At 36.4% G+C, this 57,671-nt stretch carries 49 protein-coding genes and 1 tRNA gene (2 of these 50 running past the window's edge); 25 read left to right on the forward strand and 25 right to left on the reverse strand.

Going from position 1 to position 57,671, the window contains the following annotated elements:
- On the forward strand, nucleotides 1-221 hold the 3' end of the coding sequence (gene mog / locus V7S76_RS07960; protein WP_459509542.1) for a molybdopterin adenylyltransferase. Its footprint begins 304 nt before the window's first position; 221 of the gene's 525 nt are visible here — the last part of the coding sequence; the start codon falls outside the window, past its left edge; it ends in the stop codon at nucleotides 219-221.
- A gap of 495 nt (nucleotides 222-716) precedes the next feature.
- The gene (locus tag V7S76_RS07965; protein ID WP_459509543.1) at nucleotides 717-1,379 is read left to right on the forward strand and encodes a DUF975 family protein; all 663 of its coding nucleotides are present in this window, start codon (nucleotides 717-719) and stop codon (nucleotides 1,377-1,379) included.
- A 75-nt stretch (nucleotides 1,380-1,454) separates the two neighbouring features.
- Here V7S76_RS07965 and V7S76_RS07970 read toward each other — a convergent pair whose 3' ends face one another.
- Together V7S76_RS07970 and folP are read right to left on the reverse strand one after the other, a co-directional pair.
- Nucleotides 1,455-2,273, reverse strand: coding sequence for an aminotransferase class IV (locus tag V7S76_RS07970; protein WP_459509544.1), 819 nt, complete (start codon nucleotides 2,271-2,273; stop codon nucleotides 1,455-1,457).
- A complete protein-coding gene (gene folP / locus V7S76_RS07975) occupies nucleotides 2,254-3,120 on the reverse strand; it encodes a dihydropteroate synthase (RefSeq protein WP_459509545.1) in 867 nt (288 codons plus the stop codon). Before folP ends, V7S76_RS07970 begins: the two co-directional genes overlap by 20 nt.
- 85 nt (nucleotides 3,121-3,205) lie before the next feature.
- Here folP and V7S76_RS07980 point away from each other — a divergent pair, with 85 nt between their 5' ends.
- Genes V7S76_RS07980 through V7S76_RS07990 form a run of 3 tightly spaced genes read left to right on the forward strand, consistent with a single transcriptional unit; the run spans nucleotide 3,206 to nucleotide 5,418 of the window.
- A complete protein-coding gene (locus tag V7S76_RS07980) occupies nucleotides 3,206-3,784 on the forward strand; it encodes a DUF1599 domain-containing protein (RefSeq protein WP_459509546.1) in 579 nt (192 codons plus the stop codon).
- Between the two features lie 6 nt (nucleotides 3,785-3,790).
- Nucleotides 3,791-4,909 (forward strand): BT_3928 family protein, encoded by a 1,119-nt coding sequence (locus V7S76_RS07985; protein ID WP_459509547.1) that lies wholly within the window; start codon nucleotides 3,791-3,793, stop codon nucleotides 4,907-4,909.
- Entirely contained in the window at nucleotides 4,906-5,418 is a 513-nt protein-coding gene (locus V7S76_RS07990) for a shikimate kinase (protein WP_459509548.1), read from the forward strand. The genes V7S76_RS07985 and V7S76_RS07990 overlap by 4 nt, the downstream gene beginning before the upstream one ends.
- Nucleotides 5,419-5,507: 89 nt before the next feature.
- Here the strand turns inward: V7S76_RS07990 and V7S76_RS07995 are convergent, their stop codons facing one another.
- Together V7S76_RS07995 and V7S76_RS08000 are read right to left on the reverse strand one after the other, a co-directional pair.
- Complete coding sequence (locus V7S76_RS07995) at nucleotides 5,508-7,154, reverse strand: OmpP1/FadL family transporter (protein ID WP_459509549.1); 1,647 nt, start codon at nucleotides 7,152-7,154, stop codon at nucleotides 5,508-5,510.
- Nucleotides 7,075-8,151: a hypothetical protein gene (locus V7S76_RS08000; protein WP_459509550.1), complete on the reverse strand. Its 1,077-nt coding sequence runs from the start codon at nucleotides 8,149-8,151 to the stop codon at nucleotides 7,075-7,077. Before V7S76_RS08000 ends, V7S76_RS07995 begins: the two co-directional genes overlap by 80 nt.
- Nucleotides 8,152-8,285: 134 nt before the next feature.
- Here V7S76_RS08000 and proS point away from each other — a divergent pair, with 134 nt between their 5' ends.
- Nucleotides 8,286-9,758 carry a proline--tRNA ligase gene (gene proS, locus V7S76_RS08005; RefSeq protein ID WP_459509551.1) on the forward strand — a complete coding sequence of 491 codons (1,473 nt, stop codon included), beginning with the start codon at nucleotides 8,286-8,288 and terminating at the stop codon, nucleotides 9,756-9,758.
- Between the two features lie 1,324 nt (nucleotides 9,759-11,082).
- On the opposite strand, the gene V7S76_RS08010 is transcribed toward proS, so the two are convergent.
- Both V7S76_RS08010 and glmM read right to left on the reverse strand, forming a co-directional pair.
- Complete coding sequence (locus V7S76_RS08010; protein ID WP_459509552.1) at nucleotides 11,083-12,231, reverse strand: cysteine desulfurase family protein; 1,149 nt, start codon at nucleotides 12,229-12,231, stop codon at nucleotides 11,083-11,085.
- Between the two features lie 6 nt (nucleotides 12,232-12,237).
- Nucleotides 12,238-13,626 carry a phosphoglucosamine mutase gene (gene glmM, locus V7S76_RS08015; RefSeq protein WP_459509553.1) on the reverse strand — a complete coding sequence of 463 codons (1,389 nt, stop codon included), beginning with the start codon at nucleotides 13,624-13,626 and terminating at the stop codon, nucleotides 12,238-12,240.
- A gap of 219 nt (nucleotides 13,627-13,845) precedes the next feature.
- Here glmM and V7S76_RS08020 point away from each other — a divergent pair, with 219 nt between their 5' ends.
- Genes V7S76_RS08020 through V7S76_RS08030 form a run of 3 tightly spaced genes read left to right on the forward strand, consistent with a single transcriptional unit; the run spans nucleotide 13,846 to nucleotide 16,994 of the window.
- Entirely contained in the window at nucleotides 13,846-14,844 is a 999-nt protein-coding gene (locus V7S76_RS08020) for a bifunctional heptose 7-phosphate kinase/heptose 1-phosphate adenyltransferase (RefSeq protein ID WP_459509554.1), read from the forward strand.
- Nucleotides 14,837-16,108: an AGE family epimerase/isomerase gene (locus V7S76_RS08025; RefSeq protein ID WP_459509555.1), complete on the forward strand. Its 1,272-nt coding sequence runs from the start codon at nucleotides 14,837-14,839 to the stop codon at nucleotides 16,106-16,108. The genes V7S76_RS08020 and V7S76_RS08025 overlap by 8 nt, the downstream gene beginning before the upstream one ends.
- A gap of 13 nt (nucleotides 16,109-16,121) precedes the next feature.
- Complete coding sequence (locus V7S76_RS08030; RefSeq protein ID WP_459509557.1) at nucleotides 16,122-16,994, forward strand: TonB-dependent receptor plug domain-containing protein; 873 nt, start codon at nucleotides 16,122-16,124, stop codon at nucleotides 16,992-16,994.
- A 27-nt stretch (nucleotides 16,995-17,021) separates the two neighbouring features.
- Here V7S76_RS08030 and V7S76_RS08035 read toward each other — a convergent pair whose 3' ends face one another.
- The 8 genes from V7S76_RS08035 to V7S76_RS08070 all read right to left on the reverse strand — a co-directional run bounded on the left by V7S76_RS08035 (nucleotide 17,022) and on the right by V7S76_RS08070 (nucleotide 27,480).
- Nucleotides 17,022-18,071 (reverse strand): hypothetical protein, encoded by a 1,050-nt coding sequence (locus tag V7S76_RS08035; RefSeq protein WP_459509559.1) that lies wholly within the window; start codon nucleotides 18,069-18,071, stop codon nucleotides 17,022-17,024.
- Nucleotides 18,072-18,077: 6 nt separating this feature from the next.
- On the reverse strand, nucleotides 18,078-20,753 hold the full coding sequence (locus tag V7S76_RS08040) for a polysaccharide biosynthesis/export family protein (protein ID WP_459509560.1): 2,676 nt from the start codon (nucleotides 20,751-20,753) through the stop codon (nucleotides 18,078-18,080).
- A 205-nt stretch (nucleotides 20,754-20,958) separates the two neighbouring features.
- Complete coding sequence (locus V7S76_RS08045) at nucleotides 20,959-21,609, reverse strand: hypothetical protein (protein WP_459509561.1); 651 nt, start codon at nucleotides 21,607-21,609, stop codon at nucleotides 20,959-20,961.
- 276 nt (nucleotides 21,610-21,885) lie between these two features.
- On the reverse strand, nucleotides 21,886-22,977 hold the full coding sequence (locus V7S76_RS08050; RefSeq protein WP_459509562.1) for an amidohydrolase family protein: 1,092 nt from the start codon (nucleotides 22,975-22,977) through the stop codon (nucleotides 21,886-21,888).
- A 72-nt stretch (nucleotides 22,978-23,049) separates the two neighbouring features.
- Nucleotides 23,050-23,120, reverse strand: a tRNA-Gln gene (locus V7S76_RS08055).
- 133 nt (nucleotides 23,121-23,253) lie between these two features.
- Nucleotides 23,254-24,135, reverse strand: a complete 882-nt coding sequence (fabD, locus tag V7S76_RS08060) for an ACP S-malonyltransferase (RefSeq protein ID WP_459509563.1) — start codon at nucleotides 24,133-24,135, stop codon at nucleotides 23,254-23,256.
- Between the two features lie 58 nt (nucleotides 24,136-24,193).
- Complete coding sequence (locus V7S76_RS08065; protein ID WP_459509564.1) at nucleotides 24,194-24,550, reverse strand: DCC1-like thiol-disulfide oxidoreductase family protein; 357 nt, start codon at nucleotides 24,548-24,550, stop codon at nucleotides 24,194-24,196.
- Nucleotides 24,547-27,480 (reverse strand): T9SS type B sorting domain-containing protein, encoded by a 2,934-nt coding sequence (locus tag V7S76_RS08070; protein WP_459509565.1) that lies wholly within the window; start codon nucleotides 27,478-27,480, stop codon nucleotides 24,547-24,549. Before V7S76_RS08070 ends, V7S76_RS08065 begins: the two co-directional genes overlap by 4 nt.
- 185 nt (nucleotides 27,481-27,665) lie before the next feature.
- Here V7S76_RS08070 and V7S76_RS08075 point away from each other — a divergent pair, with 185 nt between their 5' ends.
- The 11 genes from V7S76_RS08075 (at nucleotide 27,666) to V7S76_RS08125 (ending at nucleotide 39,537) form a co-directional block, all read left to right on the forward strand.
- Nucleotides 27,666-28,331: a succinate dehydrogenase cytochrome b subunit gene (locus tag V7S76_RS08075; RefSeq protein ID WP_459509567.1), complete on the forward strand. Its 666-nt coding sequence runs from the start codon at nucleotides 27,666-27,668 to the stop codon at nucleotides 28,329-28,331.
- Between the two features lie 22 nt (nucleotides 28,332-28,353).
- On the forward strand, nucleotides 28,354-30,333 hold the full coding sequence (locus V7S76_RS08080; protein WP_459509568.1) for a fumarate reductase/succinate dehydrogenase flavoprotein subunit: 1,980 nt from the start codon (nucleotides 28,354-28,356) through the stop codon (nucleotides 30,331-30,333).
- A gap of 9 nt (nucleotides 30,334-30,342) precedes the next feature.
- Nucleotides 30,343-31,101 carry a succinate dehydrogenase/fumarate reductase iron-sulfur subunit gene (locus V7S76_RS08085; protein WP_459509569.1) on the forward strand — a complete coding sequence of 253 codons (759 nt, stop codon included), beginning with the start codon at nucleotides 30,343-30,345 and terminating at the stop codon, nucleotides 31,099-31,101.
- Nucleotides 31,102-31,143: 42 nt separating this feature from the next.
- Nucleotides 31,144-31,731 (forward strand): thymidine kinase, encoded by a 588-nt coding sequence (locus tag V7S76_RS08090; protein WP_459509570.1) that lies wholly within the window; start codon nucleotides 31,144-31,146, stop codon nucleotides 31,729-31,731.
- The gene (locus tag V7S76_RS08095) at nucleotides 31,731-32,183 is read left to right on the forward strand and encodes a YkgJ family cysteine cluster protein (protein WP_459509571.1); all 453 of its coding nucleotides are present in this window, start codon (nucleotides 31,731-31,733) and stop codon (nucleotides 32,181-32,183) included. The genes V7S76_RS08090 and V7S76_RS08095 overlap by 1 nt, the downstream gene beginning before the upstream one ends.
- Before the next feature lie 909 nt (nucleotides 32,184-33,092).
- Nucleotides 33,093-34,013 carry an ROK family protein gene (locus V7S76_RS08100; protein WP_459509572.1) on the forward strand — a complete coding sequence of 307 codons (921 nt, stop codon included), beginning with the start codon at nucleotides 33,093-33,095 and terminating at the stop codon, nucleotides 34,011-34,013.
- A 165-nt stretch (nucleotides 34,014-34,178) separates the two neighbouring features.
- Complete coding sequence (locus tag V7S76_RS08105; protein ID WP_092019417.1) at nucleotides 34,179-34,415, forward strand: acyl carrier protein; 237 nt, start codon at nucleotides 34,179-34,181, stop codon at nucleotides 34,413-34,415.
- 123 nt (nucleotides 34,416-34,538) lie between these two features.
- Nucleotides 34,539-35,786, forward strand: coding sequence for a beta-ketoacyl-ACP synthase II (gene fabF, locus V7S76_RS08110; RefSeq protein ID WP_459509573.1), 1,248 nt, complete (start codon nucleotides 34,539-34,541; stop codon nucleotides 35,784-35,786).
- Between the two features lie 3 nt (nucleotides 35,787-35,789).
- Nucleotides 35,790-36,530, forward strand: a complete 741-nt coding sequence (gene rnc, locus V7S76_RS08115; protein ID WP_459509574.1) for a ribonuclease III — start codon at nucleotides 35,790-35,792, stop codon at nucleotides 36,528-36,530.
- A gap of 7 nt (nucleotides 36,531-36,537) precedes the next feature.
- Nucleotides 36,538-37,515: a hypothetical protein gene (locus V7S76_RS08120; protein WP_459509576.1), complete on the forward strand. Its 978-nt coding sequence runs from the start codon at nucleotides 36,538-36,540 to the stop codon at nucleotides 37,513-37,515.
- A 120-nt stretch (nucleotides 37,516-37,635) separates the two neighbouring features.
- On the forward strand, nucleotides 37,636-39,537 hold the full coding sequence (locus tag V7S76_RS08125; protein WP_459509578.1) for a helix-hairpin-helix domain-containing protein: 1,902 nt from the start codon (nucleotides 37,636-37,638) through the stop codon (nucleotides 39,535-39,537).
- A gap of 154 nt (nucleotides 39,538-39,691) precedes the next feature.
- On the opposite strand, the gene V7S76_RS08130 is transcribed toward V7S76_RS08125, so the two are convergent.
- Nucleotides 39,692-39,901: a response regulator transcription factor gene (locus V7S76_RS08130; protein ID WP_459509579.1), complete on the reverse strand. Its 210-nt coding sequence runs from the start codon at nucleotides 39,899-39,901 to the stop codon at nucleotides 39,692-39,694.
- A 213-nt stretch (nucleotides 39,902-40,114) separates the two neighbouring features.
- On the opposite strand from V7S76_RS08130, the gene mutS reads away from it, so the two are divergent.
- Nucleotides 40,115-42,757, forward strand: coding sequence for a DNA mismatch repair protein MutS (gene mutS, locus V7S76_RS08135; RefSeq protein ID WP_459509581.1), 2,643 nt, complete (start codon nucleotides 40,115-40,117; stop codon nucleotides 42,755-42,757).
- Here mutS and V7S76_RS08140 read toward each other — a convergent pair.
- The 3 genes from V7S76_RS08140 to V7S76_RS08150 are packed head-to-tail and all read right to left on the reverse strand — an operon-like array spanning nucleotide 42,722 to nucleotide 45,649.
- Nucleotides 42,722-43,513 (reverse strand): amidohydrolase, encoded by a 792-nt coding sequence (locus V7S76_RS08140; protein ID WP_459509582.1) that lies wholly within the window; start codon nucleotides 43,511-43,513, stop codon nucleotides 42,722-42,724. The two genes, mutS and V7S76_RS08140, sit on opposite strands and share 36 nt — an antisense overlap.
- A 5-nt stretch (nucleotides 43,514-43,518) precedes the next feature.
- Nucleotides 43,519-44,889 (reverse strand): DUF4270 family protein, encoded by a 1,371-nt coding sequence (locus V7S76_RS08145; RefSeq protein WP_459509583.1) that lies wholly within the window; start codon nucleotides 44,887-44,889, stop codon nucleotides 43,519-43,521.
- The gene (locus V7S76_RS08150; RefSeq protein ID WP_459509584.1) at nucleotides 44,840-45,649 is read right to left on the reverse strand and encodes a glycogen/starch synthase; all 810 of its coding nucleotides are present in this window, start codon (nucleotides 45,647-45,649) and stop codon (nucleotides 44,840-44,842) included. The genes V7S76_RS08145 and V7S76_RS08150 overlap by 50 nt, the downstream gene beginning before the upstream one ends.
- A 134-nt stretch (nucleotides 45,650-45,783) precedes the next feature.
- Here V7S76_RS08150 and V7S76_RS08155 point away from each other — a divergent pair, with 134 nt between their 5' ends.
- The 4 genes from V7S76_RS08155 (at nucleotide 45,784) to V7S76_RS08170 (ending at nucleotide 49,446) form a co-directional block, all read left to right on the forward strand.
- Nucleotides 45,784-46,785 (forward strand): lysylphosphatidylglycerol synthase transmembrane domain-containing protein, encoded by a 1,002-nt coding sequence (locus V7S76_RS08155; protein WP_459509585.1) that lies wholly within the window; start codon nucleotides 45,784-45,786, stop codon nucleotides 46,783-46,785.
- Nucleotides 46,757-47,245: a D-glycero-beta-D-manno-heptose 1-phosphate adenylyltransferase gene (rfaE2, locus tag V7S76_RS08160; RefSeq protein ID WP_459509586.1), complete on the forward strand. Its 489-nt coding sequence runs from the start codon at nucleotides 46,757-46,759 to the stop codon at nucleotides 47,243-47,245. Before V7S76_RS08155 ends, rfaE2 begins: the two co-directional genes overlap by 29 nt.
- Nucleotides 47,246-47,250: 5 nt before the next feature.
- On the forward strand, nucleotides 47,251-47,943 hold the full coding sequence (locus V7S76_RS08165; protein ID WP_459509587.1) for a zinc metallopeptidase: 693 nt from the start codon (nucleotides 47,251-47,253) through the stop codon (nucleotides 47,941-47,943).
- A gap of 207 nt (nucleotides 47,944-48,150) precedes the next feature.
- On the forward strand, nucleotides 48,151-49,446 hold the full coding sequence (locus tag V7S76_RS08170; RefSeq protein ID WP_459509588.1) for a DEAD/DEAH box helicase: 1,296 nt from the start codon (nucleotides 48,151-48,153) through the stop codon (nucleotides 49,444-49,446).
- Nucleotides 49,447-49,647: 201 nt separating this feature from the next.
- Here the strand turns inward: V7S76_RS08170 and V7S76_RS08175 are convergent, their stop codons facing one another.
- The 7 genes from V7S76_RS08175 to V7S76_RS08205 all read right to left on the reverse strand — a co-directional run.
- On the reverse strand, nucleotides 49,648-50,244 hold the full coding sequence (locus V7S76_RS08175; protein WP_459509589.1) for an OmpH/Skp family outer membrane protein: 597 nt from the start codon (nucleotides 50,242-50,244) through the stop codon (nucleotides 49,648-49,650).
- Between the two features lie 13 nt (nucleotides 50,245-50,257).
- Complete coding sequence (locus tag V7S76_RS08180) at nucleotides 50,258-50,839, reverse strand: OmpH/Skp family outer membrane protein (RefSeq protein ID WP_459509590.1); 582 nt, start codon at nucleotides 50,837-50,839, stop codon at nucleotides 50,258-50,260.
- Between the two features lie 18 nt (nucleotides 50,840-50,857).
- A complete protein-coding gene (gene bamA, locus V7S76_RS08185; protein ID WP_459509591.1) occupies nucleotides 50,858-53,509 on the reverse strand; it encodes an outer membrane protein assembly factor BamA in 2,652 nt (883 codons plus the stop codon).
- 26 nt (nucleotides 53,510-53,535) lie between these two features.
- On the reverse strand, nucleotides 53,536-54,285 hold the full coding sequence (locus V7S76_RS08190; RefSeq protein ID WP_459509592.1) for an isoprenyl transferase: 750 nt from the start codon (nucleotides 54,283-54,285) through the stop codon (nucleotides 53,536-53,538).
- Between the two features lie 70 nt (nucleotides 54,286-54,355).
- The gene (locus V7S76_RS08195) at nucleotides 54,356-55,090 is read right to left on the reverse strand and encodes a DUF6089 family protein (protein WP_459509593.1); all 735 of its coding nucleotides are present in this window, start codon (nucleotides 55,088-55,090) and stop codon (nucleotides 54,356-54,358) included.
- A 14-nt stretch (nucleotides 55,091-55,104) separates the two neighbouring features.
- A complete protein-coding gene (locus V7S76_RS08200; protein ID WP_459509594.1) occupies nucleotides 55,105-56,085 on the reverse strand; it encodes a DUF6089 family protein in 981 nt (326 codons plus the stop codon).
- 833 nt (nucleotides 56,086-56,918) lie between these two features.
- Nucleotides 56,919-57,671, reverse strand: the 3' portion of a protein-coding gene (locus V7S76_RS08205; protein WP_459509595.1) for a hypothetical protein. The gene runs 267 nt beyond the window's last position; 753 of the gene's 1,020 nt are visible here — the last part of the coding sequence; its start codon lies off the right edge, out of view; its stop codon occupies nucleotides 56,919-56,921.

Genomic DNA, 57,671 nt, shown 5'->3' on the forward strand with positions numbered 1-57,671 from the left:
GTTCTGTCAGTTTAAAATACGTCCCTACAGCTATTTTAAGTCGCCAAACTGCTGGAATCAGAGGCCGATCGCTAATCATTAATTTACCCGGAAAACCCAGCGCGATAAGACAATGTTTAGAGGCTGTTTTCCCTGCGGTTCCTTATTGCATTGATTTAATTGGAGGTCCATTTTTGGTTAATAACGAAGAAAATATTCAAATTTTTCGACCTAAAAAATAGAAAGAGAGGGAATAGGTAAAAGGTAATAGGTAATAGGTAATAGGTAATAGGTAAAAAGTAATAGGTAATAGGTAATAGGTAAGTTAGAACCATTTTTTTCTCTTTTCTCTTTTCTCTTTTCTCTTTTCTCTTTTACCTATTACCTTTTACCTATTACCTTATTACCTCTCTTTTCTTTTCCCAAAGTTTCCCATCCAATAATTTTATCAAACAACTGAACTTGTAAAGTCTTAAATTGCAGGGGGTAAGGGGGCCCATTTCCCCATAAAAATTGGCCATTAAATTCACTAATAGAAAACTGATATTTTAAATCAATAACTCGATTTTTTTTGTGCCAGTTTAAGCATCTATGCATCGAAAGATTAATAAACCATGCTTAGAGGCCTTTTACCTATTAATGCGAATAAAGGGTTAAAGTGTGATTGGATTAAAATCTACCAGTTCATTATTTTTTGTATATTTGAAAAACCAAAAAACTACTAAACATATTTTCAAATGACCAATTCTCAAATCACATTAGCTTCTCGCGAAAAACTTTCAGGCAATTGGCTACCAGCCATTTTATCATTTTTAATTATTGCTATTTTATTAAATCTTCATTATCTAAGTTCGGAAACATTAAGTACCCCCATTACATTACCATCCTTTTTCCCATACAGTGATACCATTAATGTTTCTAGTAAACTAAGTTTTAACTATGCCAATATTGTTACTTTCATTCTTGGAGGTGCCTTATCATTTGGAGGAGCAGTATTTAGCCTTTTTTTAGTTCGAGGAGAAAAAACAGATATAGAATTAATATTTTCTGGCTTTAAAGATTTAAATCGATTTTTTGTTTTTTTAGCTAGTAATATTTTAATCCTAATTTTTACAATTGCTTGGACACTCCTACTTATCATTCCAGGAATTATAGCGGCACTTTCCTATTCAATGACCTATTATATTTTGGTGGATAATCCTGAAATGAGTTCCTTGGAGGCAATCAATCAAAGTAAATTGATGATGAAAGGTCACAAATGGCAATTATTCAAACTATGGTTACGCTTTATCGGTTTAGGATGTTTATGTGTTCTAACTATCGGTATTGGCTTTTTATGGCTGATTCCATATGCTAATATTTGTTCCGCTCAATTTTACGATAGTCTTTTGGAAGACTAATGATGTTGGAGGTAATAGGCAATAGGCAATAGGTAATAGGTAAAAGGTAATAGGTAAAACCTTACCTGTTACCAATTACCTATTTTCATGATTAATCAAGAGATGATACATCTCCTTAGTCAAGGGACCTCTGGTTCCATTATGAATAATTTTGGCGTCAATTTGAGTAATAGGAACAACTCGTTTGGTACTACCCGTAGTAAATACCTCATCCGCATTTTTGAAATCTTCTAATGAAAAATCACCTAGCTTAACTGTGTATTTTGATTGAATCAAATGCAAGATGTGTTTACGTGTAATACCTTGTAGAATATGCGATTCCGGTGTATAAAAAACACCATTTTTCACAAAAAACAAGTTACTTCTTGAAGATTCAGACACCCCATTTTCTTTGCTAACATAAATTACATCATCAAAACCTTTGGATTTCAGTTCCGACCAATTTCGTAGAGCAAAGGCATAATTTAAGGATTTAATATCTGCCATTTCTCTCTGAAATTCGAAACTCTTTAATTTCATCCCTCTTTCTGGATCAGCAAAAGTGAAAACTTGGGGAATTACCCAAAGATTAGATAATCCAATTGGATCAAAACCATTTAAACTATCTCCTGCCGTCAATATCATCTTTACTCCCAAGCATTCATCTGTGCTTTTTTGAGCCAATTCCCAAATCAATGCAGACAATTCCTCTTTGGAATAAAGAATTGGAATATTCATTTTTTGGGCAGAACTGAGGAACCTGTCCAAATGATCAGAAAGAAATACAGGCTTTCCAGACATGATTCGAAAGAAATCGAAAATGCCAAACCCTCGTAAAAAACCCAAATCCTTTATTCCGAAAGTCGCTTCTTCTGGCTTCAACCAAACGCCATTTTTATATATTGGATAATCCATTTTCTTGTAATTTTTGATAAATGGTAATCACTTCCTTCGCCTCCTGTACATCATGAACTCGTAAAATATTGGCCCCTTTCATTAAGGCGGTCATATGCAATGCCGACGTAGCATTCAATGAATCCAAAGCTGAAATTTGTAATAATTTGGTAATCATAGTTTTCCTAGAAACACCGACTAAAATAGGTACTCCTAAAAATTTAAACTGATCCAACTGAGCCATCAATTGATAATTTTGGTCTAAAGATTTAGAAAAACCAAAACCTGGATCAACCCATATATCTTTTAACCCTTTGTTTCTCAAAAATTGAATTTTTTCCAACAAAACACGTAACACATCTTCGACGATATTCGAATATGCTGGAATTTGGTGTACCGCAGCAAAAGCACCCACACTATGGGTCAAAATATAAGGAACTTGATTTAGACATATCCAATCAAAAATCCCTTCATCCATGTTTCCGTTACCAATATCATTAAAAATATGTGCACCTACTTTTAACGACTCCTGAGCCACTTTCAGTCGATATGTATCTACCGATAAAACCGTATCAGGAAAAGCAATGGAAATAGCTTCAATAATGGGTACCACACGATCAATCTCTTCCTGAATAGATACTGGGACAGCATCTGGTCTTGTGGAATGCCCACCTATATCCAAAATACTTGCGCCTTGTTCAATCATCTCCGCAGCTTGTTGCAGTGCGAAATCAATAGAATCAACTCGACTATGCGTAAAAAAAGAATCGGGTGTTGCATTTAGAATCCCCATAATACGAGGATTATCAAAAGTCATTATTCGATTGTTGATTCGAATTGTTTGAAAAGAAGGAAAAAGAGAATCCAAATCAAATGAAATTTAGAATTTTAGGATAATTTGAATATTTTTGTAGTCTGAAAAAATATAAGCTTTGTAATTTAATCCAGTATTTATGAATAGGGACTTACAGCCTTCCCAAACCGAAATCGAATATCGACAAGTAATTTCATTCTGCAAAGCCTTGTTTGATAAAAAAAATAAAGATTACGGAACATCCTGGAGAATTTTACGATTACCAAGCCTAACAGACCAGATTTTCATCAAGGCACAACGCATTAGGAGTATTCAAGAAAAAGGCCAACAAAAAATCCAAGACGGTATTGAAGGAGAATTCATCGGAATCATCAATTATTGCATCATTGCTTTGATTCAACTATCCTTGGAAAATTCAGATCAAATGGAGTTTAGTCATGAAGAAATTAGTGCCTTTTATGATGAACAAGTCAATCATACCTTAGAATTATTAAGAAATAAAAACCACGATTACGGCGAAGCTTGGAGAGACATGCGTGTAGCTAGTATGACAGATTTAATTCTAATGAAAATTTTCAGAACCAAACAAATTGAAGATAATTTAGGAGTCACATTGGTTTCAGAAGGTGTTGATGCGAACTATCAAGACATGCTCAATTATGCCGTATTTTGTTTAATTAAATTGAAAGAAGTACAAATACAATCGGCTCAACAATAATTCATTATGAAAAATACGATTAGTAAAATTGCGAAAGTCGTTCTTATTGGAATTTTTCTTTTTTCTGGATTAATCAAATTAAATGATCCCATTGGGACACAGTTGAAATTAGAGGAATATTTTGACGTTTTTTCAGTAGACTTTCCGAGTATGGAAGGATTTTGGAAATTTTGGATACCTTATGCATTACCGCTTTCCATAATTTTAAGCAGCTTAGAAGTTATCTTGGTCGTTGCACTTTGGGTGAATTATAAAAGCAAACAAATACTTTGGAGTATTTTAGCCCTTTTGATTTTCTTTAGTTTTCTCACTTTTTATTCCGCTTATTACAACAAGGTAACGGATTGCGGTTGCTTTGGCGAAACCATCAAATTGACCCCTTGGACTTCATTTGGGAAGGACATTGTCTTAATTTTCCTAACATTTTTAACCAGCTTAGGAATTTCATCCAAGTCAAATAATTCATCCATTAAATGGGTGCTATTATCAACCATTTTAAGTGTTGGCTTGGGAATTTATAGTTATTTTTATTTGCCAATCAATGATGGATTAGCTTACGCGGTTGGAGAAAACATTCCTCAAAACATGAAATTCAGAGAGGAGTTGAAATTTAAATACTTATATAATATTCAGGGCAAGGAGGTTGAATTAACCGAAATGCCTATTGACACGAATGCTAAATTTATTTCGATGGAGGCCATCAATGAAAAAGAAGCTAGGCCTTTGATAACGGATTATAAAATTTGGATTGAAAACGATACCATTGATTATACGAAAGAAAGTTTCAAAGGGAACAAATTAATGGTCATCATGCCCAATATACACCATTCAAAACTGGATGCATTGAAAGAAATTGGTCAATTGGCCAAAGAATTAGAAACAAAAGGAATTACTACATGGTTAGTAAGTGCAGCAGCTAGCCAAGAAATCAACGAATTAAGGCATGAATACCAATTGGCTTTTCCCGCATTATCCGCTGATACAAAGGTTTTAAAAACAATGATTCGCTCCAATCCAGGACTTTGGTTAATCAGTAATGGAACGGTAAAAGGAAAATGGTCTGCCTACCAACTTCCAAATGCGAATGATATTCAACAAAGTTTAAATACAACAGTGCAAGAATGAAAAATATTTATTTAATAGGAATGCCGTCCTCAGGTAAAAGTACGCTAGGAAAAGAATTAGCCAAAAATTTACCCGGCTATACTTTTACGGATATGGACAAATTGATTGAAACAAGAGAACAAAAAACTATTTCAGAAATATTTTCAAATCAAGGAGAAGCTCATTTTAGAGAATTGGAACGTAAAACCTTGAGAGGTTTTCATGCAGATCAATCCATGGTCATTGCAACTGGTGGTGGTGTTCCATGTTTCCATGACAATATCGATTACATCAAACAACATGGCATTAGTATTTTCCTTAATGTAGAACTTGATGATTTAGCTAAAAGATTATATAAAGTACAAGGTAACAATCGTCCCTTATTGGATAAATCACAAAGCGAAGAAGTGGTGATTGCATCCATTAAAAAAACGTATGAAGAACGACTTCCCTTCTATAAGCAAGCAGACATTCAAGTAGATGGAGAAATAAGTGTTAATCAATTATTGTGGTTATTGGAAGCATATTGATTAATTATGGGTTATGAATTATGAGGTATGAAATTGAAAATATACTACTCAATAAAATAACATTCATAATTCATAATCCATAATGCATATTAAAAATACACCCCTGTAGAAACCATTAATTGCATATTGGTAATTTTCAAACTTGCAGAACCATAATCTGCCATATTAGCCAATGTGTAAGGAGTATAGGCTTCATTGTTTGTTCGATAAATCGCCGCAAAATCAAGATAAAATTCAGCAGTTTTATAACCTATTCCACCTGAAAATTGGTTAACAGTTCGGTCGATAGGATCATAGGTGCTTGCAAAACTATTCGCATATTGAGCATAACCTCCACGAAGACTTACCTGAGGTAATACTTTAAATTCTGCACCGATCTTTACATTTAATGCCGATTGAAAATATTTATTGATCAAACTTGAATTTTTATCTTTGAAATTTTGATTTTGAGCTAAGGTTAATTCAGCTGTTCCAACTGACATTCCTGGAAAATTAACGTATTCCAAATCAAGACTTAAAAATCCCTTTTTCCCGATGAAATAAGCGAAACCTCCTGATAATTTCAAAGGCGTTTTTAATTGGTAAGAAAAATCATTGGGAGTTAAAAAAATGGGATCAACTTGGTAACGAATAACAGGTTTATTATTAAGATCGTACGTTGGAATTCCTATGACATCGGGTGCCAAATTGCCTTCTAAACGCTCATTCATGATATCAAAATACATAGGAGTTTGGATAGACAAGGCTACTCTCATCGCAGAAGATAATTTATAAATAGCTCCAAATGTAGCCGAAATACCTGACCCTGAAGTGCCTAATTTTTCTTGATAATTCAAACCTCTCACATATTTGGCACCTACATACTCCTCTGTTAAACTAGTGGTAGAGCTCGAATTGATTTTCCCAAAATGCAAACTAGCACCTATATAAAGCTTGTTCAAATAATTGGCTCCATACGAAAAATCCCATTGTGTTAAGGCTCCTTCATTTTTCGCTATTCCAATTTGCTTAGTTGGCAAATTAGGCTCAAATCGAGAAAAGGGCTTTCCTCCATTGGCGCTCGGATTAATCAAAAATGCCTGATAGGCAACTCCTTCTGGAGTATCAGCTGTATTGGATTTACTATCAAATTCATTATCCAAGCTAGCGCCGGTAGCATTTTTGGCATTTGCCGCTTCGATAAAACTATCTAAGATGGAACTCCTGTTATTCGTTCCAGCATAGGATAGAGGTTGATTAAATAATACTTGTCTGCTATATCCGATTCCAAAAGCACCGTTCCAATCTTTACGATCACTTTGATCTCCAGCTACAACTAATCCAAAATTGGGTAAGTGAAATAAACTATTATCGCTAGATGATGATTGTGACAAATATGTACTTGTGGTACTTGCTGTTTGTAATCCGATGCTTATGCCTAATTCCGAACGAGAATAAAAACCCAAACCTGCTGGATTACCAGCAATGGAACTTAAATCAGCCCCTAAAACACTATATGAGCCTCCCAAGCCCTGCATTCTAGATGTCCCAGTGGCATAACTTGTTGAAAAGTTTTTAGCCAAATTAGGATAAGAATATATTTGTCCAAATCCCATTTGGACAAAACCCATTAGTAATAATGGGATGATGAAGATTTTTTTCATGATATGATCAAATTTATCGTGGTCCTCTAGATGATCCTCCCCCACTGCTACTTCCCCCTCCGTAACTACCGCCTCCTCCACTACTACTTCCACTCGATGATTGGTTGGAAGGCGTGTAGTTAAAGTTGGTTTGCTGAGAGCTTCTTTGTGTTTCTGCTGGACGGGTATATTCTGAATTCGAATTTCTTCTCACCGGTGCCGCATATGACTCGCTTGAATTAGATGAATTTCTTGGTTGATTTACTATCACATCTGTTGAAGAACTTTTGTTTTGACGAGTTTGATTAGTTCCTTGAGAATTATACTGATTACTCGACTGTCGTGGACTCGCATTATTGTTATTCTCATTATAGCGATTTGAATATCGTTCTTCACGAGCACCCACATTTCTTCTTTTGGCAGGTTCAACTTGATTATTATTGTAACCATTGTTATACCCTTGATTATATCCATAGTTATAAGCATTGTAATTGCTGTAATAACCTGCGCCGAATGCACTGTAATAGTTGAATGGATTATACATCCCACCAAAACCATAACCGACATAAGAAGAATAGACCATCCGATTCATCAAGAATGGATCATAAAAGGCACTCATGTATCCTAAACCGAAGGAATTAAATCCACCCATATAACCAAAATTGGAATATGGACTGTAAAAACCACCGTAATAAGGATCATAATAGGAATTCAATGGTGAAGACCAACGATTTCCAAAAGTTAAACCAAAGGAAAGGAAAGGATTTGAATACCAATTATTCCAAGGTGAAGTAAAAACACCGCTTGAAAATCCATCTGAAAAACCTTGATTGTAATTATTTTGATAAACACTTCTCGAATTCAAAAACGTTGACTGTGTTTGATCGGCTAAGCCTTCCTCTTCTTCAATGATGGTAGACTCATCATCTAAATTTACGTAATCCTCTTTTTTAACTCGCTTATTTGTAGACGACGTTCTAACTGGATTGTCGTACAAATCATCATACACCGCTTTCGATGTTGAAGAATCAGGCGTCACTTGAATGGTAATACAGCCTTGAAAAATCGAGAAACTCAATAAGGCCAAGAGAAGATAAAATGTACTTTTCATAGTGATTAAGGGTTTAAATGAATAATTACTAAGTTGAATAATGTATCTTTGCATTCCCTGTATTTTTTGATTTTAAAATCAGTACAAATAAAACGAAATATTGTCTATTAAATTACGATATACCTAAAATATTTATGAGTAAATCACTTCCAACCCGATCAGAAAATTATTCAGAATGGTACAATGAATTGGTAAAACGTGCAGACCTTGCAGAAAGTTCCGCCGTTCGTGGTTGTATGATCATTAAACCTTATGGTTATTCTATATGGGAAAAGATGCAAAGAGCCTTAGATGACATGTTCAAAGAAACCGGTCACTCGAATGCCTATTTCCCATTATTTATTCCAAAATCCTATTTATCCAAAGAAGCTTCACACGTCGAAGGTTTTGCCAAAGAATGTGCTGTTGTAACTCATTATCGACTAAAAAACGATCCTAATGGCGGTGGTGTCATCGTCGATCCTGATGCGAAATTAGAAGAAGAATTAATAGTTCGACCTACCTCTGAAACCGTAATTTGGTCTACTTATAAAAACTGGATTCAATCATACCGCAATCTTCCTTTGCTAATCAATCAATGGGCGAATGTGGTTCGTTGGGAAATGCGTACACGTTTATTTTTAAGGACCGCGGAATTCCTTTGGCAAGAAGGCCACACGGCACATGCCACAAAGGAAGAGGCTATTGCAGAAACAGAACAAATGTTGGAAGTATATGCCACATTTGCAGAGGAATTCATGGCAATGCCGGTTTTAAAAGGCAGAAAAACAGCGAATGAACGCTTTGCTGGTGCAGAAGACACCTATTGCATTGAAGCAATGATGCAAGATGGAAAGGCTTTGCAAGCAGGAACCTCCCATTTTTTAGGTCAAAATTTTGCCAAAGCATTTGATGTAAAATTCTTGAACAAGGAAAACCAACAAGAATATGTTTGGGGTACCTCATGGGGTGTTTCTACTCGACTAATGGGAGCATTAATCATGGCTCATTCAGATGATCAAGGTTTGGTTCTACCTCCAAAATTAGCTCCTATCCAAGTGGTCATTGTGCCGATTTACAAAGGAGAGGAACAATTGAATAACATCAAAGCAAAAGTAGATCCTTTGGTAAAAACCTTGAAAAAATATGGTGTATCGGTAAAATTCGATACGGCTGATAACCAAAGTCCAGGTTTCAAATTTGCTGAATACGAATTAAAAGGGGTTCCTATTCGTTTGGCTATTGGTAATCGCGATATTGAAAACGGCACCATCGAAATGGCTAGACGCGATACCAGAGAAAAAACAAGTTTACCGTTTGAAGGAATTGATCAAATTGTACTAGATACACTAGAAGATATTCAAACGAATATTTACAATAAAGCTTACCAATTCAGAAAAGAAAATACCCATGAAGTGAATTCTTGGGAAGAATTTCAAACCAAAATTGAAGAAGGCGGATTTCTTTCTGCCCATTGGGATGGTAGTTCTGAAACGGAAGAAAAAATCAAAGAATTAACCAAAGCAACGATACGCTGCATTCCTTTGGACGCCAAAGAAGAACCAGGAAAATGTATCTTAACAGGCAATCCATCTAGCAAAAGAGTAGTTTTTGCAAGAGCGTATTGAGGTAATAGGTAAAAGGTAATAGGTAAAAGGTAATAGGTAATAGGTAATAGGTAATAGTTAAAAGGTAATAGGTATTAGGTAATAGGTTTCTTATATTATTTGGCACCTTGGAGGCCTTTTAAATTTTAGAAATATTATTTAACACAAGGTTCACTGAGTTAATTAAATGAAAATCTTTGTGTCCCTCCCTTGTCTTAAAAAAATCACTTATTTTACCACAAAGACTCAAAGTTGCCTATTACCTTTTACCTATTAATGCGAATTAAGGGTTAAAAACTAAAATTCAGGATCTTTTCCAATAATTGTTGCTAAATCAAATTTAATTACATTTTTCCTGGCCAAAAATGCAATTTTCTGGCTAATTCATTTTATATGGCATTTCTTTTTTTGAAAAAAAAAGAAACAAAAAAACTTATTAGTCGCAAGTTAATCCAAGACGAATCAGCAAGCTGACCGATTTTCACTACGCTTTCGGCTATTTTCTTTGACCCTGACGCACATCGCCCATGCGCATTGTCAAAGCACCGCCTACCGCTACGTTCAAATCTTTCGTCGGATTAACCGCAAATTCATTTATATGTCCTAAAAAAGAATATATAGAGTCCACCGATCTGAGTCGAAGCTAAAAGCGGTAATTAAGAGATTAATAATTGGAAATTTCAATCCTTAATTTGCATTAATAGGTAATAGGTAATATTGCTAATTAAGAGTTAAAATCCTTTTGAAGAAATATGGTATCTCTGGTAGACGGATGGCATAATTTTTGTGTCTGTTGTTTTAAACTATTCATTTTTAAGGAGAGAAAAGAGAAGAAGAGAGAAAAGTAACCTATTACCTTTTACCTATTAATGCGAATTAAGGGTTAAAAACTAAAATTCAGGATCTTTTCCAATAATTGTTGCTAAATCAAATTTAATTACATTTTTCCTGGCCAACAATGCAATTTTCTGGCTAATTCATTTTCTAAGGCATTTCTTTTTTTGAAAAAAAAGAAACAAAAAAACTTATTAGTCGCAAGTTAATCCAAGACGAATCAGCAAGCTGACCGATTTTCACTACGCTTTCGGCTATTTTCTTTGACCCTGACGCACATCGCCCATGCTCATTGTCAAAGCTCCGCCTACCGCTTCGCTCAAATCTTTCGTCGGATTAACCGCAAATTCATTTATAAGACCAAAAAAAAATAGCGTCCACCGATTTCGGTTATAAGACTTGACGAATTAATGAAGCTAAAAGCGGTAATTAAGAGATTAATAATTTGAAATTTCAACCCTTAATTCGCATTATTACCTTTTACCTATTACCTATTATCTATTACATCCAATCATAATTTCTTCAATTCCTCTATCACCCGATCAATTTCTTCTTCGTTATTGTATTTCGAAAAGGAAAAACGAACTGCTGCGCCTTGGGCAGTGGGATTAATCCCCGACAAAACATGTGAACCAATAGAAGTTCCACTAGAACAAGCACTTCCCCCAGAAGCTGAAATTTTGGCGATATCCAATTTAAACAATAGCATATCACCATCATTGATGGATGGAAAACGCACATTTAAAACCGTATATAAACTATTTTCTACCTCACCAGATCGGCCATTGAACTCAATACCTGGAAATTCAGCTTGCAATCTTTGGATAAAATACGACTTCAATCCTTTGATATACGTTTGATGTTCTTCCATTTCTTCATAAGCAATGCTCAAGGCTTTGGCAATTCCGACCATACCATAGACATTTTCCGTTCCACCTCTTTGATTGCGTTCTTGTGCGCCACCATGCATTAAAGGGTGAAATTTAACACCAGCTTTGGCATACAAAAATCCAATTCCTTTGGGTCCATGAAATTTATGCGCTGCACCTACCATAAAATCAACGGGTAATGTTTGTACATCATGCACATAATGTCCCATGGTTTGAACCGTATCTGAATGAAATAAGGCACCATATTCTTGACATAATTGACCTACAGCATGCAAGTCCAATAAATTACCGACTTCGTTGTTACCATGCATCAAACTTACCAAGGCATCGGGACTTTCTTTCAGTAATTCTTCTAAATGATTTAAATCAACATCACCCATCGAATTAACTTGAACCATTTTAACTTGTACCAAACCTAAATGAGCCCAAGATTCTGCCGTATGCAATACCGCATGATGTTCCAAAGGTGAAGTAATTATGGTTTTTCTACCTCCATATAGGACGGCGGATTGTATGACAGTATTATCAGCCTCCGTACCTCCAGAGGTGAAAAATATCTCAGCAGGGGAAGCATTCAGTAAATGAGCAATGGTCTTTCTAGCTTTTTCCACAGCCACTTTTGCTTTCCTTCCATGAGAATGGATAGAAGAAGGGTTGGCGGTAAAATCGTCAAAATAAGGTTTCATTTCCTCCCATACAAGTGGATCAATTGGAGTAGTGGCCGCATTATCTAGATAAATCGGTAGGTTGTTGTTTGATGAAGTAGACATATAAATTTATAAATTGGCAATTTTCTTAATTGCCTGAATAATTTGTTGTGCGTAATCATTGGCTTCTTGCTCAGTAGGAGCTTCTGCATAAATTCGAATAATGGGTTCTGTATTCGATTTTCTTAAATGTAACCAGCTATTGGGAAAATCGATTTTAACACCATCAATTGTATTAACAGGGAATTGCTTGTAATCCTCTGCGATGGTAGCGAGAATTAAATCTACATTCAATGCAGGTGATAATTCGATTTTGTTTTTCGACATCACATATGGAGGATAAGAGGCTCTCAATTCAGATATCTTGATTCCTTTATTGGCTAAATGAGTCAAAAACAAACCTATTCCCACCAAAGCATCTCGGCCATAATGTGATTCTGGAAAAATCACTCCGCCGTTTCCTTCTCCACCAATAATAGCATTTTGAGCCTTCATTTGTGTGACCACATTCACCTCTCCTACCGCTGCGGCAAAATATTCTCCACCATGTGATAAAGTAACATCTCTCAAGGCTCGGGTTGAAGAAAGATTCGAAACAGTATTTCCTTTTTGCTTGGACAATACATAATCGGCAACGGCTACTAGGGTATATTCTTCTCCAAAAGGAGTACCATCTTCATTGATAAAACATAATCGATCGACATCTGGATCAACGACAATACCTAAATCATAATTTCCAGATTTCATTTTTGAAATCATTTCAGTAAGATTTTCTGGCAAAGGTTCTGGATTGTGAGCAAAATGTCCATCGGCTTCTCCAAATATGACATCGACATTTTTGAGTCCTAAAGCATGTAATAATTTCGGAACGACAATGCCCCCTGTTGAATTCACTGCATCAACGAGAACCCTAAACTGAGCCTGTTGAATTACCGATGCATCTACCCAAGGCAAATCCAATACATGTTGAATATGTTGGTCTAAAAACGTGTCATCCTGGGTATATTGTCCCAAAGAAAGTACATCCGCAAAATCAAAATCATTTTCCTCCGCCAACTGTAACATCGCCTTTCCGTCTGCATCGGATATAAACTCGCCTTTATCGTTTAAAAGCTTTAAAGCATTCCATTGTGCAGGATTATGACTTGCCGTTATGATAATTCCTCCAGCTGCACGAGTCCAAGGCACTGCTAATTCGACTGTTGGAGTGGTTGACAATCCGATATCCAATACATTCAACCCTAATCCGATTAAGGTATTTGACACTAAAGAAGAAACCATGGAGCCTGAAATTCGAGCATCACGACCAATGACAATAGTATTTGAACTAGGTTGTGTATTTTTCAACCACGTTCCATAGGCAGCTGCAAAGGTTACCACATCAATTGGACTTAAACCTTCACCAGGTTTACCGCCAATTGTACCACGAATTCCAGAAATAGATTTTATTAAAGCCAATGGAAAAAAATTAAATTTGAATGAGAACTAAAATGTAAATTTACTAAAAAGGGCTATATTTTTTGTTTAGTTCAGACAATTTGGCCAAATTTATCTAATTAAACCTATTCAACCTATGCAACAAGAAATTCAACATGTCTTGATTTCAATGGCTATTGGCTTTCCCATCTGTTTGAAGAGGATATTTGAGTTAAAAAAAGCAAAACTTCCCATTCACGGATGAAAAATATCGAATTGAGTCATTTATTGGAAAGTATCAAATCTATAAAAATTGCTGTGATTGGTGATTTTGCCGTCGATTTTTATTTTCAAAAACAACTAGTTACAGGTGAAATTTCGATTGAAACGAATAAAGAAGTTTTTTGGGCAAAAGAACCTAAATCATCTTTGGGTGGAGCAGGTAATGTCTGTAAAAATCTTGCCAATCTAGGCATTCAGGCGCATGCTTTTGGAATCATTGGAAATGACCTTTTCGGTAGAGAAATGTACCATTTGTGTCAAAAAAGCGGTATCAATAGTCAATATTTACGACAACACGATCACATCGATACAGCTACCTATTCCAAACCTATGTTTGAAGGAGTAGAATTAAATCGTATCGATTTTGGTACGCAACAAAAAGATATAGAAACTGAAAAAAACATATTGATTGAAGCATTGATTCAGCAATTAAGGGCATTTGATTTTGTGATTATTAATGAACAATTTCTCTATCCTTTGCTTACCCAAAAGGAATTGATCCAATTACAGAAAGGACTACTACAAAAAAACATTCCAGCCATTGCTGATTTGCGGAGCTTGGGAAAAAGCGCCAACGATGTTATTCTGAAAGTAAATGAGCATGAATTCATATCGTTATTTTCATTAGACAAGTCGATTTTACAAGATCCAAAACAACTTGAAATAGAGGTAAAAAGATGCCTTCCAAATAGATCAAAAGGCATTTTATTGACGCTAGGAGAACAAGGTTTACTATATGCTGACCATGAAAATTTTCATTGGCAAAAAAGTTTACCCTTACATGGGCCGATTGACACCGTTGGTGCTGGCGATATGGTTGTGGCAGCCTTTACCGCAGCAAGAGCAACTGGAGCAAGCATTCCATTGTCTTGTGATTTTGCCACCATTTGCGCCAATATAAGTATACATAAAATTGGAGAAACGGGATCAGCGAGTCCCGAAGAAATAATTTATCTAAACCTTGAAAACAATGAATAAATTACACTTAGAAAATTTACAACAAGAGATCAAAAATTACACAGAAAATCATTTGATTCCTTTCTGGACAAAACGAACCGTAGATAAAACGTATGGTGGGTTTTTGACACATTTTAATGAGTTTGGAGAAGATTCGGGAGAAGATGAAAAATCATTGATTGCACAAACACGCTCCGTATTTAGTTACTCGCAAGCATACCGCCATGGGTTTGGTGGACCGGTCATGAAAGAGATGGCAGAACATGGCGTAAGGTTTTTATTGGATAACATGTGGGACGAAGAAAATGGTGGTTTTTATTGGATGATGAATCGAAAGGGAGAAGCTACTAATCGTCAAAAAATAGGATATGGCCATAGTTTTGCGATTTATTCCTTAAGTGAATATACCTTAGCCACCGGTGATCCTGTGGGTTTAGAATATGCAGAAAAAGTATTTGATTTATTGCAAAAGTATGCGGTAGATACAAACTATGGAGGATATTGGGAGTTTTTCTCCGACAAATGGGAATTAATGGGCGAAGGTTCTCCAGGGGGTGATCGTAAAACATTGGATGTTCACATGCATTTGATGGAAGCATTCACCACGCTTTATGAAGCTAGTGGTAAAGAACTACACCGCAGAAAATTAAAAGAATCCATCGATATTTTAATTAGCAAAGTCATGCATCCCGAATATGGTACAGGAGTGCCTCAATTTTGGGCAAATTGGGATGTCGCTCCCCAAATTAAATTTGATATAGTTTGGGGCTGGGATCGTTTTGCTGAAGGTGGACAAAAAGCCTCTGCCATCGACAATACATCTTATGGACATAATTCAGAATTCGGATGGTTGTTGATGCATGCATTGAAAGTGGGAGGATTTAATGTGAATGATTACATGGGCTCCTTGAAAAAAGCTTTTTACCACTCCATGGAAAACGGCATCGATTGGGAATATGGTGGCGTTTACGTGGAAGGATCGCATGAGGGCGAAGTGTACGATAAAGAAAAAGAGTTTTGGCAACAAGCAGAGATGTTAATTGGTATGCTAGATGCCTATTTGTTGACAAAAGATGAAAAATTTGTCGAAGCTCATGAGCAAGTTCATCGATTTGTTTTCGATAAAATGATTAATTACAAAACAGGAGAATGGTGGCCATTAATGACGAGAGAAGGCGAACCTATTTGGCGACACATGTCTCATTCTTGGAAAATCAATTACCATAATTTACGTTCCATGATTTTAAGTTATGAAAAATTAGGAACAATTATCAGTCAATTGTAAAACGGAAAAAATTATGAAAAAGCTTGTCTCAATTTTACTTTTTACCAGCATTTGTTTTTCAAGTTTTGCTCAGAGTAAACAAGAAAAACAAAGCTTTTTATTGAAAACCTTAGAAGCGTATTTTGGAAAAACGCGGTCATCGAGTGAGGAGGCAAGAAAAATGGCGGGTAAGAAAGTTGATGAAAATGAGGCCATAAGAAACTTTCTAATCAAAAACGATAGTCTTTATATCTATTTTTTCGACCCATTAGACTTAATTTCTAAAGGTGCATATCGAGATACGACCATCATTCCCATTGTGGATATAGAACGTTTTGAAATATTGAAAGGAAAAAGCCCAGATGGTCAATTAGGTATCGGATTATCGTTTATAAAAAGACAAATAAAAGCCCAAAATAAAAAATTAAATAATCAGACAGCTGCCATTGAAACCATTAAGCAACAAGAATTAGCAAATGTTAATTCAGGTAATTTAAGTCAAAAATTGATAGGTCAAAGTTCTGGTGTCACGGTAGGTGGTGATAATTCTCCGGGAGCCACCGCCATGGTAAGAATTAGAGGATTTGGTTCCATCAATTCCAATAGTCCACTCTATGTGGTAGATGATGTACCCGTGAGTGCCAATAACATCAATGCGATTAATCCCAACGACATAGAATCCGTGAATATTTTAAAAGATGCCTCCGCAACTGCCATTTATGGAGTAAGAGGAGGAAATGGAGTAGTGGTCATTAAAACAAAGAAAGGAGGTGAAAGTAAAGCGAGTATTTTAGAGGATATAAGTGGAGATATTTCCTTGCCTTACACACTTTGGATTTGGGGGAAAACGGCTAAAGATTTCCAAAAGGCTAATTTAACTAATCAATTACAAAAATTTGTTGAATAAAAAGGTAACTCAAATTTAAAAAATGATTTAAAACTTCAAACCACCTTCTTTGACAAAAAGTCGAATTCTGAAGAATAAAAATCCAAACATAAAGCCCAGAATTAAACCCAAACCGGTAAATATCATTTTACTTTTTTGAGTTGGTCTAATGGGTGAGAAAGGATATTCCAATATAGTGAATAGGGTTTTGGAAGAAGAACTCATAAACCGAAGTGTTTCCAAATTCTTTTGTGCTTCGCCATAGGCAATCATTAACATATTTTCCTTCACAGAACTACTTTTGGCGTCTACTCGGTCTTTTTGTAAAATAACTCCCAAGGCTTGGTCACTTATTTCAGCCGATTCCATTTGCGTTTGATACAACAATGAACGCAGACTATCCACTTTACGTTCAATCACAGTTAAGTTCTTGGATGAATTGGTATTATTTTCTGAATTATAAAACACTACAAGCGTCTCATACATCCGCAAGGTAAAATTGATTGACAATTCTTCATTCAAGGAATCAAAACTTAAATTAATGATACCACTTTTTTTATCAAAAGAAGGTTTCAATAAACTAGTTGATGGATTTGAAATTTGATTTAATATAATCTTAAGTACTTTTTTTTGTTGAAAATTTAAATTATCTAAATTATTAAACGATTTAAATTGAACACTTTCTAACTGATTCACAGAAGAATCCTTACTTTCTTTCCATTTTGTTCGATAATCATAAATCTGGATAAAATGATTAATAAATAAATCATTTTTTTTGTTAATCTGAGTTTGTGAAAATAAGACCTTAACGATTAAGGATTGGGATTTAATCAATTCCATCGTTCTTTCCAATGGACTTCCCGAAGGATTTGAACCTCCTCCTAATAAACTCGAAAGATTAGAAATAGACGCAAATGTTCCATTATCTGATTTGATGGAAAAAGACAAATCGGCTCTATAGATGGATTTTGAAGATCTAGCATAGAAGTAACCAATTCCACCTAAAAGTAGAGAAAAGACTACAATATGAAATTTATAAGTAAATAAAAGATTTATACTTTTTTTTAATTCTGCTATCAAATCAATTTCTTTTTCCACGTTTAATTATTTAATATATGCTTGAATCAATGCAAGAGCTGTAAATATGCTAATTATCTTTGTGGATAATTTTTCCCAATCAAATGGCTTGTCATTAATTGCCTTTGGATCTTTCGGTACTTTCATTTTCAAAGTAATTTGGTCGCCTGGATTCAATTGAGGATATTTTCGAATGAAAAAAGATTTATAGGTTTTGGAGACTTTACCTGATTTAGATATAACTGAAACAGAATTTTTGTCTGCCGCATCCTCAAATCCCCCTGCATAATTATTAATATACCACTTGGCCGACCTTTTACCTTGGTAGGTAATGATTAAATTATTTTGAAGTTCATTTAATAATTTAGTACCCAATAAATTAATACGCACCGTATTATTAATTAATCCAACTGTAATTTCATCGTTTACCCTTAAAATTGGGTCCTTTGATAATTCGCCAGCATGATTAAGCGCATCTAAGGCAGTAAATACGATGTTTCCTTCATTTTTACGGTTCAAAACAATGTTATCAATATCTGAAAAATTGGTAAATCCACCTGCATCATTGATTAAGTCTGAAAAGAAATACTTGTCTTTTTTAAGTAAATAGGGACCTGGAAATTTCACTTCTCCATTTATGGTCACTAAATCTTGAAATCTTGAATTTTGGATTTTCCGTACTATCACAATATCAAACGGTTGCAAGGTGAAATTTGAAAGATTAGTAACTTCATATTGATCATTTAATTGTAGTTTAATGGCCTCTCTTTCCAAAACATTTCCATTAAATACCACACGGAATACATCTATATTTTGCAAATCCGCCACTAAAGTTTTCCCCTTGGCTAAATAGAATAAATCTTTTAAGGTTATGGAATTATCAAACCTAGAAGCATAATCAGTGTTTACCTCTCCCAGTATTCTAATGCCCTTTTCAAATTCAAAATCCGACTTATTCAGAACCAATAATTCGTCACCTGGTAATAAAGGAAAATTGTTATTGGCATTTAAATCAACTGGGATATAGGTAGTTTTTTTAGGTGTAAGTGGATTATTTCGAAATATGTAAGCCAAATTAGAAGCAATACTTTTTAATCCTCCAGCCAATTCCAATGCATTGTCCAGTGGAATAGAATCATCAAAACGGAAATTTTTAGAAAAAGGACTCCGAACTTCTCCAGAAACGGAAATTTTAAAAGCATCGGTAATAAGTGATTTATCAAAAACTAACACTTCATCACCTTTGACCAATGGCACATCATTGTTGGTAGAAAGCAATGCTTTCAAATCAACAGGAATGGTCTTTTTCGTACTATCAAAATTATCCCGATAAATAAAAGCATACAATAAATTGGTCTCAGGTAAAAATTTTGCTTTTGCTATCAATAATTTAAGTGATTTGTTTGATTCAAAGTCATATTTTCCAGGATAAATGAAAGCCCCACTGGCAATGACAAAATCCTTAGATGGAGCATTTATCTTTTTAAATCGTATGATATCACCTTGATTGATAGAAACAGATTTGTTTTTATTTGTCAATTCCTCCATGGAATATTCCAATAAAATACTTTGGTTATTTTCAATACGCTCTACTTGTACAAATTCCGTCAAAGCGTTCGGTTGTAAACCACCCGAAAATTTGATCAATTCAGAAATACCTTCTCCCGATTTTAATTCAAAACGTAATTCTCGATTAACAGCACCCTCTAGTTTAACAATCTTATCCGATAGCGGCACGTAAATCACATCGTTATTTTGAAGAAAAAAATTGAATTGCTTGGATGGATTTTCCAAGAAATCATACAAGTCGAAAAGAATCTTTTGTCCATTACGTATCAACTCAATCTTTCTAACACTACCATATAAATTGGGACCACCGGCGATCCCAAGAGCATTAACAATCGTATTTAAACCCGATATATTATAAATACCTGATTTAACAACTTCCCCAAAAATATTCACATTGATTTGACGAGCCGATTGAATCGTAACCGCAAATTGTCCAGCATTAAATAAATAATAGGAAGAAAAACGATTCTGTAAATATTCTTTAGCTTGTTTAAGGGTCAAACCTTTTAAAAACAACTTTGGCATTGAAGTCGGCTGAATAAATCCTTCTGCATTCAATTCAAATAATAAATCTGCCTGAGATTTACCAAAAATCAACACGTTGATCTTATCGCCTGGTCCTAAAATGTAGTTATTGGGTGGACTTACATCTTTTAGATTGATATAATTGGCCAATTGATTTTTTTCGAACAAATCATGACCATATATACCACTTGATATAGTTTCAACTATAGGAGTAGCCAATTCAGGGGTAGCCACGAATTTTGGTACCATATTGGAAGGAATCGGATTACCTGGAATGACTGATGAACTTTTATTTAAAGAATCAATTCTATTTCCGTTCTTGACATTAGGAATAGAATCCAAAGATTTTAATTTTTTACTAGCTTCTAATTCATTAACCACATTTTGAATTAAAGACTTATTTTGAAGAATGTAAGAATACTGTGTATTGTTCACATCGTAACCCTTGGCTTTTAATGCAGTGGCGAATTCCTCTTCACTAATTCCTCTAGATACTAGATAATTTTTAGCAGAATTGATATTACCATAACTAATTGTTTGAGCGTTGGATACCATAGTAACCAAAGACAATAGGCAATAAAATAAAAATGTGTACCGAGAAAGTTTCATTTATTTGAGAATTTTATCAAGAAGATAATCGAGTGTTTGCCAAAAGGAATTGCTCACATATTCTTGACAAGCAAAAATCTTTTCCTTAAAAGAAGGCATAAATCTCATGTTTGAAAATATTAAAGTAGAACAAGTAGGCAACAGATTACAAATAGACAGCTAATTGATTCAATACACAATAAAATACATGTATATTGGGTGAATATCACATACTAAATCGACTGGAATGCTGCAGTAATTTATCGTAAGCATGCTTAGAAATTTGATAATTAACAAATCGGCGATCCTCAGATGAAGTCACTCGAACAATGGCATTTTTGATATTGTACTGTTCCAATAAGTATTTATTCACACCACGAATGAATTTGGATCTCAGTTGCCTTTGCGTTTCATATGACTTCTTTTCAATTTTAATTATCTCATTTATTGTCAAGGTCGTACACGTATAATCTGATCCATTAAGAACAAAAATTTGCAACAACTCATCTAAATGTTTGGGTTTACGTGTCTTGGATTCTCCACTGGTAAAAAACTTATACATCCATTTAAAGGCAAAAATGAGTAGAACAAGAATCAATAAATTGGCAAGCACAAACGTTGTATCGAACTGGAAATCGCCAAAACTAGAATCAAAAAAAACGTCAGAAGAAACTTTCGCAAAATCAAAACGTTGAAATTGACCATGCTCTTCATCGAGCAGATAAAGTATATTCAATTCTTTAATCAGAAAATAATTCAACTTTCCATCCACACAATATTGAATTTTCTGATTGAGAAATTCATCCTTTTGAAAATTTTCCGGAAATTTAACTTGGCCTAAGCGATAAAATTGACGAGGTTTTGTTTCAATTGACAATTCGCCGTTTTCGAGATTTATTATTTTTTTTGATTTCGAATTGGCATCTAGCCAAACTAGGTTATCACATTTTACTTCAGATAGGCACAAAAATATAAATGTGAATAAATGTGTTAAAATTAATTTAGAGTAGAACATATAGATTTATAATATAGAAAAGAACATGTTCCCAATATTATATATTCTATTTTAGTATTACACATTAAATGTAAAATATTACGTGAATTTCACATATTTATTTTGCTTTTGTTAACAAAAACCGAATTAATTCTCATTTCAGAATTTTTGTCTAACATCTTTCCCACGCAAAAAGATTTTTTTGATGCTCTTTAAATGATCAATTGCAAGCAATGGATTCTTGTTCAACAGCAAGAAACTGGCCTCTCTACCTACCTGAATACTACCCCATTCTTGGGATTCATTAAAAAATAAGGATGAATTAAATGTGGCTGATTTCAATATCGTATATTTCGATATCCCTATACTTTCCCAAATTTTCATTTCAGCGAACATCCCATTTTGACCACCTAAATCACTACCTACCAATAATCGGCATGATTCTTTATCCAAGGCCTTCAAGACCTTAACTAAATGGGAATGATAGGAGGTGTCTTTGGGCAATTCAGTGATGAAGTAATTCAAGGTAGGACAGTTGTATATTTCCTTCGACAAGGATACCACTCGATCCAAATTGCCAACCTTATCTTGTGGAATATAACCACCCAAATGTTCTATACTCTTGAATTTCGATTTCAAAACTAATTCCATGGACAGATTCCCTGGAAAATGTCCAGCAACAATGATTTCATGCTTATCTGCCATTTTCATGACATTCAAAAATGTTTCTTCGTTCGCAACACTAAATAATTTGATAAATCGATACCCTTGCTTATTTATGCTGAGCATTAAACTATCCAATTGATTTACCGAAAAACGATCTTTGCGTGTAATAATATAGCTCGTAAAGATTTTTGGAAATTCACTGTTGACTTTCGCTTGATGAATAGACAAATACTTCATGGGATCTTCCTCTGCATTCATAGAACGTACATGGGTGACTCCTGCTGATAAACTAAGCTTTAATACGGAGTCCAGTTGAGTGTTAATGGGCAAATGAACATGCATATCTGCCAATCCTGGCATTAAAAATAATCCTTTTGCATCTACAATTTGTGTTGTTTTAGATTTTTTAATCCTTGAAAATGGAGCTATTTGAACAATTTTTCCGCCACTTATGCGAACACTTTCTCCTTCTATCGTACCATCCATGTGCATCGGAAGAATGGTTGCATCTTTAATGATGATATCTTGAGCAAAAACGAATTGGGAGATAACAATACCTAGGAAAATGAAAAGTCCTTTTTGCATAATTAGTGATAGGTTAAATATTAATGTACTAATCAAAAAAAACGCCTCTAAAAAGAGGCGTTTTAACATCTGATGACCTACTAGGATTCGAACCTAGAAAATCAGAACCAAAAACTGATGTGTTACCTTTACACCATAGGTCAGTACCAAATCGAATGCAAAAATAAGACCTTGAAGTTAAATTATCAAATATAGTCCTAAAAAAATTGAATTATTTTAATCAATGAATCTTCAATGCCTCATTATCAGGCGAATAAATTGCATTTTATTTTTCCATTATTGAAGTTCCATCGAGGATACAACTGCTTCTGAATGAATTTTACGAACCAATCCTTGTAAAACTTTACCTGGACCACATTCGATAAATTCGCTCGCTCCTGCCGCTACCATCGCTTCAATCGATTGTGTCCATTTAACTGCTCCTGTTAATTGTGCGATTAAATTAGCTTTTATTTCAGAAGGATCCATGGAAGCCTTAGCATTGACATTTTGAAAAATTGGACAAATCGGCTGACGAATCTCAGTTGCTTCGATAGCAGCAGCTAATTCAATCCGAGCCGGTTCCATGAATGGTGAGTGAAATGCACCGCCCACAGGCAAAGGTAAGACCCTTTTTGCACCAGCTTCTTTCAATAAAACACCTGCCTCCTCAATTCCTGATATACTTCCTGAAATTACTACTTGTCCCGGACAATTATAATTGGCAGCAACTACTTTTTGATCAAATTTGGCACAAATTTCTTCAATTTGAGCATCCGCCAATCCTAAAACAGCTGCCATAGTGCTAGGTTCTATTTCACAAGCTTTTTGCATAGCCAAGGCTCTTTGGTAGACTAATTTCAAACCGTCTTGCCAATTTAAGCCCCCCGCAGCAACCAAAGCTGAAAATTCACCCAAAGAGTGTCCTGCAACCATACCCGGTTCAAAATTCTTCCCCAATTTCGCGACCAACACAGAATGCAAATAAATGGCGGGTTGAGTCACTTTTGTTTGTTTCAACTCCTCATCTGTTCCTTCAAACATGATTTTAGACAAAGAAAATCCCAAAATTTGATCAGCTTCATCAACAATGCTTTTGGCCAAAGAAAAGTTCTCGTAAAGATCTTTTGCCATGCCTGAAAATTGAGAACCCTGACCAGGAAATATATATGCTTTCATTTTTTTGAATTTAAATTAAACCACAAAGATAAATTAATTAGACTAAATAATCTCTCAACTAGTCGATTGAACAAGCTTTTCCCCATAAATAACGGTTTCTTGCAACAAGGTCATAAGCTTTATCCAACCAATTCGTAGGTAACAAAAACAAGACACGAATGGGTTGAACATACCATTTGGCATACCGCATCAAATAAGAAATGGCTGTCGATTTTATATAAACCTCTCCCTCCTCCAACACTTTAATGCTATCTTCCTTCCACAACAGATGTGGAAATTCTTTTTCCCATTGTTGTGTTCGCTCTGCACCTTGAACCTGAATGTCCAAAGGTCGATTAATTATTTTCACCAAAAGCTTAGATGAAAACCGACAAAATTGACAGTCGCCATCAATCACTATTTGTATAGGTTTCATCGTACCAATTCCACCCAACCTTTGATGGATTTAGATTGACTGGCAGGATCGGTGATATCAAAAGTGACATCACAAGTGTAAAAATAGGTAGATGCTGCCATTTCATTGCCATTCATATCTTTTCCATTCCAACCGAATCCTTTTAAATCTCCTGAATAATCATAAATCAATTGCCCATAACGATCTACAATTTTACAACTGACATTGGTAACAAACCGAGGACAACGTAAAGCCTGCCAAACGTCGTTTTTATTATCTCCGTTCGGACTAAAAATATTTGGCAAATCAAAAAATGGACAATTTTCCACACACAATATCTCACTTTTCGGACTTTCCTTTCCTGCTTTATTTATGGCAGTGACATAATAACAAGCCCTAAATCCATCTGCTTTCACATGTGCTTTTTTCAATTCAGCTACTTGACCAACCAAACTGAAAGGTCCATTACTTGTCTTGGCATAATAAATTTTATACGAAACTAAATTAGGATCACAATCGCCAGAAACATTTGGCACCCAAGATAGATTATTGGTATAGCTAGAAAAATCACAATTTAAGGAACCGTTTAAGACTTCGCAATCAGGAGCAAATAGGGTTAACTTCGGTGCGCATGGATTTAACACAACAGGTGGAGTACCTCCCCCGCCATTATCGGTACCCCCACCGCTTCCACTTCCACCACCATCTGATCCGCCTGAGCCATTGGAATTACTTAGTAATTTATAACACAAAATGGGAGAAGCATTCACCAATTTCATCACTGGAAACCCATCACCATAAGACCCTAATGTTTCTACATAATAGCAATAATTGGTGTCTTTTTTAATGGTATAATCAAACTTGCCATCCAAGGTAAAATTATCAATTCCTGTATCTTTATATAGATAGGTACTTGGCCCTGCTACCGACACATCCGCTATTTGATTAAACTTACCAGAACCTATGGGATATTCGCGATAAACCCGGTGAATTTGAAAATCATTTGACCATGGCACATCACTTAACCAAGATAAAGAAATTGCATTAGATGCTGCTTGTCCAATTAAATAAATGGTACTTGCTGGATTAGGAGTATCCAATAATTTAAATTGATTGTTTTGTGTAAAATAAAAGTCCACTTTGTAACGGTAAATCTTACTCATGGTATTGGCCGTTTTATCTACAAAACTGGTGTCATTCCTCGCAGGATTAATTTTCGCAGGAATAAAATCACCCACTTGAACAAAATCTTCACTGACAACCCCTTCCGCGCGCAAAACACGATAACGATAAGGCCCAGGATATAAAATTGTATCTAATTTGATGGGCCTGGTCCAACGTACCAAAATTTCTCCTCCAGTACTAGCCGTTTTTTGAACAGAAACATTCGTCATTAAGGGAGAAGAAGTAGGAATAAAAATACAAGAAGAATTTGATAAAGGACTCACATCACCTGCTCCTTTGGAATTGGTAAATTCCACCATAGCAACATAGACATAATTGGTATTTTTTGAAAAGGGTAAATTATTATTCAAATCTTCAAATTGAGTAGCTGACACATCCACACGGCCAATTTCGGTGAAACCAAATATTGTCATGCCCGTCTCACAAGATTTATTTTCAATTTGAACACAAGGCCCTTGCTTTCGGTAAATAACAATTTTCGCATTAGGAAGCGCACAGGTATAGGCATCCCATTTGATGGAAATGGCACTTTTCCCCAAGGAAATACTTGCTCGAACATTCTTAACCGCTGGAGCAATTACTTTAATCTTCCAAATTTTACTATCAATTAACTTATCAATGTAAACCGCTGGAGGCAAATCCGTCACCTTGAAAAATACGTCATAAGGCTCTTTTCGAATATGTACACAAGATGTTTGCCAAGCGAAAGTGCCTGAGGCTGGACTTGCTTGTGCTGGTTTTGATACAAATGAAGCATAGGCAGGTTTTATGGCATAAACTGTATCAATTTGGTACACATTTCCAGTACTAGTGATGGTCAATGGATCCAAACGGCCGGTTTTAGAAGCGATATCAACAGCCGTTATCGTGGCCGTCACTTGGGTTCCTGCTTGTACACAGACATCCGCTGGCACTGTAATTTTGGGACCTTTGTTATCCAAATCTTTGACCTCGATCTGCATATCTCTAACCGTTTCCGAAATTTTGATTCCATTTCTCCATTCTTCCACAATAAAGGCACAATTGTACTTTCCAATTTCTTGAGGTGAATCCCAAATCAAATCGCCTGTCCTAGAATTAATAGTAAAGGAAGAAACCAAACTTACATTACTAACAGCAAAATTAGGTTGTACAAATCCCGCCGCCATTTCTCCCCTGCCTAAAGCCGTACAAGATTGCGCATCTCCCGTTTTGGAAACGGAAAGTCGGTAAGCTAAACTATCCCCTTCCGCATCTACGGCATTGGCATTGTGAATAAACGGTTGACCCACTACCGCAGTTAAATCTACAGCAGGATTTAATAAAAGAGGTGTTGAATTTTGTCCCAAACCAGAATTAATGGAAAAAGTAGTTTCTACATAAAAAGGTACATTGACCGATCGATCGATATTTCGCACATTTTCATTCCGATTAGGTATGGCTACGGAAACTTTATAGGATAGTGCTGGTGCTGGATAGGTATATTGAACTTTATAAATATTCTTCATGGTTCCGTTTCCAATGGCTATCGGAGTTCCGCAACAACGAGGGGCTTTGACAATTTCGGATCCATCTCCAAAACAAAAATTTACATCTATTTGATCTCTATTGGCAGGATTGTCCTCTGTGTAAGTGGTCAGTGTGAATTCAAAGGTTAAGGTTTTATCTGAAATACGCTTGACTGTAATTTCACCTCCTTTTAAGTGAGTTGCCTGACTAGTAAAAGTAACTAGACAAAATAGCAAAGAAAGTAAGAGAGCGGCGGAAAAATTCTTTAGAAGCGGCATAAAACATTTTAGTATTTCTGAAAGTTAATAATCAAATGAAGAAAAAATCAAAAAAAACGGATTTTTTATTCGATTAATTTGATTGACAGCTGTTTCGATTGTAGTTTTGGTACCAAAATTTCAAAGACAAAAGAACAATTGTCATTCGAATAATTAATTTTAACTATTATAAATATACATTCTCTATGGCTTGGTTAGCAAAATCACTTAACTCATCCCTTGGAAAAAAGCTTCTCATGGCAATTACAGGCCTATTTTTAGTGAGCTTTTTACTTATCCATTGCGGATTAAATGCAACAATCTTTTTTAATGATGGTGGCGTCACTTTCAATGAAGGTGCCGAGTTCATGGGAACCAATCCTTTGATCAGAACCATGGAAATTGTGTTGTTTGTTGGATTAATTTACCACATTTTTGACGGCCTTAGTTTATGGTTAGATAATAAAAAGAAACGTCCAGTGGCCTATGCAGTGATTGACGGCAAAGCAAACAGTACTTGGTATTCTCGTTCGATGGGTCTTTTAGGAACTTTATTATTGTTGTTTTTAATTATTCACTTAAAACATTTTTGGTATTTTTCTCGCTTAACTGATGGTTTAGAGTCAAAAACCTTGTACAACGAAATGCAATTGGTATTTGAAAGTCCGATCGTAGTAGCCATTTATGTTTTAGGTTGTATTTCTTTAGGATATCACTTATTACATGGTTTCCAAAGTGCCTTCCAAACTTTAGGTTGGAACCACCCAAAATACACACCAAGCATTAAAATGATTGGAGCGGTTTATGCCATTGTCATCTCCATTGTTTTTGCAGCGATGCCAATTGCTTTACATTTTCACTTGATTAAATAATTCCTCAGCCGATACGATTGATATGACAAAGTTAGATTCAAAAATTCCTGAAGGCTCTTTAGCTGAAAAATGGACCAAATATCGTTCAAGTGTTTCATTGGTAAACCCTGCGAACAAACGTAATTTAGAAATAGTCGTAGTAGGTTCAGGATTAGCAGGTGCTTCGGCAGCTGCATCTTTAGCCGAATTAGGATATAAAGTAAAAGTATTTTGCTTCCAAGATTCTCCTCGCCGTGCACACTCGATTGCCGCGCAAGGAGGTATCAATGCTGCCAAAAACTACCAAAATGATGGCGACTCCGTTCATCGTTTATTTTATGATACTATCAAAGGTGGTGATTACCGAGCAAGAGAGGCGAACGTACATCGATTGGCGGAAGTTTCAAGCGGAATTATTGACCAATGCGTAGCGCAAGGTGTACCTTTTGCTCGTGAATATGGTGGATTACTTTCCAACCGTTCATTTGGTGGTACGCAAGTACAACGTACATTTTATGCTGCTGGACAAACCGGACAACAATTATTATTAGGTGCGTATTCAGCCTTACAACGCCAAGTGGGTATGGGTAATGTTGAATTATTTACTCGCCACGAAATGTTAGACGTCGTTGTTATTGACGGAAAAGCACGTGGTATCATTGCAAGAGATTTGGTAAGTGGTCAATTAGAACGTCATTTCGGACATGCGGTACTTCTTTGTACAGGTGGATACGGAAACGTTTTCTATTTATCGACCAACGCCATGGGATCCAACGTTACGGCAGCTTGGAAAGCGCATAAAAAAGGAGCCTATTTTGCGAACCCTTGTTATACACAAATTCACCCAACTTGTATCCCCGTTTCTGGAGACCACCAATCGAAATTGACATTAATGTCTGAATCATTGAGAAATGATGGTCGTATTTGGGTACCTAAAAAAGAAAACGATACGCGTAAGGCCAATTTAATTCCAGAAGACGAGCGTGATTATTACCTAGAGCGTCGTTACCCTGCTTTTGGTAACTTAGTTCCTCGTGATATTGCCTCAAGAGCTGCTAAAGAAAGATGTGATGCTGGATTTGGAGTAGGAACTTCCAAAATGGCTGTTTATTTGGATTATGCTGCTGCGATTATTCGTTATGGAAAAGGAGAAGCCAATAAGAGAAATATGCACAATCCTTCGGATGAAGAAATTCAATTGATGGGTAAAGAAGTGGTTAAAGAAAAGTATGGCAACTTATTTGATATGTATAAGCAAATCACTGGAGAAGATCCTTATGAAGTGCCTATGCGTATTTATCCAGCTGTTCATTACACCATGGGTGGACTTTGGGTTGATTACAACTTAATGACATCTATTCCAGGATTATATGCATTAGGAGAAGCGAACTTCTCTGATCACGGTGCAAACAGATTAGGAGCATCAGCCTTGATGCAAGGTTTAGCGGATGGCTATTTTGTAATTCCATATACCATTGGTGCTTATTTAGCATCGGAAATTCGTACCAAATCGATTCCAACTGATTCAGCAGATTTCGTTGCGGCAGAAAAAGCTGTTAGTGATAAAATCAATCAATTGATGAATATCAAAGGAAAGAAACCTGTTGATTACTTCCACAAAAAATTAGGTTTAATCATGTGGGATAAATGTGGAATGGCTCGCAGTGAACAAGGATTAAAAGAAGCTATCGCTGATATTCAGGCCTTGAGAAAAGAGTTTTGGAGTGATGTTCGAATTCCTGGTGAAATAGATAATTTCAATCCAGAATTAGAAAAAGCAGGCCGCGTAGCAGATTTCTTAGAATTAGGTGAATTGATGTGTATCGATGCACTAAATAGAAATGAGAGTTGCGGTGGTCACTTCCGTGAAGAATACCAAACGGAAGAAGGTGAGGCATTACGTGATGATGAAAAATATGCATACGTGGCAGCCTGGGAATACGAAGGTGAATCTAAATTCAACTTACACAAGGAAGAATTGAAATTCGATAATATTAAAATAGCTCAAAGATCTTATAAATAATTCGATAAAATGGAAGGAAATTTAAACCTTACGCTTAAAATTTGGAGACAAAAAAATGCCAATACAGCTGGGAAGTTTGAAACTTACCAAGTTAGTGGCATTTCCGAAGATATGTCATTTTTAGAAATGATTGACGTATTAAATAATCGTTTAATCGAAGAAGGAGATGATCCAGTAGCTTTTGATCACGATTGTAGAGAAGGTATTTGCGGAATGTGTTCGATGTACATCAATGGTCGTCCTCATGGGCCAAACAAAGGTGTAACAACTTGCCAATTGCACATGCGTAGTTTTTCAAATGGTGAAACAATTACCATTGAACCTTGGAGAGCAGGTGCATTTCCTGTAATTAAGGATTTAGCGGTAAATCGTTCGGCATTTGATCGAATTATTGCAGCAGGAGGATTCGTTTCGGTGAATACAGGAAACGCACAAGATGCCAATAATTTACCTATTCCGAAAGATGATGCAGATGAAGCATTTGCTGCAGCAGCTTGTATCGGATGTGGTGCCTGTGTAGCTGCCTGTAAAAATGCATCTGCCATGTTGTTTACTTCAGCCAAAATTTCTCAATTAGCTTTATTGCCTCAAGGGCAAGTAGAAAGAAGCAAAAGAGCATTGGCTATGGTAGCTCAAATGGACGAAGAAGGTTTCGGTGCTTGTTCCAATACAGGTGCTTGCGAAGCAGAATGTCCAAAAGGCATTTCTCTTGAAAATATCGCTCGTATGAATCGTGAGTTTTTCTCCGCGACGCTAACAGCTAAATAATAAAATGAGCCCCTGGCTTCTACAGGGGCTTTCTCTATCACCTTGTTTTTAGAACCTACACATTCCAAATCGGCTCAACATAGCAACTCACAAGGTTGGATAGAAGTGATTTGCGGTTCCATGTTTTCAGGAAAAACAGAAGAACTCATTCGCCGTTTAAAAAGAGCCAAAATAGCTCAATTGCAAGTAGAAATTTTCAAACCAGCATCCGATATCCGCTACCATAATGAAGATATCGTTTCACACAATCAAAATTCCATTCGCTCCACTCCTGTTTTAAGCTCCAGTGAAATTGTGCTCTTGGCTGGCGATTGTGATGTGGTTGGATTGGATGAAGCACAATTTTTTGATGATCATATTGTGGAAGTTTGTAATACCTTGGCCAATCAAGGAAAACGCGTAATTGTGGCAGGCTTGGACATGGATTTCAAAGGTCTACCCTTCGGAGCAATGCCGCAATTAATGGCTATTGCAGAATATGTAACGAAGGTTCATGCAGTTTGCGTTCAATGTGGCGGTGTAGCTAATTACTCCTATCGAACAGTCAATCAACAACAGACCGTTTTATTAGGTGAGACGGATTCCTACCAAGCCAGATGCAGAACTTGTTTCCATAAATCTTCCCTATAATGCCCAAAGATCTTAGCTACAAAAAGGTTTTTCAAAAAATAAAAGCCAAAAAGCCCAAAGATTTAGATCAACAATTTGAAAAAGCACATGATGAGGTTTTTGAAAACTTTGATTGTCTAACTTGTGCCAATTGCTGTAAAACCACTAGTCCAATGTGGAATGAAACAGATATTCAACGCGTTGCCAAACTTTTCAAAATGAAGGTTTCGCAATTTCTTGATCAGTATTTAATCAAAGATGCCGACGGAGATTGGGTCTATCCATCAAGTCCTTGCCCTTTTTTATCGGAGGATAACACCTGTCAAATTTACGAACATCGCCCAAAAGCGTGCAGAGAATATCCACATACCAATCGCAAAAACATGCTGGGTATCATGGGGCTTACCGCCAAAAATGTATTGATTTGTCCAGCCGTTGCTCAAATAATGGATAAATTGGAGAGAAAGTATTGAGGTAAGGTAATAGGTAATAGGTAAAAGGTAATAGGTATTAGGTAAAAGGTAATAGGTATTAGGTAAAAGGTAATAGGTAATAGGTATTAGGTATTAGGTAATATGTAATAGGTAAGTTAGAACAATTTCTCTTTTCTCTTTTCTCTTTTCTCTTTTCTCTTTTACCTATTACCTTATTACCTTTCTTTTCTTTTCTAAAATCCAACCAATAATTTTATCAAACAACTGAACTAGTAAAGTTTTAAATTGCAGGGGGTAAGGGGCCCCATTTCCCCTTAAAAATTGGTCATCATAATAGCTAATTGAAAACTGATATTTTTAATAAGTAACTCGATTTTTTCGTGCTACTATAGAACTTTCATACTTCGACAAGCTCAGTAACCGAAATCAGCGAACGTTATTTATTTTTAGTTCTTATCAATGAACTTATGGTTAATCCGACGAAAGAAAAGAAATAAATTATGAATTATGAGTTATGAATTTTAAAAAACGCTCATAATTCATACTTCATAATTAAATTGATTCGTCTTGGATTAACTGGCAGTAAATAAGTTTTTTTGTTTATTTTTTTTAAAAAAAGAAATACCCTGGAAAATAAATTAACCAATTAAATGCAATGCTATATGGAATGTTTAGATAATAATGAACATTTTAACTATTAATTCGCATTATTAGGTAATAGGTAAAAGAAAAAGGTAAGAGGTAATAGGTAATAGAAAATGGCTCGGGCTTTCGAAGCCAGAGGATGAAAAAGGTTATAGGTATATCTTATGTGAAAAACATTGTGCTCCAAATTAAAAACAAATCTATCACATCACCCGATAAAATTATTTTTAACACATTGGGTACAAAATTTGAATATAAAGCGAAATTTCGTGAAATTCGCATTCCAAAAATTAATCAAAAAGCATGGCAGTAACAGAAGAATATTTAGGGATAGATGTGGGTGGTACGGGAGTCAAAATGGGAATCGTTCATCCAGATACAGGACAAATAAATAATTTTCAAAGTTACGACACCGCAACTTGGAGAGAATCCAATCATTTTTTAGAAAGATTAGCAGATGCCATTGCCTTGCAATTGTATCAACACAAATCCGTTAAGAAGGTGGGAATAGGTTTACCAGGTATTTTAACCAAAAACCGTAGAACCTTGATTGAAATTACGGCCATTCCTGAAATTGATGGAGCCAATATGATTGACATGTTGGAAAAACGATTTCCTGAACACCAATTTTTCATGGAAAATGATGCGAATGCAGCAGCATTAGGGGAATTCTATTTTTCTCCAGAAAAAGCAATCATGCCAGAAGATTTTATCTTTATCACTTTAGGAACAGGTGTTGGTGGTGCTGCGGTAATCGATAGAAAGATATTTTTAGGTGGAGATGGCAATGCCATGGAACCAGGCCATGTACCTTCTAGAAATGAGAAAGTATTGGAAAGAAATGTTGGTAAAAAAGAATTGCTTCAATTGGCCACAGCCATGCGAGCTGCATACAAAGGTGTAACATTATTAGCTTCAGATGGAACGATTTCAACAACCGCATTGGTGGTTGCTGCGGAAGAAGGTGATGAATTGGCTTTAGCGATTTGGAAAGAAGTAGGAGAAATGTTGGGCGACATGCTGGTTAGTTTGATTCGTATCCTAGACATCAAAAATATTTTTATAGGTGGAGGCCTTTCAGCTTCCTTTGATTTTATTTTACCAAGCGTAGAAGAGCGCCTGAATTATTGGTTAACCCCTGCTTATCTTGAAAAATTAAACATTAAAAAAGCTTTATTGGGAAATGATGCCGGACTTTTAGGCGCCGCTTCCCTTTGTTTTTAAGTCGAATTGGAACGGTAGAGCGAAGAAATTTCAATAATTTACCCGAATTACTAAGTATTTTACTAAATAATAATTTTAAAGTGCAATTTGAATTAAAATTTGTTTGACAATCTAAGTTTTAATTTTAATCTTTGCATCGTTTTTGAACCCCAAAATTTTTATAAAATGGCAGATATTGCAGAAAAAGTAAAAAGCATCATCGTTGAAAAATTAGGAGTAGAGGCATCTGAAGTTACTCCAGAGGCATCTTTCACTAACGATTTAGGAGCTGACTCATTAGACACTGTTGAGTTAATCATGGAATTTGAGAAAGAATTCAACGTATCGATCCCTGATGACCAAGCTGAAAACATCCAAACTGTAGGCCAAGCCATCACCTACTTGGAAGAGAACGCAAAGTAATCTAAACACGATAAAAATAATGTCAATTGGTAAATGGTCAAACTGGAAAAATTATCTCCAGCATGTTTCCCTTACGAATTGACATTTTTTATTGAATTAAGCTTAAAAATTAATACATAAAAAATGGAGTTAAAACGAGTAGTAGTGACAGGCCTTGGTGCCCTAACACCTATCGGAAATACAGTAAGTGAATTTTGGCAAGGATTATCAACAGGACAAAGTGGCTGTGGACCCATTACCAAATTCGATGCTGAAAAATTCAGAACTCGATTTGCCTGTGAACTTAAAAACTTCAAAGTAGAAGACTTCATTCATCCAAAAGAAGCCCGCAAAATGGACCCATTCACCCAATATGCTGTTGTAGCATCGGATGAAGCCATTGCAGATGCAGGTTTTGATATGGAAACAATCAATAAAAATAAAGTTGGCGTTATTTGGGGATCTGGTATCGGTGGTTTAAAAACCTTCGAAGACGAAATGATTTATTTTGGTAAAGGCGATGGCACTCCCAAAATCAATCCATTTTTTATCCCAAAAATGATTGCTGATTCTAGTTCGGGTCAAATTTCAATCCGAAATGGTTTCCGAGGACCTAACTACGTAACCGTATCAGCTTGTTCCTCTGCGAATAATGCCATTATTGACGCATTCAATTACATTCGTACAGGTAGAATCCATGTGTGTATCACGGGTGGTTCTGAAGCTCCTGTGACAATTGCCTCTGTCGGTGGTTTTACTGCCATGCACGCGATGTCAACTAGAAATGATGATCCAGCTACTGCCTCTAGACCATACGATGCAGATCGTGATGGATTCGTAGTGGGAGAAGGCGCTGGTGCCATTGTATTAGAAGAATATGAACACGCTAAAGCCCGTGGAGCAAAAATCTACGCAGAATTAATTGGTGGTGGATTTTCATCAGATGCTCACCATATTACGGCTCCTCATCCAGAAGGTTATGGTGCATTACTTTCCATGATGGATGCATTGGAAGATGCTCAAATCAAACCGGAAGATGTCGATTACATCAATACCCATGGAACTTCCACTCCTATCGGAGATCCTCAAGAATTAAAAGCGATTGTTGATTGCTTCGGTGATCATGCTTACCAAGTGAGTATTTCGTCTACCAAATCCATGACAGGCCATTTATTGGGCGGTGCAGGTGCTGTAGAAGCCATTGCATCCATCTTGGCTATTCAACATCAATTCGTTCCTCCAACCATCAACTGTAAAAATGTTGATCCGGAAATTGATCCAAAATTAGATTTAACCTTAAACGAAGGAAAATCTCGCAAAATTGATATCGCTTTAAGCAATGGTTTTGGATTTGGAGGCCACAATGCAACCGTCATTTTTAGAAAAATATAGTTTATGATATCTTCTCTTCTACAGGGGCTAGGCCTTGTGCAACTAGATGAAAGAGAGAAGTTTCTGAAAAAATCCGTTAAGCATTTAATCGGAGAAAATCCCTCCAATTTACAATTATACCGATTAGCCTTTCTTCATTCATCGGCTTCCAAAGATAGTATTGCCAAATCCTATAAAGAATCCAATGAACGCTTAGAATTTCTTGGCGATTCCGTTTTGGGAATGATCACCGCAACCTATTTATTCAAAAAATTCCCATTCAAAGACGAAGGATTTCTAACCGAAATTAGATCTAGAATGGTATCAAGAGAATCTTTGAATGTGTTGGGCCGTAAAATTGGCTTAGACCGAATCATTGAACACGAAAATCAAAGAAAAACATCCCTATCCCGCTCATCCATGTACGGAGACGCGCTAGAAGCGTTTGTCGGAGCCGTTTATTTGGACAAAGGTTTTGCTTTCACCCAAAAATTCATCGTCAAGAAAATTTTGACTCAGTACTTTGATTTAGAAACAGTGGTTCAAAACAACCCGAATTTCAAATCAATTTTAATAGAATGGGGCCAAAAAGAAGGCAAAAAAGTGCATTTTGCCTTGGAAGAAGAAGGCGTTCATCACAACAAAGAATTTACAGCCATTGTTAGTCTAGACGACGAGAAAATCGCAGAAGGCAAAGGTTATTCCAAAAAGAAAGCAGAACAAACCGCAGCGATGAAGGCTTGCGAAGTGCTACATCTAAAATAATTTCCTCATGAAAGCTCCTAATATTTTCCTTCATTATTGGTCCACAACAGATTCAGTAATGACATTTCAAGATATTTTAGGTCTCGATGTATCTCCCCAAATTTTAAATTCTATCCAACAAGAAATTCAGCATCAACTGAATTCCGAAAAATTACCTGAATTATTTCCTTGCTTCAATTGGGAGAATGATCGCTTCATCGAAAAGTGGGAAGCCATTTCCAACACCTTGCTCCTCCAAGTTCAATTACCCAATGTTGTTTGGGAAAATTGGATAGAAGATTTACAAACTGAATTGGGAATAGAAGAAAGCCAGCCCGAAACCATATCATTTAATCCTTTTGATGACCCAGTTTTTGGCTCATTTGAATTAAATAATCTAGATAATCCCTTGCTATCTGCAGAAGTTTATTTTGAGAAACGTGAGGAGTTGGAAGAGATGGAAGAGAGAAGAGAGAAGAGAGAAGAGAGAAAAGAGGAAAGAGAAGTGTTAGAAGAGAGAAGTGAGAAGAAAGAAGAGAGAAAAGAGGAAAGAGAAGAGTTGGAAGAGAGAAGAGAGGAAAGTGAAGAGAGAAGAGAAGAAAGAGAAGAGTTGGAAGAGAGAAGAGAGGAGAATGAAGAGAGAAATGAGATTATAAATGAAGTGCCGACGGTGAAAAATGTGTTGGAACAATTGCAAGGGAGTCCTGAAGAGAAGTTTTTTGAGACCATTTCGGTAACGGATTCTTCGTTGATTAAAATGGTAGAAAGCAAAATGACGGAGCAATTATCCGAGACCATCAGTATCAATCAAAAAATACAATTTATCCTGCAACTCTTCCAAGGTGATGCAGAATCATTCAATACCTTGATTAGCTACATTGACCAAGAAGCAGATGCCTCCAATTGGCAAGAAGAGTTGAATAAAAAATACAAAAACTACCAAACAGCAGAAAATCAAAATGCTTGGAAAGAGCTTTACACCTTGATCCAACGGAAATTCAATTAGTTGATTTTCTTTATCAAATAACTTTTCAAGAGCCTCCTCAGATATCAGTAATTTCAAGAAAAAAATACCTTGAAATCACTGATATCTATTGTTTCCTTCCTATGTTGCTGTCAAACTTGCTTGGCACAAGATCATTCCGAAGAGGAAGAAAAACTTTCGAGTTTCAACTACTACTACCAAAATCCGATCAACATCAACACTGCCACGGAAGCCGAATGGAATAGTTTAGCCATTTTAAATCAACAACAAATAGACGATTTTTTCCAACATCGAAATCAGTTGAAGGAATTTTTATCCATTTATGAGTTACAAGTAATCCCCTCTTTCGATATTACCACCTTACAAAAAATCAAACCTTTTATTCAATGTTTACCCCTAAAAAACAGATTGCTGGCATCGAATCAATCTAGTAATAAATTACTCTTCCGAACGGATGTCACTTTGGAACAAAAAAAGGGATTTAGTCCACCCGACACCCGAAGTAAAGTGCGATACCTAGGCAATCCATTTGGTCAACTCATGCGTTATCGAGGAAAACTAAATGGGCAAGTGAAATATGGGTTTTTAAGTCAAAAAGATGCAGGAGAAATCAATTACACCGATTTTTACAGCGCATTTCTGGAAATTAAACCGAATAAATTCGTAGAAAAAATCATTCTTGGCGACTATCTTAATCAATGGGGACAAGGTTTAATCGAGTCGGGAGGATTTTCTTTGGGGAAAAGCTATGAAAGTATCAAGGCGACTCAGCGGTTTCATTTGGGAGGCATTCCTTATAGTTCCGCGGGGGAAAATGGGTTTTATAGGGGTATTCATACAACTTGGCGACTTTCAAAATCCATTCAATTTCAACATTATTATTCTTCCCGAAAAATAGATGCGAGCATCAGTAAAGATTCATTGGGAAATGCCATTTACAAAACCTTGGATGCAGATGGTTACCACAGAACCGAATCCGAAATAGGTAAAAAGGAGAATTTAGGAGAAGAAAGTCAAGGTGGCAGTTTACAATTCCTATCTTTAAAAAAAGCCCTTTCCCTGCAATTGAACTACAACGAAACGACCTATTCATTACCGAAATTACCATCGAGTTTAGATTATAAAAAATGGGAATGGAGCGGGCAAAATCTACAAAACAGTTCACTGAGTATGCAATTTCCTTGGCGAAATGTCCAAATGATGGGTGAAATTGCCTTGACCTGGCCAAAATCTATCTCTTTGATCCAAGGAGCCGCCTTTTCATTGTCCAAAAAAGTTGATTTCTCCTATGTAGCCAGAATGTATTCCCCCAGTTTTTATAGTCCCAAATCACAAGCCTTTGGAGAAGGCAGCGGCACAGCGAATGAATATGGTTTGTTCATCGGAAATCAGCTTCAACTCAACAAAAGAAGTAAATTGTCCTCTTATTTGGATGTATTCACCTTTCCGAGAATCAAATATCAATTAAGCAAAGAAAATAGTTGGGGATGGGAATTACTGAGCAGATATCATTGGGAAAGGCGAAACAAGTTGCGATTTTTCTCACAAATCAAATGGACCTCCAAAGAATCCGATGCACCCAAACCAAACAACAAGATTGTTCGAAATCAGCAAATTCAATTGAGTTTGGATGTTCAGAAAATAATCAGCAAATCATTTCATTTGCACAGCAGATGGATGCTTCATTACCTAGGTTCTGAGCTTTCATCTGAATTGGGCTTGTTATTGATTCAGGATGTTTCCTATCAAGTAAAACAATGGGAATTCAATACAAGGATGGCCTATTTTAATAGTCCTAGCTATGATACAAGACTTTACGCCTATGAAATGGGGGTACCCTTTGCCTTTAGTTTGCCGGCACATGCAGGGAAAGGAATTAGATACATATTTGTAATTGAAAATCACCTTCATGCCAAGATTAGTCTAGCTTTCAAAGTAAGTCGAAGCACCTATTTTGACCGGGAAGAAATTGGCTCTAGTTATGATCTCATCAACGGCAATCATAAAACAGATGTATTGGCACAGGTGGTCTTTGGTTTTTAGGGGGTGTTATAAGAATTCCTACCTATTCAAGCATGAAAGTTAGAAGGAAAATAAAACAACTAGAATTTAATAGTTTGGTAATTTTGGAGAACATCTTTGAAGTGGTTAGAAACAAAAAAATAATACTTGTTCAAATTAAAAAAACTCAAAATCCTCACACCTCCCCTACACTCCTTAAAAAAATACGCATTTCAATTTTCCCTTTGATACCTACTTGAGCCATGATGTCTTGGCGGTGGCGTTTGACAGTAGAAACAGAAATAAACAGAAGTTCCGCGATTTGCTTGTTGCTTAAACCTTTGGCAGAAAGTTCTAATACTTTCAACTGTTGATTCGTAATGGTGGCGGGTAATTTAACGGACATTATAGAAGTAGAAAGGTATATATCATTTGGTGTATTTCATCTAGGTTAGGTGGTAATAAAATTCTTATCAGCAAATCTATCTGTTTCAAACTAAATTCTCAAATGAAATAATTAAAATAATTTCAATCGCTTCCATCCTTCTGACATTTGTTCATCATAGCTATTCATTTTTCTACCAAAATCTGTATTTTTACATCTTAATCAAATTTCATTTTGGCCAAAAAATTAGCAGATGGGCAAGAACCTTTAAAAAAAGGTGAAACCCCACTTTCCCGACAGTTTAATCAAATTAAAGCGAAATATCCAGGTGCTATTTTGCTCTTTCGTGTTGGCGATTTTTACGAAACTTTTGGCGAAGATGCGGTTAAAGCATCCAAGATTTTAGGTATTGTTCTAACCAGACGAAACAATGGAAATGCGGATGATCAATTGGCTGGTTTTCCTCATCATTCCTTGGATACCTATTTGCCCAAATTGGTTCGCGCTGGCCAACGCGTAGCTATTTGTGATCAATTGGAAGATCCTGCAGCAGCCAAAGGAATTGTGAAAAGAGGTGTCACCGAATTAGTTACCCCCGGTGTCTCTTTCAATGACCAAGTTCTCGACCATAAAAGAAATAATTACGTAGCAGCCATTTCCTTCCAAGAAGGTAATCAGGCCGTATTTGGAATTGCTCTTTTGGATATTTCCACAGGAGAATATATGTGCTCACAAGGTCCTTTGGCCTATATTCAAAAATTAATTCAAAGTTTCCTTCCCGCTGAAATTCTTTACCCCAAGCGTTTCCGAAATGCCTATTTGGATTATTTTGGCGACCAATACCATTCCTTTTCATTGGAAGAATGGATTTTTACTTTGGATTTCACCTACCCTTTGTTAAAACAACATTTTAAGACCCAAAACCTCAAAGGATTCGGAATCGAAGAAATGCCCCAAGGGATCATTGCTGCCGGAGTCATCTTGCATTATTTGGCAGAAACCGAACACAAACAAGTTAGCCATATCTCCTCCATTCAACGAATTGAAGAAGATAAATACGTGTGGTTGGATCGTTTCACCATCCGAAATCTGGAATTAATCCACTCGACACAAGATGGAGGTGTTCCCTTGATTTCCCTCATGGACCACACCATTACGCCCATGGGTGCGCGTTTACTTCGCAAATGGATGGTTTTACCCTTGAAGGATATACGTACCATATTGGAACGACAAGAAGGGGTTGCCAGTTTATTGGAAAATAGAGATGTGTTGGATGTATTGATTTCCTATTTAAAACCCATTGGCGATTTAGAAAGATTGATTTCCAAAGTGGCGGCAGGTAGAATCAACCCAAGGGAATTATTGCAATTGAAACGTGCTTTGCAACAAATTCCAGCCATCAAAGAATTATTATTTGCTCAAACCGCTTCTGGCTTAAAAAAATGGGCCGACCAACTCAATCCCTGCCAGGTTTTGGTGGAAAAAATTGAATTAGCCCTCAGAGAAGACCCTCCGATCCTATCGCATCAAGGCGGCATCATCAAAACGGGATATTTGGCGGAATTGGATGAATTACATTTATTGTCTTCTAATGGCAAAGACTATTTAGCTGCTTTGCAAAAACGAGAAATTGAACGGACTGGGATTAGTTCGTTGAAAGTCGCATACAACAAAGTTTTTGGCTATTATTTAGAGGTGACCAATGCGCACAAAGACCGCGTTCCGGCTGAATGGATCAGGAAACAAACCTTGGTCAACGCAGAAAGATACATCACCGAAGAATTAAAAATTTACGAAGAAAAAATCCTCAGTGCGGAGGATAAAATTTCAGCCATCGAATTTGGCATTTTTCAAGAATTGGTCAGAGAAGCTTTGGAATACATTGAGCACATTCAACTCAATGCTATCGGAATCGCCACCTTGGATGTATTGACAAGTTTTGCCATTGTAGCACACAAAAATAATTATACCCGCCCCATTTTACACGAAGGAGATAGCCTCAATATTGTGGCAGGTAGACATCCCGTAATTGAAAAGCAATTAGCCGTTGGGGAAGAATATATTCCAAACGATGTGTTCCTCGACAATGAGAGTCAACAAATCATGATGATAACCGGCCCCAACATGGCAGGTAAATCGGCATTGTTGAGACAAACGGCGCTGATTGTATTAATGGCTCAAATGGGCTCTTTCGTTCCTGCATCCTCAGCGGAATTGGGTATTGTCGATAAGGTATTTACCCGGGTAGGTGCCTCGGATAATTTATCCAAAGGCGAATCAACCTTTATGGTAGAAATGACAGAAACGGCGGCGATATTAAATAATTTATCAGATCGATCTTTGGTCTTGTTGGATGAAATTGGAAGAGGAACTTCTACCTACGATGGGGTTTCCATGGCTTGGGCCATTGCGGAGCATATCCATAATCATCCCAAATTCAGAGCCAAAACTTTATTTGCGACGCATTACCATGAATTAAATGAATTAACCGAAGATTTTCCAAGAATCAAAAACTTCCATGTTTCTGTCAAAGAAATGGCCAATAAAATCATTTTCCTTAGAAAATTAGTTCCTGGAGGTTCGGCACATAGTTTTGGTATTCATGTGGCACAAATGGCAGGAATGCCAACATCATTGGTGTTAAGAGCGCATGAAATTTTACAAAACCTAGAAAAAGATCATGTTTTGGAAGGTAATGTAGAGAAATTGAAGGAAATGCCTAAAGCCAATTATCAGTTGAATTTATTTGGTGCAGAAATTCCAGCTGGATTACAAGAGGTGAATGATATGTTGGAAAAATTGGATGTAAATACGCTTTCTCCGATCGAAGCCTTGTTGAAATTAAACGAGTTGAAGAAGAAAATCATCAGCATCTAAATGCGCTGGGAATTTTTCTCTGAAGTCGGATAAATCCGTTTTTGAAATCGTATACGTAGCTATCTGGTGGGTATTTCCCAAATCCAACAATGCTTCGCCTTTGAAAGAGACTAAGGCAGAATCGCCTTGGTAATTCAAATCATTTCCATCAGTCCCCACCCGATTAACGCCTGCCACATAGGCTAAATTTTCTATGGCACGGGCTTTCAACAAAGTCGACCATGCGAGTGCTCTAGGAGCAGGCCAATTGGCTGAATAAATAGCCAAATCATATTGTAAACGAGTATTTCTTGACCAAACCGGGAAACGTAAATCGTAGCAAACGAACAAAGAAATATTCCAGCCAAGGTAAGAAAGAACACAATGTGAGTGACCACCCGTATAGAACTCTTGTTCATTTCCCATTCGGAAAAGATGTTTTTTATCGTAATAAGCTACTTTACCCTCTGGGTAAACAGCCACCATCCGATTAAAATACTGTTGATTTTCCTTGATTTTCATGGAACCTATAAGCATCGCTTGTAAGCGATTGGCCATGATTTTCATCCATGCAAGACTTGGTCCATTCCAAATTTCGGCTCCATGGTCATTCATACTAAAACCAGTGGTAAACATCTCAGGTAGGATGATCAAATCAGTTTGACCTTGCAGATGTTGTAATTGCTCTTCGAATTGAGCACAATTTGCTGCGGGTGACTCCCACAGCAAATGGCTTTGTACCAAAGTAACCCGCAAATTGTCATTGAGGGCATTCATGGCTATTATTGGGATATATAAGAATAATAAATCTTCAACTTGGTCTTACCCGCATTGATGGGTAAGAAACGAGCATTTTCACTCACAATAGCAGAGCCTGTGGCGCTGATACTTGTAATTTGAGGAGTGATCAACATTCCATTGTTTGCGATACGGCCCGATAAAATATTTTGAATAACAGAAGTTACGTTAAACTTGAAGTTTTTCGTATTGCTATCAAAAGTGGCGGATTGAGCACCTGAACCACCTTCAGCGGTGTAATACAATAAACCGTATGAATTACGAAGTGTTCGGTTGCTTGAATTGGTTTCTACCAATGACAGTTGACCAAGGGTTTCATTGTAATTGATATTATCAGCCGGTTCAATGATCAATTCAGCTTTATTAACAGCCACATTTTTATTTCCTTTTAAATTATTCAAATAAGGAAATTCAATTTTGGTTGCAATACCTGTACCCGCTTGAACATAAGTAATAAAATTACTACTGGAGGCTGGTACGCTATCTCCTACCTTTTTCAAATTGGATAAATTACCAGAACGTGTTACATCGAATCGATTGAAGCGAGCTTGAAGTTCAGGAGTTAATGCATTAGATAAACTAAAATAGTAGTAGGCCTTGTATTTCAAGGTATCACCAGGATTATGGAAATACATCGACATTCTAGAATAGGCGGATGAAAAGCCTAGTAAAGAAGAGGCATCCTCTGATGAAGTTTTAAAATAGAGTCCTTTCAAATAATTTCTAAATCCAGTACCGCCTGATGCAATGGTTTTATCCTCGTATTTGGAAAGTAATTCTTTTCCAAAAGCAGGACTCAAACGGAAAGTCAGGGTATCGTATTTCAATGAATCACCATTGGTCGAGATCGCCTTGATTGGTTTAGGAATAAACGAATAGGTCGCAAGAGGAGTTGGATTATAGCTGATGGAAGAATTATTGAAATAATTCTTGCTTAGGCTTAAACTATCCGTCAAACGGTAAACTGAAATAGTATGTTTTTTAGTTAAATCTCCTTGGTAGGCTTTATACACCAATTCCATTCGAATGGAATCAAATACCGAAGTTGACTTAGCAAACAAAGTATCAGCATTGGAAATTTGGGTATAAAAACTCGATTCCACACGCCCAAAATCCGGATGATAGATGGAGCCTAAAGTAAAAGTATTGGTTCCACTGGTATAGATGGAATCAATTTGAACGGTAGACGATTTTATGGTTAACGTATCGGTATAATTTAAACCTACTTCAACCGAAAACAAATCGGAGCCAATTTCTTTTGGGGCATCACACGAAACTAAAAACAGGGAAAGTATTCCCACCCATTTAATTACCGGCCAATTCAATGTAAGCTTTTTCGAAGAAATCGAGATCATTTTCGGCAATATTTTGGAAGGTTTTATTCTGAAATTCATCAATAATGGGTTGAATACGGGCATTTTCCGCATTTTGTAAGGATACTACTTTATCTGCATATTCTGCTCCAATTTTAATAAAAGCATAATAATCGGCTGAATCTAAACTACTTAGTTGAGCGTCTTCAATTTCTCCAATTTTCACTTTTTCTACTAATTCGTCTTTATCAAACGAAAAATCGAATTCGGAATTGTGTGGAGAAAAAATAGTTTTTGAATCTTTGTAAATGGGGTGGTTTCTGTAATAAGTCGATATGTACAATGGAACTAAACTAGCCATCCAATCATTGCAATGAATGATATCTGGGGACCAACCTAATTTAATGACTGTCTCTAAAGCACCTTTACAGAAAAATATGGCTCTGTCGTGATTATCGGGATAAAAACCTCCTTCTTTATCATTCAACACATATTTTCGTTGGAAATAATCTTCGTTATCAATGAAATAAACCTGCAATTTGGCTGCTGGGATACTTGCTACTTTGATGGTCAATGGTTTTTCTTCCTCTCCCATCGGAATGGTAATACCCGAAAGACGAACCACCTCGTGCAAGCGATTTTTACGCTCATTGATAGAACCAAAACGAGGAACCAATATGCGAATTTCCATTCCACGCTCTTGCATGGCAGTTGGCAGGTTACGAACAAAGTCTGCGATTTTGGAAGTGTTAAGAAAGGGATCAACCTCACTTGAAACGTAAAGAATACGTAATTTGGACATTCTTAAATTATTTAGGGGAAATATTATCCCAAAAAAACTTTGCAAAAATATAAAAAAATAATGGAATTTCAGCAATAAATATCCACTAATACTCTTTATTTTGCTGATTGATTATTTCAAATGCCCCAAACTACATGATTAAATCCACCATTAAATACCTAGTTTCTACTCTATTAGCCCTAGGACTACTTTATTGGGCTTTTTCCAAAAGCAATTTACAGTGGGCTGACATTTACCTAACCTTTCAAAAAGCAAATTACAATTGGGTCTTTGTTGCCATTGTCATCTCTTTATTTTCTCATTTGCTCCGATCCATGCGATGGGAACAGTTGTTGGGCGCCATTGATTACGAACCCAAAACGATTCGTACTTTTTCAGCGGTCATGATTGGATATTTTGCCAATTTCATTGTACCTAGAATGGGGGAAGTTTCACGTTGTGGATCACTTCAAAAAACAGCCGATATTCCCTTTGAAAAATCTTTTGGAACGGTTATTACGGAACGTATTGTCGATTTACTTGGTTTAGCAGTCATTGTTGGATTGAATTTTTTAATCGAATGGGAACCCTTGCAAAAATTCATTTTTCCAAATTGGCAAATGCCCTCCAATGTACTCTTAATTGGTTTGGGAATTTTGACACTAATAACCTTATTCATTCTTGTTAAATTCAAAAAATCCATCTTCCAAATTTGGACCAATTTTACTTCAAACAATAAAATTGGACAATTATTAGCGGGTTGGGTAGCAGGGATTTACAGCATTCGTTTTGTCAAAAGTCCGATGAAATTTGTACTATTGACTGTCTTAATTTGGATAGCGTATTTTGCCAACACCTATACTTTGTTGTTAGCATTTCCAGAAACAGAAAGTTTAAGTCTATCAGCGGGTTTAACTGTTTTGGTGATGGGAACATTTGGAATGGCAACACCCACGCAAGGCGGCATTGGTGCCTATCATACCTTGGTAGCTTCCGCGCTCTTATTCTATCAAATACCTTTGAAAAATGGTGCGGCATTGGCTACTTTTTTTCATGGAACTCAAATGATCACCATTTTGTTTTTCGGTGGTATTAGCTTTATTTTAACCTTATTTCTTCCAAAAATAGATGCAAAAAAGACCCGCAACGGAGAATAAAATTGTTTCCCTAGCTGCAGCCATTAGCCTTCGAGCGAATTGGAAAACGCAAAACGAATCGGTTGTTTTTACCAATGGATGTTTTGATATACTGCATTTAGGGCACATTGATTATTTAGAAAAATCAAGTCAAAAAGGCGATCATTTAATTGTAGCTGTCAATACAGACCGATCTGTTAGTGCTTTAAAAGGGCCCAGCAGACCCGTCAATCATGCTTATGCCAGAGCTCGACTCATCGCAGCCTTGGAGTTTGTTTCCATGGTTATTATTTTTGATGAGGATACGCCTTTGGACTTAATCAAACAACTATTGCCTGATATTTTAGTCAAAGGAAATGATTATTCCATTGCAACGATCGTCGGGTCTAAAGAGGTATTAGAAAATGGTGGTCAAGTAGAAACCATTGAATTAGTACCTAATTTTTCAACAACTGGAATTATCGAAAAACTTAAAAATTAAATACAATGAGCGGAATTTATTTATTAACTATTTTATTTGGTGTGATAGGAATGGCTATTTCTTGGCGCTTAAAATCTAAATTTCAAGAATATTCTCAAACCCCATTAGCGAGCAATCTTTCTGGTAAAGAAATAGCCGAAAAAATGCTTAGAGATAATGGCATTTATGATGTAAAGGTCATTTCAGTGGAAGGTCAATTGACAGATCATTACAATCCTACAGACAAGACTGTTAATTTAAGTGCGGATGTGTACCATGGTCGAAATGCTGCATCAGCTGCGGTTGCTGCCCATGAATGTGGACACGCGGTTCAACATGCCAGCGCATATGCCTTTTTACAATTCCGTAGCTCCATGGTACCCATGTTGAACATTGCCAATGGATTTATGCCTATTTTATTGATGGTCGGAATGATGATTTTGTATTCCACAGGAAATTCGATGATTTTAGCCATAGGAGTTGCACTGTTTGCCTTAGCCACCTTGTTTAGTTTCGTTACCTTACCGGTAGAATTTGATGCATCAAATCGTGCCTTGGCTTGGATCAAAGAAAATGGCATCGTGACAAGTAGCGAATATGAAATGTCGAAAGACGCTCTTTGGTGGGCAGCTATGACCTATGTTGTCGCAGCACTTGGAATGCTTGCACAGCTCTTGTATTATTTGAATTTATTGGGCGGTAGACGGAGTAATGACTAATGGAGGAGAGAAGAGAGAAAAAAAATGCAGAATTATAGGTATTAGGTAATAGGTAAAAGGTAATAGGTAATAGGAGTTCCTCTGTTCTTTTCCCGTTTTCTCTTTTCTCTTTTCCCGTTTTCTCTTTTCTCTTTTCCTTTTACCTAACAAAAAATGCGTACCTTTGCGGGTCGAGTCATTTTGACCGATTACATTTAATGCTATTGCATGTCATTTGAAAATTTAAAATTAATAGAGCCCATTCTTAAGGCTTTAGATTCAGAAGGTTACACAACCCCCACTCCCATTCAAGCCAAATCAATTCCCATTGTTTTAGATCGAAGAGATTTATTAGGTTGTGCACAAACAGGAACAGGAAAAACCGCAGCTTTTGCGATTCCAATTATACAGTTACTTTGTCAAAATAAAAATAACATTCCAGGCAAAAGGGTCATCAGAGCATTGATTCTGACTCCTACCAGGGAATTGGCCATTCAAATTGCTGAAAGCTTTGAGAATTATGGAAAATTCACGCCTTTAAAGTATAAAGTGATTTTTGGAGGTGTTAGTCAATTCAGCCAAGTAGAGGCTCTACGCCATGGAGTGGATGTATTAATTGCGACTCCTGGTAGATTATTGGATTTGATGGGCCAAAATATTATCAGCCTCAAACACATTGAATATTTCGTTTTGGATGAAGCGGATCGTATGTTGGATATGGGATTTGTACATGATGTTAAAAAAATCATCATGAAACTTCCTCCGGTTAGGCAATCGCTATTTTTCTCTGCGACCATGCCACCTGCCATTGTGGAACTTTCCAATACCATTTTAAGAAATCCATTAAAAGTAGAAGTTACCCCTGTATCCAGTACAGCAAACACCATCAAACAAGTGGTCTATTTTGTTGATAAGGAGAACAAGAAAGCATTATTATTGGATATCTTAAAAGATGCAGCCATCGAAAGAGTATTGGTTTTTACCCGTACCAAACACGGTGCCGATAAAGTGGTAAAAGATTTAATCAAGGCAAATATCAGCGCTTTGGCCATTCATGGGAACAAATCCCAAAATGCCCGACAAACAGCTTTGAACAATTTCAAAAATAAAATCACACGGGTGTTGGTTGCCACAGACATCGCAGCAAGAGGCATCGATATTGATGAATTAAGCCATGTAATCAATTATGAACTTCCCAACATACCGGAATCATACGTTCACCGTATAGGCAGAACAGGTAGAGCCGGAGCAAGTGGTATTGCCATCGCTTTTTGTGATGCAGAAGAGAAAGAATATTTAAGAGATATTCAAAAATTGATTGGGAAGTTGGTACCTATCATCGATAATCATCCATATCCTTTAATGAACCACACGGTGGTTAAAAAAGCGGCAAAACCACAAAGACCAGCCAGAAATCAAGCTAGTCCTGGACCTAGAGATACTAATCAAAGAACAAACCCTAATGCACCCAAATCGGATGCAGGAAAACCCAAAAAATACAGTTGGAAGAAGAATACTTATTGAGGTAAAAGGTAATGGGTAATAGGTAATAGGTAATAGGTAAAAGGTAATAGGTAAAAGGTAATAGGTAATAGGTAATAGGTAATAGGTCAGACACTAATAACTAAAAACGAATAACTAACAATAAAAAACTCCGTGCTCATTGTGATAATTAACACAAAGGACACGGAGTTTTAATTATTTGCTCTTTTCTTCTCTTCCTAATTATTTCTTTTTAGGAGCAGCAGCAGGGCTAGCAGCTGGAGCAGCGGCAGGAGTAGCAGCAACTGGAGGCTTAGGAGTAATTCCCATTTTCTTTAACACTAAGTCAGACATATTAGCATCTGTTGGGTAGTGTAACAAAATAGGTGCTGTTCCCATACCTGCATCGTAATTAAATACATAAGTAAATGCATTTTCATTAGCAACTGCGTGCATATTTTCTTCAATTTTCTTCAATAAAGGTTGCAATAATTGTGCTTGTTTCTTTTGTAATGAAGATTGAGAATTTTGTTGAAATTCTTGAATAGAAGTTTGCAAGTTTTGCAATTCTTTTTCTTTGTCTTGTTTGATGACGTCAGAAGTATTGGCTGGCAATTTTTCGAATACAGCTAATTTATCTTGAAAGTCTTTTACTTTTCCTTGATAAAGGGTTTCATATTGCTTTTGAGTATTTTTAAGATCTTCCTCCACTTGTTTAGCTTCTGGCATTTGACTTAAAATGTAATCAGCATTAATAAATCCGATTTTAATTTGAGCTTTTAATGGCATAGTTGCCAACCCAAATACAAGGCTCATAGCCAATAAAAATTTGTTTTTCATACGATTGTTAAAATTAATTATTTGTTTTCTTTTCTGGTTTACTATTTTCATTTGCTTTATCCACAATATTGGGATCTAGCTCAATTCCTAATTCTTCTAAAATATAATCCGAATAATCATGCACCGGATTGGTATAAATCATGGCTAAGCCATCACTACCTTTGTCGAAGAGAAAATCCAAACGTTTTTGGCGAACTACTTTCTCCACAGCTTTTGATATTTCATCCAAAATGGGCTTCATGGCAGCTTGCTTAGCCTTGAACAAATCGCCATCCGTTCCGAATATCTTATTTTGAAACGACTTTGCCTCTTGATCTTTCACTTTAATTTGCAACAACCTTTGTTGGCGCAAATCTTCAGTTAACAACACCTCTTCCAACTTAAATTCTTTTTCTAACTTTCGAACTTCATCGTTTTTGCTAGAAATTTCGGCAATCCATTGTTTGGTCAAATCATCTAATTTCGTCTGAACTTTTTGGTAATCAGGCATCTTAGATGTAATAAACTCGGTATCAATGTATCCAAATTTTTGTCCAAAGGAACTTTGTCCAAAGAACATAAGCATCAAAATTAAGAAAAAAAACGACTTTTTCATGCTATTATCCAATTTTCATTAACGAATTTGTTGCCCAATGGAAAAGGTAAATGCTTGACGCCCAAAATCTGTGTCACCAGGTCTAGGTTTATCAAATCCAAATCCATAATCGATACCGATCATACCAAAGGCTGGCATGAAAATTCTAGCTCCAAATCCGGCAGATTTATATAAATTAAAAGGGTTATAATCCGTTAAAGTAGAGAAGTTATTTCCTCCCTCAGCAAATCCCAATACGAAAATCGTCGCTGATGGATTCAAAGAAACAGGATAACGCAACTCCATAACAAATTTGTTGTAGGCCACTCCACCATTACCATAGGTACCAGACGGTCCAATCACACGGTCCTTATAACCTCTTAAACCAACGATATCTCTGTTGAAAGAAAATCCTTGCACCATACCTGATCCACCTAAATCAAAACGTTCGAAACGGGTGGTTTCTCTGCCGCCATAGGAACCTAAAAATCCTAAATGAGCTCTTGTGTGCAAGACAAATTTACCAACCAATGGACTGAACCAACTCGCATCAAACATCCATTTGTGATACTCAATTAAAGTACCTTTTTCATTACCACCCAACAAGGAATAGGGAGGTGTTAAAGAAGCCGTTAATGAGAAACTAGATCCTGAACGCGCAAAGGTTGGATTATCAATACTATTTCTAGAGAAATTGGTCATAAAGGTAACTGAAGTAGAAACCCCTTGTGGATATGCCCAGGTATAATAACGATCCACATCATACGATGCAAATGACAATGAATTACTCAATGAAAAATAATCATCTGGCCATTTCAATCTTTTTCCAAGGCTAAACGTCACACTGTTGACATTAAAGTGGGCACTCAACAAGGAATCTGGGACAGAATAAGCTCCTCCACCATAACCACCATATCCACCGTAACCGCCATAGCCACCATATCCTCCATATCCACCATAGCCTCCGCCATATCCGCCACCATAACCACTTCCGTAATTATTGTAACCCGTATTTTGGAATTGATATGGATACGAAATACTTCTATTAAAGGCGATTGAAAAGGAATTAGGCTTTTTACCACCCAACCAAGGTTCTGTAAATGTCAAACTGTAATTTTGATAAGCAGCACCATTGGCTTGAAAACGAATAGCTAATTTTTGGCCATCACCAGCAGGCAAAGGGCGCCAAGCAGACATTTTGGTTAAGTTCTTGGCTGAAAAGTTGTTAAAAACAACCCCTAAAGTACCTACAAATCCAATGTAACCTCCCCATCCACCAGATAATTCGATCTGATCCGAAGGCTTTTCTTCCACATTGTATTCGATATCCACTGTACCGTCTGCTTTGGGAGTCGGTTTAGGTTCAATTTTTTCAGGGTTAAAATAGCCAATTTGTGATAATTCACGTACGGTACGAATAATGGCTGATTTATTGAATTTCTGTCCAGGTAAGGTACGAATTTCACGCATAACCACATGGTCAGATGTTTTGGTATTCCCATTCAGGATAATCTTATTGATGGTAGCTTGTTTTCCTTCACTAATACGAATGGTTAAATCAATGGAATCGCCAACTATAGCTGTTTCCACGGGCTCCGCATTGTAATACAAATAACCATTGTCCATGTACACCGAGCTCAAATCCTCACCCGGGTTCCCTCCCATTTTCTTATCCAATTCTTCCGTATTGTACACATCTCCTTTTCTAACACCCAATACTTCGGATAGAACAGAATCTGGATAAATGTAATTTCCTTCAAAATTAATGGAACGGTAAAAATACTTTTTACCCTGAACCAATTTGATGTATAAATTGATGGATTCCGTATTGAACTTACTAACAGAATCAGATTGGATTTGAAAATCGCGAAAACCTAATTTGTTCATTGCGGCCAATAATTTTTCCTTGTCTTCATCCCACTTCTTAGGAACAAATTTCGAAGGCTTAAAAATTCGGCCAAAGCGCTGTTGTTTTGTATTTTTGATTTTACGAAGTATCAAAGAACGTTGTGATTCTTCAATTCCATCCAAGGTAATATGGTGAACTTTAACTTTTTCACCTTTGTCTACCGTTACTTGCAAAACCGCATTATTACCACGAATCGAGTCGGTTTTAACCACTGATTTGGTAGTCACATTCAAACGACCTTTTTCTTGATAAAATTTACGAATCGCTAATTCTAGATTTTTACGAAGGGTTTCTGTAATGATTTTACCTTTGTAAGATTTGATTTTCTCATTGATGGTTTCTTGCTCCCCTTTGCGTATTCCTTTGTACAAAATGGAATACAGTCGAGGACGTTCTTTCAAAGAAATATCTAACCAAATTTTTGTCCCCTCCGTTTTGGATGCCGAAATGCTCACATCATCTAAAATCCCTTGATCCATAATTTTACGAATCGCAGAAGCAATCGCATCCCCAGGTACTTTGATTTTATCGCCAATTTGTAAACCCGAAATACTAATCATCGAGTTACCATCATAAAATTGAGATCCAGAAACAGTTATTCCTGCTATTTCATATTCTTGCGGAGTGGCATAAGAAAATTCGGATGTTGCTGTACTAGGTGTTGTCGAAAACAAACGACCTCCTATGGATTGAGCAGTTGAATGAAATCCCTGAAATAGGGAGAAAACAACTAACAACAAAAACAATACAATTTTACTATTCAATTTAATCATTTGATACATGAAATCTCTTTTTTTCATTTAAAGCCTTAGCCCTCACTCTTAACCTGCTCACTTGTTCTTCCAAAACGTCTTTCACGCATTTGAAAATCCAATATGGCTTGATGTAAATGTTCTTTTCTAAAGTCTGGCCAAAATAATTCTTCAAAAATATACAATTCTGAATACGCTAATTGCCATAACATAAAATTACTTATACGGTGATCACCACCAGTCCGAATCATCAAATCTGGATCTGGCATGCCAGCAGTCGATAGATGATCCGCTAAAATTTGATCCGTAATATTTTCGGTCTTTAATGCTCCCAGCTGAACTTTTTCAGCAATGATTTTACTTGCATTCACTAAATCCCATTTTCCCGAATAAGACAAAGCCAAAACCAAGGTTAAACCTGTATTATCCGCTGTTTTTTCGATAGCCGATTGCAATTCATTGGCTGATTTTCCCGGTAAAGTTGTCAAATCCCCAATCGCTTTTAAACGGACCTTGTTCTTCATCATGGTCGGTAATTCATCTTGAATGGTACTAACCAACAATGCCATCAAGGCACTCACTTCAGCTTTTGGACGATTCCAATTTTCTGTAGAAAAGGCATACAAGGTTAAATACTTAACTCCCAATTCACCACATCCTTCAATCGTTTCACGAACCGCCTTTATCGCATTTCGATGTCCAAAAATCCGATCTGTAAAACCTTTTTGTTTCGCCCAACGACCATTTCCATCCATGATAACGGCGATATGTGCAGGAAGATTGTTTAGGTCAATAGATTCTTTCACTTGGGCAATCAAATTTATTCTTTTAGTTAATTGGCAAAGGTAGTTATTTCCAATTCCTATTCAAAGGAATTTAGTTTTGATATTCACTTGGACAATAAATTCTCTGTAAACTAAATGTCACCGAAACAGAGGTATGTAAATATTGATCCGTAAAGCTAGGGGTCAAATTAGATCGATCAGCTCCTGTAGTAATCCATCCATCCAGTCTATCCGTCAAGGTTTTTCGGGTTCCTCCCTCCCATTTGATAGACCAAAGGTTATTTAATTGATATTTAATTCCCACTCCAAAAGGTATGGCAAAGGAAATAAAAGAGCCATTCATTACATTGGGATGTTGCGAATTTGGTGGCGCTGAAGGGCGTGGATCTTTGACGGAGTTTTGCGGATTGGCAAAAAATGAACTAAATCCACCATAGATGTAAGGCGTCCAATTCTTGATTTTTCGATTTTTCTGATAATCCATAAAATTATAATCGACCAACAATCCTAATTCCACCAAACTAGAACGAAATGCCCCAGAATTACCTGCCAAACCGGCATTTGACCAACCATTGTTTAGCGAATTACCTTGTAATCCACTGATCATTAATGTCGCACGGTAATTAAAAGCCTGGGTTTCTTGATAAGCAATTTCCAAATCCAAACTAGGCAACACTTGTTTAGCTTGGGGTATATTGGGTAAAAGTGACCAATCTTGCATATCTCCTTTGAACAAGGTGGCTCCCGCCCCAAAAGACCATTGCCAACGTTGAGCAATAGCGTTTGTAGATATTAGCAGTAAAAGAAAAAGGAGACAATTTTTCAAGACAAAAATATGAGTTAGCGTGGCAAAGGAGGACACTCCATTTTATTCTTAATATGAAAAATCAGCTGAATTTGAGCCGTAAAATATTGATCAACTCCCGTAGATTCAGATAAGATGTTGGCAGGAATAAATGTTCCAATCGCCGGAAGCGCTGTTAACGTATTCGCTGCATACAATTCATTTCTTGAAGCGGTAGACCCAGGTGCTTTATTGTAATTCAAGCTTCGATTCAAAAAGGGAGAACCCGTGGTGGTAATACCTTTTCGAATATCCGATACATCATCTAGGTAATCGGTAAATGCCATTCGGTAAGTCACTTCAAAACCAAGATCCATGTTTTTACTAATTCTCTTTCGAACACCGAATCCAACAGGGATAGAAATAGCTAAAGCATTGTAATCAACACTTTCGTTTTTTTTGTCTCGTAAACTCACCCAATCTTGTTGAACAGGTTTTGTAGGATCAGTCACATCTACCGCATCTCTGGCTTCTGGACTATGCAAAATACCCGCGACTCCCAAGGTAAAATATGGAGCTATATTGGGTCTTTTATCAATATTTTCATGATTGCTCAAAATTTCCCATACACCCGACAATGAAATTTCTTTGAGATCATTTCTAAAATGAAGGTTTCGTTCAAAATTGGCATCGAATAAATTTCCGGTAGAAGAATAATTGAAATAATTATCGTCTCCAGCTATTCGGATATAGGAAATACTGCCTTTTGCAGAGAATTTCCGTGAAAAATGGCGAGTATATTGAAAACCTGCATTCCAACGTGCTGCAGGTACCGCTAAGGTGGTAAATGAAGATATAGGTACAATTTCGCCTAAATAATGAGCTGACCCTGCACCGAAAGAAACGGATGAATATGCCTTGAAGGGAGCTAAAACTTGAGCTTTTTTTCCTTTTTGACCTAAAAACCAAAATTGTGATTTGGAAGGAAATGCAAGGAATAAAAATAATACTAAAGTACTTAACGCTAATTTTTTCATTGGAAAGGTTAATTGATCTACCAACGTAACATTTCGCAAAATGTTGCATGGATTTTAGGGAACGAATATACTAAAATCTAATCATTTATAAAATCCATAAGCCCTGTAAAAACAAATCCATTGTTTAACTCAAGGAAGAAAAGAGGAGAGAGAAGAGAGGAGAGAGAAGAGAGAGGAGAGAAGAAAGAAAAGAGAAAAGAAAAGAGAAAAGAAAAGAGAAAAGAGCGAAAAATTGCTCTTACTTAACACCTATTACCTATTACCTTTTACCTATTAATGCGAATTAAGGGTTGAAATTTCAAATTATTAATCTCTTAATTACCGCTTTTAGCTTCATTAATTCGTCAAGTCCTATAACCGAGATCGGTGGACGCTATTTTTTTTTGGTCTTATAAATGAATTTGCGGTTAATCCGACGAAAGATTTGAGCGAAGCGGTAGGCGGAGCTTTGACAATGAGCATGGGCGATGTGCGTCAGGGTCAAAGAAAATAGCCGAAAGCGTAGTGAAAATCGGTCAGCTTGCTGATTCGTCTTGGATTAACTTGCGACTAATAAGTTTTTTTGTTTCTTTTTTTTTCAAAAAAAGAAATGCCATATAAAATGAATTAGCCAGAAAATTGCATTTTTGGCCAGGAAAAATGTAATTAAATTTGATTTAGCAACAATTATTGGAAAAGATCCTGAATTTTAGTTTTTAACCCTTAATTCGCATTATTACCTTTTACCTATTACCTTATACAATTACCTAATACCTATTACCTCGGAAAAAAATTTAATCAGAAGTTTTAACACATCATTCGAAGTAAGAATAAAGGAGTAATGGAAAATCTGGTTAAAACGCTCCCCAAAAATTCATCTGACTATATTCAAGAACTTGATATTGTATGGCCGACAAGGGCTCTGGAAACAAAATGAATTCTGGGATATTACCCGTGAAGCCATTTTCACCGGAGGCATCCAAGGAACCAGTTGTTATTCCTATTCCAAAAGTAGAGCCTGCGGACCAGGATTGCGATGTTACATTTAAGTTACTACTTCCCCTATCAATGCCACTTACTCGAACGATTTTGCTGTTGGTATTACGAATAATACTGTATTGTTTAGTCAAATTAAATCCAACTGTGGCATCATTGAGAAAACTTCTATTCAAGTCCGCAATAGAACCTAAATCTGTATACATATTATTATCCGCTGGCCAATTCATATGTGCTGCCCATCGTTTACTAGTCGGTGTATCTGAATATCCGAACGAATTATTGGTTGATACACTTGCCAAAATTTTAGCAACCAACATCACACTTCCTTTTAATCCATTTCCCAATAAGACAAGTAAAGTTTGATTCACGGTTACGTTGTGCTTTTGAGTTCCAGTAAACACCAAGGAAGGGTATTGATTCGTCGATCCGACTACCCCCATGGAATACACTGGTTGCCTAGATGTAACTGTCTGAACGCCATTGTATCCATTAATACTTTGGTCATACCAGATCGTAACATAAAGGGTATTAGCACTACGGAATGAAGCTAAGGTAGTGGTGGCATTTAGGGCAAAACCAGATGTACCTACTACGGCAATTTTCACGAC

The organism is Aquirufa sp. ROCK2-A2, assembly GCF_054558485.1.

Bases quoted from the DNA above. Each gene is read 5' to 3' on its own strand.
- V7S76_RS07965 (WP_459509543.1), top strand. From the start codon at position 717: ATGACCAATTCTCAAATCACATTAGCTTCTCGCGAAAAACTTTCAGGC.
- V7S76_RS07970 (WP_459509544.1), bottom strand. From the start codon at position 2,273: ATGGATTATCCAATATATAAAAATGGCGTTTGGTTGAAGCCAGAAGAA.
- V7S76_RS07980 (WP_459509546.1), top strand. From the start codon at position 3,206: ATGAATAGGGACTTACAGCCTTCCCAAACCGAAATCGAATATCGACAA.
- V7S76_RS07985 (WP_459509547.1), top strand. From the start codon at position 3,791: ATGAAAAATACGATTAGTAAAATTGCGAAAGTCGTTCTTATTGGAATT.
- V7S76_RS07990 (WP_459509548.1), top strand. From the start codon at position 4,906: ATGAAAAATATTTATTTAATAGGAATGCCGTCCTCAGGTAAAAGTACG.
- V7S76_RS08000 (WP_459509550.1), bottom strand. From the start codon at position 8,151: ATGAAAAGTACATTTTATCTTCTCTTGGCCTTATTGAGTTTCTCGATT.
- proS (WP_459509551.1), top strand. From the start codon at position 8,286: ATGAGTAAATCACTTCCAACCCGATCAGAAAATTATTCAGAATGGTAC.
- V7S76_RS08010 (WP_459509552.1), bottom strand. From the start codon at position 12,231: ATGTCTACTTCATCAAACAACAACCTACCGATTTATCTAGATAATGCG.
- V7S76_RS08020 (WP_459509554.1), top strand. From the start codon at position 13,846: ATGAAAAATATCGAATTGAGTCATTTATTGGAAAGTATCAAATCTATA.
- V7S76_RS08025 (WP_459509555.1), top strand. From the start codon at position 14,837: ATGAATAAATTACACTTAGAAAATTTACAACAAGAGATCAAAAATTAC.
- V7S76_RS08030 (WP_459509557.1), top strand. From the start codon at position 16,122: ATGAAAAAGCTTGTCTCAATTTTACTTTTTACCAGCATTTGTTTTTCA.
- V7S76_RS08040 (WP_459509560.1), bottom strand. From the start codon at position 20,753: ATGAAACTTTCTCGGTACACATTTTTATTTTATTGCCTATTGTCTTTG.
- V7S76_RS08050 (WP_459509562.1), bottom strand. From the start codon at position 22,977: ATGCAAAAAGGACTTTTCATTTTCCTAGGTATTGTTATCTCCCAATTC.
- fabD (WP_459509563.1), bottom strand. From the start codon at position 24,135: ATGAAAGCATATATATTTCCTGGTCAGGGTTCTCAATTTTCAGGCATG.
- V7S76_RS08065 (WP_459509564.1), bottom strand. From the start codon at position 24,550: ATGAAACCTATACAAATAGTGATTGATGGCGACTGTCAATTTTGTCGG.
- V7S76_RS08070 (WP_459509565.1), bottom strand. From the start codon at position 27,480: ATGCCGCTTCTAAAGAATTTTTCCGCCGCTCTCTTACTTTCTTTGCTA.
- V7S76_RS08075 (WP_459509567.1), top strand. From the start codon at position 27,666: ATGGCTTGGTTAGCAAAATCACTTAACTCATCCCTTGGAAAAAAGCTT.
- V7S76_RS08080 (WP_459509568.1), top strand. From the start codon at position 28,354: ATGACAAAGTTAGATTCAAAAATTCCTGAAGGCTCTTTAGCTGAAAAA.
- V7S76_RS08085 (WP_459509569.1), top strand. From the start codon at position 30,343: ATGGAAGGAAATTTAAACCTTACGCTTAAAATTTGGAGACAAAAAAAT.
- V7S76_RS08095 (WP_459509571.1), top strand. From the start codon at position 31,731: ATGCCCAAAGATCTTAGCTACAAAAAGGTTTTTCAAAAAATAAAAGCC.
- V7S76_RS08100 (WP_459509572.1), top strand. From the start codon at position 33,093: ATGGCAGTAACAGAAGAATATTTAGGGATAGATGTGGGTGGTACGGGA.
- V7S76_RS08105 (WP_092019417.1), top strand. From the start codon at position 34,179: ATGGCAGATATTGCAGAAAAAGTAAAAAGCATCATCGTTGAAAAATTA.
- fabF (WP_459509573.1), top strand. From the start codon at position 34,539: ATGGAGTTAAAACGAGTAGTAGTGACAGGCCTTGGTGCCCTAACACCT.
- rnc (WP_459509574.1), top strand. From the start codon at position 35,790: ATGATATCTTCTCTTCTACAGGGGCTAGGCCTTGTGCAACTAGATGAA.
- V7S76_RS08120 (WP_459509576.1), top strand. From the start codon at position 36,538: ATGAAAGCTCCTAATATTTTCCTTCATTATTGGTCCACAACAGATTCA.
- V7S76_RS08130 (WP_459509579.1), bottom strand. From the start codon at position 39,901: ATGTCCGTTAAATTACCCGCCACCATTACGAATCAACAGTTGAAAGTA.
- V7S76_RS08140 (WP_459509582.1), bottom strand. From the start codon at position 43,513: ATGAATGCCCTCAATGACAATTTGCGGGTTACTTTGGTACAAAGCCAT.
- V7S76_RS08145 (WP_459509583.1), bottom strand. From the start codon at position 44,889: ATGATCTCGATTTCTTCGAAAAAGCTTACATTGAATTGGCCGGTAATT.
- V7S76_RS08150 (WP_459509584.1), bottom strand. From the start codon at position 45,649: ATGTCCAAATTACGTATTCTTTACGTTTCAAGTGAGGTTGATCCCTTT.
- V7S76_RS08155 (WP_459509585.1), top strand. From the start codon at position 45,784: ATGATTAAATCCACCATTAAATACCTAGTTTCTACTCTATTAGCCCTA.
- rfaE2 (WP_459509586.1), top strand. From the start codon at position 46,757: ATGCAAAAAAGACCCGCAACGGAGAATAAAATTGTTTCCCTAGCTGCA.
- V7S76_RS08165 (WP_459509587.1), top strand. From the start codon at position 47,251: ATGAGCGGAATTTATTTATTAACTATTTTATTTGGTGTGATAGGAATG.
- V7S76_RS08170 (WP_459509588.1), top strand. From the start codon at position 48,151: ATGTCATTTGAAAATTTAAAATTAATAGAGCCCATTCTTAAGGCTTTA.
- V7S76_RS08175 (WP_459509589.1), bottom strand. From the start codon at position 50,244: ATGAAAAACAAATTTTTATTGGCTATGAGCCTTGTATTTGGGTTGGCA.
- V7S76_RS08180 (WP_459509590.1), bottom strand. From the start codon at position 50,839: ATGAAAAAGTCGTTTTTTTTCTTAATTTTGATGCTTATGTTCTTTGGA.
- bamA (WP_459509591.1), bottom strand. From the start codon at position 53,509: ATGTATCAAATGATTAAATTGAATAGTAAAATTGTATTGTTTTTGTTG.
- V7S76_RS08200 (WP_459509594.1), bottom strand. From the start codon at position 56,085: ATGAAAAAATTAGCGTTAAGTACTTTAGTATTATTTTTATTCCTTGCA.